This window comes from Pseudomonas stagnisoli (genome assembly GCF_048595745.1).
Lineage (GTDB): Bacteria > Pseudomonadota > Gammaproteobacteria > Pseudomonadales > Pseudomonadaceae > Aquipseudomonas > Aquipseudomonas alcaligenes_A.
Window position 1 is genome coordinate 4196830 of record NZ_CP184361.1, and the last position, 55646, is coordinate 4252475.

Consider the following 55646-nt stretch of genomic DNA (forward strand, 5'->3'; position numbering starts at 1 on the left):
CAGCTTGGGCCCGGCGCCAAAGTTGCCGACCAGGGCCGGCACCAGGCTGTAGTAGGCCACTTTGGGCTCGGCTTTTTCTTCCTCGCCACCGCCGCTGGCCAGGGCAACACAGGGCAGGAGCAGGGCAAACAGCAGGGCGATGCTTTTCTTCACGGGACGTTCCTCGGTGCGAATTGCGCCTAGCATAGCCATAGCCGGCCGCGCGCCCAAGCTTATGGTGCGCCATCAGGTGCGACCATGCTCGTTGACCCGCCGGGTGTGCCTCCTACACTGCCGGCAATCACGAACGCGAGGAAAGCGCGATGAAAGCCCTGCTCTGCAAAGCCTTCGGCCCGGCCTCCAGCCTGGTCCTGGAAGACCTGCCCAGCCCGGAACCGAAGAAGAACGAGGTGCTGATCGAGGTACACGCTGCCGGGGTCAACTTCCCCGATACCCTGATCATCGAGGGCAAGTACCAGTTCAAACCGCCCTTCCCCTTCGCTCCGGGTGGCGAGGCGGCCGGCGTGGTCAAGTCGGTCGGCGAGAAGATCAGCCACCTGCGGGCCGGCGACCGGGTCATGGCACTGACCGGCTGGGGCGGCTTCGCCGAGGAAGTGGCGGTGCCCGGCTACAACGTGCTGCCGGTGCCCAAGAGCATGGACCTCACCACCGCCGCCGCCTTCGGCATGACCTACGGCACCTCGATGCATGCGCTGAAGCAGCGCGCCAACCTGCAGCCGGGCGAGACCCTGCTGGTGCTCGGTGCCTCCGGCGGTGTCGGCCTGGCGGCGGTGGAGATCGGCAAGGCCATGGGCGCCAAGGTGATCGCCGCGGCGAGCACCGCCGAGAAGCTGGAAGTGGCGCGCAACGCCGGCGCCGATCACCTGATCAACTACAGCGAGCAGAGCCTCAAGGACGAGGTGAAGAAGCTCACCGGCGGCCAGGGCGTCGACGTGATCTACGACCCGGTGGGCGGCGAACTGTTCGAAGAGGCCTTCCGCTCCATCGCCTGGAACGGACGCTTCCTGGTGGTCGGCTTCGCCGCCGGCGGCGGCATTCCGGCCCTGCCGGCCAACCTGCCGCTGCTCAAGGGCGCGGCGCTGGTCGGGGTGTTCTGGGGTTCCTTCGCCCAGCGCCAGCCGCAGGACAACGCCGCCAACTTCCAGCAGCTGTTCGCCTGGCATGCCGAGGGCAAGCTCAAGCCGCTGGTGTCGCAGACCTTCCCGCTGGCACGTGGCGGCGAGGCCATCGACGCACTGGGCCAGCGCAAGGCCGTGGGCAAGGTGGTGGTCCAAGTAAAGGCGTGACGCAAATCCCTCTCCCCCTGGGAGAGGGTGCCCGACAGGGCGGGTGAGGGTGTTACAGGCGACTCGGAGTCGGCCCTGGTGCCCTCACCCCCGCCCCTTCTCCCGCTGACTCAGCCTAGCGGATGAACGAAAAAGCCGCCCTCGGGCGGCTTTCTTATTTCCGGGCGATCACTCGCGCGGTGCGTAGGCAAACACGTCGGCGCGCATCTGGTGCGGGTCCATGCCCGCTTCCACCAGCGCATCCAGGGTGCCGTAGACCATCGCCGGCGAGCCGCTGGCGTATACGTGCAGCGCCTTGAGGTCGGGGAAGTCCTCGCACACCGCCTCGTGCAGCAGGCCGCAGCGGCCGCCCCAGGCAGCGGCCTCACTGACCACGCGGTGCAGCTGCAATCCCGCCTGCCGCTCCCAGTCCTGCCAATGCGGCAGCTGGTAGAAGTCGTCGGGATGACGCACGCCCCAGTACAGGTGAACCGGGTGGCTGAAACCCGCGGCGCGGCAGTGCTCGATCAGGCTGTGCATCTGCGCCATGCCGGTACCGGCAGCGATCAGCACCAGCGGCCCGGCCGGCAGCTCGGCCAGGTGGGTGTCGCCGAACGGCATCTGCACCCGCGCCAGGCGCGTGCGGCGCAACTGCGCGATGATCTGCCGGCTGCTCTCCTCGCGGGTGAGGATATGCAGTTCCAGGTCACGTCCGGCATGCGGCGCGGAGGCCAGGGAGAAGGCCGACCACTCGCCGTCGTCGCGCTGCAACAGCAGATACTGCCCGGCGTGGTAGCGCGGCGTCTTGCCGGCCGGCGCGCGCAGCACCACGCGACAGACATCGCCACCAACCTCGCTCAGTTCCAGCACCTGACAGCCGAAGGTGCGCACCGGCAGCTCGCCGGGGGCGAGCACGCCGTCCCAGTGCAGCACGCAATCCTCCAGCGGCTCGGCCAGGCAGGTGAACAACTCGCCTTGATCCAGCTCGGCGCCGGCCTGGCGCACCCGGCCCTCGACCAGCAGCGCGGCGCAGATATGGCAATTGCCGTTGCGGCAGCTCTGCGGACAGTCGTAACCGAGGCGCCGGGCGCCGTCGAGAATGCGCTCGCCAGGCTGGAGCTCAAGTACCGCGCCGGAGGGTTGCAGGGTGACTTTCATCAGTCGATACCGAGGCTCGCCCACAGCTCATCCACGCGCTTGACCACCGCCTCGTCGCGCTCGATCACCCGGCCCCATTCGCGGCTGGTCTCGCCCGGCCACTTGTGGGTGGCGTCCAGGCCCATCTTGCTGCCCAGGCCGGATACCGGCGAGGCGAAGTCGAGGTAGTCGATCGGCGTGTTGTCGATCATCACCGTATCGCGCTTGGGGTCCATGCGCGTGGTGATGGCCCAGATCACGTCGTTCCAGTCACGGGCGTTGATGTCGTCGTCAGTGACGATGACGAACTTGGTGTACATGAACTGGCGCAGGAACGACCAGACGCCGAGCATCACCCGCTTGGCATGGCCGGGGTACTGCTTCTTCATGGTCACCACCGCCATGCGGTACGAACAGCCTTCCGGCGGCAGGTAGAAGTCGGTGATCTCCGGGAACTGCTTCTGCAGGATCGGTACGAACACCTCGTTCAGCGCCACGCCGAGGATCGCCGGCTCATCCGGCGGCCGCCCGGTGTAGGTGCTGTGGTAGATCGGATCGCGCCGACGGGTGATGCGCTCGACGGTGAACACCGGGAAGGTGTCGACCTCGTTGTAGTAGCCGGTGTGGTCGCCGTAGGGCCCTTCCGGTGCAGTCTCGCCCGGATGGATCACGCCTTCGAGGACGATCTCGGCACTGGCAGGCACCTGCAGGTCGGAGCCGATGGCCTTGACCAGTTCGGTACGGTGGCCACGCAGCAAGCCGGCGAAGGCGTACTCGGAGAGGGTGTCCGGCACCGGCGTCACCGCGCCGAGGATGGTCGCCGGATCGGCGCCCAGGGCCACGCACACCGGGTAGGGCTTGTCCGGGTGCTTCAGGCACCACTCGCGGAAATCCAGCGCACCTCCACGGTGACTAAGCCAGCGCATGATCACCTTGTTGCGGCCGATCACCTGCTGGCGGTAGATGCCAAGGTTCTGCCGTTCCTTGTTCGGCCCCTTGGTGATGGTCAGGCCCCAGGTGATCAGCGGCGCGGCGTCGCCCGGCCAGCAGTGCTGGATCGGCAGCCGGGTCAGATCGACCGCTTCGCCCTCCTCGATCACCTCGTGGCAGGGCGCGTCCTTGAGGACCTTGGGCGCCATGCTGATGACCTTCTTGAAGATCGGCAGCTTGCTCCAGGCATCCTTGAGGCCCTTGGGCGGCTCGGGCTCCTTGAGGAAGGCCAGCAGCTTGCCGATCTCGCGCAGCTCGCCGACATCCTCGGCGCCCATGCCCAGCGCCACGCGCTTCGGGGTGCCGAACAGGTTGCCGAGCACCGGCACGGCGAAGCCGGTCGGCTGCTCGAACAACAGCGCCGGGCCGCCCTTGCGCAGGGTGCGGTCGCAGATTTCGGTCATCTCCAGCACGGGAGAAACCGGGGTCTGGATGCGCTTGAGTTCGCCGCGCTTTTCCAGCTCGCGGATGAAGTCGCGCAGATCGCGGTACTGCATGCTTGGGCCTCACAGGTCGGGGCGCAAAGTTTAGCGCCGAACTCGGTTATTCAGAAGGCCGCAGAAACGCAAAGGCCGGGTTTCCCCGGCCTTTGTGGCAACGTCTGGATTACTTCCGCTTCATCGACAGGAAGAATTCATCGTTGGTCTTGGTCGCCTTCAGCTTGTCGATGAGGAACTCGATGGCGGCAATCTCGTCCATCGGGTGCAGCAGCTTGCGCAGGATCCACATGCGCTGCAGCTCTTCCTCGCCGGTCAGCAGCTCTTCGCGACGGGTGCCCGACTTGTTGATGTTGATGGCCGGGAACACACGCTTCTCGGCGATGCGGCGGTCCAGCGGCAGCTCCATGTTGCCGGTACCCTTGAACTCCTCGTAGATCACCTCGTCCATCTTCGAGCCGGTCTCGACCAGCGCGGTGGCGATGATGGTCAGCGAGCCGCCTTCCTCGATGTTACGGGCGGCGCCGAAGAAGCGCTTGGGCTTCTCCAGGGCGTGGGCGTCGACACCACCGGTGAGCACCTTGCCGGAGCTCGGGATCACGGTGTTGTAGGCACGCGCCAGACGGGTGATGGAGTCGAGCAGGATGACCACGTCCTTCTTGTGCTCGACCAGGCGCTTGGCCTTCTCGATCACCATCTCGGCGACCTGCACGTGGCGGGTCGGCGGCTCGTCGAAGGTGGAAGCCACCACTTCGCCGCGCACGGTGCGCTGCATCTCGGTCACTTCTTCCGGGCGCTCGTCGATCAGCAGGACGATCAGGTAGCACTCGGGGTTGTTGCGGGTGATGTTGGCCGCGATGTTCTGCAGCATGATGGTCTTGCCCGCTTTCGGCGGAGCGACGATCAGGCCGCGCTGGCCCTTGCCGATCGGCGCGCAGAGGTCGATCACGCGGCCGGTAATGTCCTCGGTGGAGCCGTTGCCGGCTTCCATGACCAGGCGCTTGGTCGGGAACAGCGGCGTCAGGTTCTCGAACAGGATCTTGTTCTTGGCGTTTTCCGGGCGGTCGAAGTTGATCGTGTCGACCTTGAGCAGGGCGAAGTAACGCTCGCCTTCTTTCGGCGGGCGGATCTTGCCGACGATGGTGTCACCGGTACGCAGGTTGAAGCGGCGGATCTGGCTGGGCGAGACGTAGATGTCGTCCGGGCCGGCCAAGTAGGAGGAGTCCGCGCTGCGCAGGAAGCCGAAGCCGTCCTGGAGAATCTCCAGCACGCCGTCGCCGGAGATCTCTTCGCCGCTTTTCGCGTGCTTTTTCAGCAGGGCGAAGATGATGTCCTGCTTGCGCGAACGGGCCATGTTTTCCAGACCAGCCTGGTCGGCCATGTCCAGCAGTTCGGCAATCGGCTTTTGCTTGAGTTCGGTCAGATTCATAGGAATGACATGATCATGAGGAAGGGAAGGAAAGCACTGGGCTTTACAGGCCGCGCCGCGGAGAAGGCGACTGGATCGCTCGATATTATCGGGGAGGGTGCGTCGGCGACGGCTTGAGGGGCAACGGGGAACCCGCTGCAGGCCCGAATGTAACACCGGGTTTGGCGCGACGTCCAGCCTGCGCCCAGAAAAAAGCCCCGCACTGTGCGGGGCTTTTTGCGTGACGCTTAGATGTTGGCGTCGAGGAAGGCCGCCAGCTGCGACTTGGACAGGGCGCCGACCTTGGTGGCCTCGACGTTGCCGTTCTTGAACAGCATCAGGGTCGGAATGCCACGCACGCCGTACTTCGGCGGGGTTTCCTGGTTCTCGTCGATGTTCAGCTTGCAGACCTTCAGCTTGCCGGCATAGGTCTGGGCAATCTCGTCCAGTACCGGGGCGATCATCTTGCACGGACCGCACCATTCGGCCCAGTAGTCGACCAGAACCGGGCCTTCGGCCTTGATCACGTCGGCTTCGAAGCTGGCATCGCTGACGTTGGTGATGAAGTCGCTCATGTACAGTCTCCGTGACTCGGAAGCAAAAAAGTGGCGCCATCATAGCCCGCATCCGTCCATGCTGAAAGCCGCTGTCCATTGAGCTTGACTATCAATGCTTTTGATAGTGCCGATGAAAGACTACGGCAAGCCGGCCATCGCCGGTTAACATGCAAACATTGAGGTGGCCGCTCGCGCAGAGAGAGGGCCGACGTTTTGCCAAGGGACCCTATTGCATGCCCACTACCGCCAAAGAGTTTCCCCTGATCGCCGCCATCGACCTGGGCTCCAACAGCTTCCACATGGTGCTGGCCAAGGCCGATCACGGCGAAATCCGCATCCTCGAGCGGCTCGGCGAGAAAGTTCAGCTGGCTGCGGGCCTGGATGAGGAGCGCCAGCTCAGCGAAGAGGCCATGCAGCGCGGCCTGGACTGCCTGCGTCGCTTTGGCCAGCTGATTCAGGGCTTGCCGCAGGGTGCCGTGCGCATCGTCGGCACCAACGCCCTGCGCGAGGCGCGCAACCGCGCCGAGTTCATCCGCCGCGCCAACGAGCTGCTCGGCCACCAGGTGGAAGTCATCTCCGGTCGTGAGGAAGCGCGCCTGATCTACCTGGGTGTGTCGCACAGCATCGCCGACACCCCCGGCAAGCGCCTGGTCGTCGACATCGGCGGCGGCAGTACCGAGTTCATTGTCGGCCAGCGCTTCGAGCCGCTGCTGCGCGAGAGCCTGCAGATGGGCTGCGTCAGCTTCACCCAGCGCTACTTCCGTGACGGCAAGGTCACCCCGGCGCGCTACGCCCAGGCCTACACCGCCGCGCGCCTGGAACTGATGAACATCGAGCAGGGCCTGCAGCGCCTGGGCTGGCAGGAGTCGGTCGGCGCCTCCGGGACCATTCGCGCCGTGGGCCTGGCGATCAAGGCCGGCGGCCTGGGCAACGGCGAGATCAACCCCGAGGGCCTGGCGTGGCTGAAGCGCAAGGTGTTCAAGCTGGGCGAGGTGGACAAGCTGGAGATCGAGGGCATCAAGCCCGACCGTCGGCAGATCTTCCCGGCCGGCCTGGCCATCGCCGAGGCCATCTTCGACGCCCTCGACCTGCAGCGCATGGATCATTCCGAAGGCGCGCTGCGCGAAGGTGTGCTCTACGACCTGCTCGGCCGCCACCATCACGAGGACGTGCGCGAACGCACCCTGGGCGCGCTGATGGAGCGCTACCACGTCGACCTGCAGCAGGCCGCGCGGGTCGAGGCCAAGGCGTTGCAGGCCCTGGAAAAAGTCGCCGAGGCCTGGCAACTGGACCAGGACTGGCACCGCGACCTGCTGCAGTGGGGCGCGCGGGTACACGAGATCGGCCTGGACATCGCCCACTACCAGTACCACAAACATGGCGCCTACCTGATCGAGCACTCGGACCTGTCCGGCTTCTCCCGCCGTGACCAGCTGATGCTGGCCCTGCTGGTGCGCGGCCACCGCCGCAACATCCCCAAGGACCGCTTCGCCGAGTTCGGCGACGACGGCGTGCAGCTGCTGCGCCTGTGCGTACTGCTGCGCTTCGCCATCCTGTTCCACCACATCCGCGGTACCCAGGAAATGCCCAAGGTGCAGCTCAAGGCCGGCCCGCAGAGCCTCGACCTGACCTTCCCGGAAGGCTGGCTGGCCGCCAACCCGCTGACCCAGGCCGACTTCGAGCAGGAAGCCGAGTGGCTGACCCGCATCAACTTCGTGCTCAGCGTGCGCTGAAGATTCTGCGGACACAAAAAAGGGAGGCCTAGGCCTCCCTTTTCGTTGCCGTGCAGCGCTCTTAGAACAGAACGCGGCTGCGGATGGTGCCGGTCACGTGCTGCAGCTTCTCCAGCGCCAGGTCGGAGTACTCGGCGTCGACGTCGATCACCACGTAGCCGACCTTGTCGTTGGTCTGCAGGAACTGGCCGGAGATGTTGATGCCGTTGTCGGCAAACACCTTGTTGATCTCGCTCATCACGCCCGGCACGTTCTGGTGGATATGCAGCAGGCGATGCTTGCCCGGGTGCGCCGGCAGGGCGACTTCCGGGAAGTTCACGGAAGATACCGAGGTGCCGTTGTCGCTGTACTTGACCAGCTTCTCGGCCACTTCCAGGCCAATGTTGGCCTGCGCCTCTGCAGTCGAACCACCGATGTGCGGGGTCAGGATCACGCGATCCAGGCCACGCAGCGGGCTTTCGAACTCTTCGTCGTTGGACTTCGGCTCGACCGGGAACACGTCGATGGCAGCGCCGATCAGGTGCTCGTCCTTGATCGCGGCTGCCAGGTGATCCAGCTCGACCACGGTGCCACGGGCGGCGTTGATCAGGATGCCGCCCTTCTTCATGGCGCGGATTTCCTTCTCACCGATCATCCACTGGGTGGACGGCAGCTCCGGCACGTGCAGCGACACGATGTCGCACAGGCCCAGCAGCTCGTGCAGGTTGCCGATCTGCGTGGCGTTGCCCAGCGGCAGCTTGGTCACGGTGTCGTAGAAGAACACCTGCATGCCCAGGGCTTCGGCCAGCACCGAGAGCTGAGTGCCGATCGAGCCGTAGCCGACGATACCGAGCTTCTTGCCACGGATCTCGAAGGAATTGGCCGCCGACTTGATCCAGCCGCCGCGGTGGCAGGAGGCGTTTTTCTCCGGGATGCCGCGCAGCAGCAGGATGGCCTCGGGCCAGCACCAGCTCGGCCACCGAGCGGGTGTTGGAGTAGGGGGCGTTGAACACGGCGATACCGCGCTCACGAGCGGCGTCCAGGTCGACCTGGTTGGTGCCGATGCAGAAGCAGCCGACGGCGACCAGCTTCTTGGCGCAGTCGAACACCTCGGCGGTCAGCTGGGTACGCGAACGAATGCCAACGAAGTGGGCATCGGCGATCTTGGCCTTCAGCTCGTCGTCGGACAGGGCGCCCTTGAGGTACTCGATGTTGGTGTAGCCAGCGGCCTTCAGGGTGTCGACGGCGTTCTGGTGCACGCCTTCCAGCAGAAGGAACTTGATCTTGCTCTTGTCGAGAGAGGTCTTGCTCATCGGAGTACCTGTGGTCCCACAAAAAGTGTCAGGAAATCGGCCGGGGCCGACCCCGTGGATCGGCGCGGGGGCACGATTGACGGGGTGCGTATGCTAGCATATGCACCCCGCGAAACGCCCACCCCTGACCGATGAAGCGTTCTCAGGGTGACCATGAATCGTTTGAGAGTTCCCAGATGACCAATCCTGCGCTGATCGACGAGCTGAAGACCCTGGTAGAGCCCGGCAAGGTGCTGACCGACGCCGATTCTCTCAACGCCTACGGCAAGGATTGGACCAAGCACTTCGCCCCGGCACCGACCGCCATCGTCTTCCCCAAGACCATCGAGCAGGTGCAGGCCATCGTGCGCTGGGCCAACCAGCACAAGATCGCTCTAGTGCCCTCCGGCGGCCGTACCGGCCTGTCCGCCGCCGCCGTGGCGGCCAACGGCGAGGTGGTGGTGGCGTTCGACTACATGAACCAGATCCTCGCCTTCAACGAGTACGACCGCACCGTGGTGTGCCAGCCGGGCGTGGTGACCAAGCAGCTGCAGCAATACGCCGAGGACAAGGGCCTGTACTACCCGGTGGACTTCGCCTCCTCGGGCTCCAGCCAGCTGGGCGGCAACATCGGCACCAATGCCGGCGGCATCAAGGTGATCCGCTACGGCATGACCCGCAACTGGGTGGCCGGCCTGAAAGTGGTCACCGGCACCGGCGAGCTGCTGGAGCTGAACCGTGACCTGATCAAGAACGCCACCGGCTATGACATGCGCCAGCTGTTCATCGGCGCCGAGGGTACGCTCGGCTTCGTCGTGGAAGCGACCATGCGCCTGGAGCGCGCGCCGAAGAACCTCACCGCGATGGTCCTCGGCACCCCGGACTTCGACTCGATCATGCCGGTACTGCACGCCTTCCAGGGCAAGCTGGACCTGACCGCCTTCGAGTTCTTCTCCGACAAGGCCCTGGCCAAGATCCTGGCCCGTGGCGACGTGCCGCCGGCCTTCGACACCGATTGCCCGTTCTACGCGCTGCTGGAGTTCGAGGCGAGCACCGAGGAAGTGGCCAACCAGGCCCTGGAGACCTTCGAGCACTGCGTCGAGCAGGGCTGGGTGCTGGACGGCGTGATGAGCCAGAGCCAGCAACAGCTGGAGAACCTGTGGAAGCTGCGCGAGTACATCTCCGAGACCATCAGCCACTGGACCCCGTACAAGAACGACATCTCGGTCACCGTTGGCCAGGTGCCGGCCTTCCTGCACGACATCGACCGTATCGTCGGCGACAACTACCCGGACTTCGAGGTGATCTGGTTCGGCCATATCGGCGACGGCAACCTGCACCTGAACATCCTCAAGCCGGAGAACCTGTCCAAGGACGAGTTCTTCGCCAAGTGCGCCATCGTCAACCAGTGGGTGTTCGAGACCGTGCAGAAGTACAACGGCTCGATCAGCGCCGAGCACGGCGTGGGCATGACCAAGCGCGACTACCTGCACTACAGCCGTTCCGAGGCCGAGATCGGCTACATGAAAGCGATCAAGGCCGTGTTCGACCCGAACGGGATCATGAACCCGGGCAAGATCTTCCCGCTCTGACTCTTAGCCCCCCTCTCCCCTTGGGAGAGGGGCCGGGGCGGCCCGCGCAGGGCGAGGGATTTCCAGGCCATTCCGAGCCGCCTGCGGCCCCCTCACCCCACCCCTCTCCCAGAGGGAGAGGGAGCCCGTATCCCACCCGAGGAGTGTGGCCCATGAGCTACCAGCACCAGTACATCGACGGCACGCCGATCCACTTCCCGCTGGGCAAGGTGGTCTGCGTCGGGCGCAACTATGCCGAGCACGCCGCCGAGCTGAACAACCCGATCCCGACCGAGCCGCTGCTGTTCATCAAGCCCGGCAGCTGCACCGTGCCGATGGAAGACGGCTTCGTCATTCCGCAGGGGCGTGGTGCCGTGCACTTCGAGGCGGAAATTGCCGTGCTGATTGGCAAGCCGCTGTCGAAGAAGCCGAGCGAAGAGGAAGTGCGCGACGCCATCTCCGGCTTCGCCCCGGCCCTGGACCTGACCCTGCGCGACGTGCAGGCCAGGCTCAAGGAGAAGGGCCTGCCCTGGGAACTGGCCAAGAGCTTTGACGGCGCCTATGTACTGGCCCCCTTCGTCGCGGCGGACGCGGTGGAAGACGTGCGCGACATCAGCATCCGCCTGAGCATCGACGGCCAGCTGCGCCAGGACGGCAACAGCCGCGACATGCTCAACCCGATCATCCCGCTGATCCAGCACATCGCCGGCCATTTCAGCCTGCAGCCAGGCGACGTGGTCTCCACCGGCACTCCGGCCGGGGTCGGCCCGCTGACCAGCGGCGAACAACTGGACATCGAACTGGTCGGCCTCAGCCGTTTCGGCACCCGCGTGCTCTGAGCGCGCGGGCGCTCTTCACAGAACTTTCACTCGTCGTGCGTAGTCTGAGAGGCTCGAATTCCCCGAGCGCCCTCAGATGTCCCTCGCCCTGTCCCGCCGCCGCAGCCTCACCCTCGCCCTGGTCATCACCGCCGCCTGCGTCACCGCCGTGGTGCGCTACATGCACTGGGACGACCGCACCCTGCTGTGGCTGAAGGAACAGAACCTGCCGTTGGCCGACCGCGCCGCCAGCATCTGGTTGCCGGGCTACCGCGCCAGCGTCGAGGGCAAACCGCTGGCCGGCCTGGAGGACGACGAAGCCTCGGACCTGGCCTACAACCCGCTCACTGGCACCCTGTTCACCGTTACCGGCAAGTTGCCGATGCTGGTCGAGCTGAGCCGCAGCGGCGAAGTGCTGCGGCGCATCGCCCTCAAGGGCTTCTCCAACCCCGAGGGCGTGGCCGTGCTGGAAAACGGCATGATCGCGCTGACCGACGAGCGCAAGCGCAACCTGTCGATCTTCGAGCTGGACCCGCAGACCCGCGAGCTCGACCTGGCCGACGCCAAGCCCTTCGACCTGGGCTTCCCGGACGCCGGCAACAAGGGTTTCGAGGGCATCGCCTGGGATCCGGCGCAGCAGCGTCTGCTGCTGGGCAAGGAGCGCGCGCCTACCGCCATGTTCAGCCTGGGCAGCGACGGCCAGCGCCTGCTCGACCAGGAGTTGCGCCCGCTACCGAGCTACGGCCTGGGCATGCGCAACCTGTCGGCGCTCAGCGTCGACCCGCGCACCGGTCATATCCTCGCCCTCTCCGCCCAGTCGCGGCTGCTGCTGGAGCTGGACGAAAAGGGCGAGCCGGTCAGCTTCATCAGCCTGCTCGGCGGCCAGAGCGGCCTGGAAAGCCGCATCCCGCGCGCCGAAGGCGTGGCCATGGACGAGGACGGCACCATCTATATGGTCAGTGAGCCGAACCTGTTCTATGTGTTCCGCAAGGATGATCCGTTCGCTACACCGCAAGGCTGATGCGGGGCGGGTGAAACCCGCCCCGCAACTGCTCAGCGCACGACGCTGTCGAAGCCCTGCAGTACGTTGATCGCGTTGATGCCGATCTCCTCCACCGCATAGCCACCCTCCATCACGAACAGGGTCTGCAGCCCCAGCGCGCCGATGACCTCGCCCATGCGCAGGTAGTCCGGGCTGTCCAGCTTGAACTGCGAGATCGGGTCTTCCTTGAAGGTGTCCACCCCCAGCGACACGATCAGCGCGTCCGGCGCATAGGCGGCGATCTGCCGGCAGGCGGCGGCCAGCGCCAGGCTCCAGGCCGACCAGTCGCTGCCGGCGGCCAGCGGGTAGTTGAAGTTGAAACCGCGACCGACGCCCTCACCCTTCTCGTCGGCATAGCCGAGGAAGAACGGGTACTCGAAGCGCGGGTCGCCGTGGATCGACGTGAACAGCACATCGGCGCGGTCGTAGAAGATGTCCTGGGTGCCGTTACCGTGGTGGTAGTCCACGTCGAGGATGGCCACGCGGCTGGCGCCCTGGTCGAGCATGGCCTGGGCGGCGATGGCGGCGTTGTTGAAGTAGCAGTAGCCGCCCATGTAGTCGGCGGCGGCATGGTGGCCCGGCGGCCGGCACAGCGAGAACACCCCGCGCGCGCCCTTGGCCAGCTCGGCCTGGCCGGTCAGCGCGACATTCACCGAGCTGCTCACCGCCTGCCAGGTGCCGGCGGTGATGGGCACGCCGGCATCGAAACTGTAGTAGCCGAACTTGCCGTCGATGCAGTCCGGAATGGTCTGGCGCAGGCGACGGTTGGGCCAGGTGAACGGCAGCATGTCGTAGTCGCGGCCCATGGCCTGCCACTCGGCCCAGGCGTCCTTGAGGAAATGCACGAAGCCCTCGTCGTGCACCCGCAGGATCGGCGCCAGGCCGAACTCGCGCGGCGCCACCACGTCGCCCAGCTTCACCTTCTGCGCCCGCGCCAGCACCATGTCGGCGCGGCTGGGCTTCTCGAAGCAGGGCGTGAGCTGACCGTCGATCAGCTCGTATTTACCGTGGTGCAGATGATGGTCGTCGCTGTAGATCGTCAGCATGAAGGGCTCCCCGGACTTGCTAGGGTCCGTGACAGATGCGGATGAAGTTCCCTCTCCCCGCCGGGGAGAGGGTCAGGGAGAGGGATGGCCACAGCCCCTCTCCCCCGGCCCCCTCCCGTAAACGGGAGAGGGGTGCCACGTAGTTATTTCTTCAGCTTGGTCCAGACCTTGGTGCGCAGCGCCAGGGCCTTGGGCGAGCAGAGTTTGAACGAACGCAGGCGTTCCAGCTTGTCCTGCGGGGTGTTGATTGCCGGATCCTCGAACAGCGCCTTGTCCATGAACTGCTCGGTACCGGCAATGGCGTTGTTGTACTTGGCGAAGTTGGAGGCGACGGCTATGTTCTCCGGCTGCATCATCCAGTTGATGAACACGTGGGCTTCCTCGACGTTGCTCGCCCCCTTGGGGATCACGAAGTTGTCGATGAAGGTCGACACGCCCTCCTTCGGATACACATAGACCAGCGAGGCGCGTTGCTCCTTGGCACGGTGGAAGGCGCCGTTCCACTGCTGGTGCATGGCCACTTCGCCGGCGGCCATGCGCTCAATGGTGCCGTCGCTGTTGTACATGGCCAGCATGTCCTTCTGCTGGCTCAGCAGGTCCATGATCTTCTTCACCTCCTGCGGGTCTTCGGTGCAGCGGTCGATACCGAGGTAGAAGGCGGCCGGCGGGAACAGGTCGTCCATCGAGTTGAGCGCCACCACCTTGCCCTTCAGCTCGGCCGGCGGGGCGAAGAACGGCCCCCAGCTCTCGTCGAGCTTGCCGCCCGGCACCTGGGCGCTGTCGTAGCTGTAGCCGGTGGTGCCCCACAGGTAGGGCACGCTGTAGTCGTGCGCCGGGTCGAAGTCGAGCTTCTGGAAGGTCGGCGCCAGGTTCTTCAGGTTCGGCAGCTTGCTCTTGTCGAACTTCTGCAGCAGGTCCTCCTGGACCATGATCTGGATGAAGCTGTCCGAGGGCACCACCACGTCGTAGTTGCCGCCACCGGCCTTGAGCTTGGCCAGCAGGGTCTCGTTGGAGTCGTAGGCATCGAGCGTGGCCTTGATGCCGGTGTCCTTCTCGAATTTCTGCAGCAGCTCCGGCGGGTAGTAATCCGACCAGTTGGCGAAGTTCAGCGTGCCGGCGGCCTGAGCGGCGCCGGACAGGCCGAGGGCGAGAACAACGGAGAGCGCGAGCGGGGTACGACGGGACATGGTCTGGCTCCTAGCGTTTGCGTTGGCCGAGGTAGTACGACAGGGTGACGAACAGGATCGAAAGCACAAGCATGATCGAGGAAATCGCGTTGATCTTCGGCGATATGCCCATACGAATGGAGCTGAAGATGTAGATCGGCAGGGTGGTCGAGCCGGCCCCGGCGACAAAGTAGGTGATGACGAAGTCGTCCATCGAAATGATGAAGGCCAGCATCGCCCCGGAGAGGATGCCCGGCAGCAGCAGCGGGAAGCTGATCCGCCAGAACACCCGCCAAGGCGAGGCATACAGGTCGGCAGCGGCCTCCAGCAGGCGCGGGTCCATGCCCTGCAGGCGCGCGCGGATCGGCAGGTAGGCGAACGGCGTGCAGAACACCACGTGCGCGATCAGGATGGTCAGCAGCGACAGCTTCAGGCCGATGAAGGCGAAGAACATCAGGATGGCCACGGCGCAGACGATGTCCGGCACCAGCAGCGGCAGGCCGAGCACGCCCTGCAATGCGCCCTGGCCACGGAAGCGCCGGCCGTGCATGCCCAGCGCCGCCAGGGTCGCCAGGGCGGTGGAAATCAGCGTCGCGCACACCGCGATGATCAGCGAGTTCTTCGCCGCGCGGAGGATCTCCGGGTCATTGGCCACCACCCCGTACCACTTGAAGCTGAAGCCCTGCCACAGCGTCGCCGACTGCCCGGCGTTGAAGCTCAGCGCCACCAGCACGATGATCGGGATGTAAAGGAAGGCGAAGAACGCCCAGGCCACCGGGCGCACGCCGGTGAAACGCCACAGCGGGCCCTGCAGGTTCATCCGCGCACCTCCTGGCCACGCTGGCGCAGGCCATTGAACAGCAGCGCCAGCAGCACCAGACTGAACAGCGAGAAGGCCAGCGCCGCGCCCAGCGGCCAGTTGTGCCCGGAGCCGAACTGCAGCTGGATCAGGTTGCCGATCATCAGCGCCTTACCGCCGCCCAGCAGCTCGGGGATGATGTAGTTGCCCAGCGCCGGGATGAACACCAGCGTGGCACCGGCCAGCATGCCCGGCAGCGCCAGCGGCAGGATCACTCTTTTCAGCGCCTGCCAGCGGTTGGCGCCGAGATCGAAGGCGGCCTCGACCAGGCGCCAGTCGAGCTTCTCCAGGCTGGTGTAGATCGGCAGCACCATGAACGGCAAAAAACTGTAGAGCAGGCCGATCATCACCGCCGTGTTGCTGTAGAGCAGGCCGAGGCTACCCTCGGGCACACCGAACACGCCCAGGCCGCTGTCCACCAGGCCGCCATTGCGCAGCAGCAGCATCCAGGCGTAGACCCGCACCAGCAGGTTGGTCCAGAACGGCACGGTGACCAGAAACAGCAGCAGGTTGCGCTTGCGCTCGCTCTGCAGCGCCAGGTACAGCGCAGTGGGAAAGCCGATCAACAGGCAGCCGACGGTGGTCGCCACGGCCAGCCAGAAGGAGCGCTGGAAGATGCCAAGGTAGTCGGTGTTGAACACCAGGCTGTCGTCGAAGTCGCGCTCGTAGAGGAAGTTGACGTATGCCTCCAGCGAGTAGTGCCCCCACTTCACCCCGCCGTACTCGCCGGGCTGCAGGAAGGACACCAGCAGCATGATCGCCAGCGGCGCGACCAGGAACACCGCCAGCACCGCCATGCCCGGCGCAATCAGGCCCAGGCGGCGCAGCAGCTGGCGACGCTCGGCCAGTTGCCGAGGCGTGCTCATTCGCCCAGCACCCGAATGGCGGCGGCCGGCACGTCCAGGCGCACCTGCGCACCGCGCGGCAACGGCTGGCCGCTGCCAGCGCGATTCTGCTGGCGCACGCGGAAGCCCGACTGGCCGGCGACCTTGAGCAGGTAGAGGGTGTCGGTGCCGATGTACACCACCTCTTCCACCTCGCCAGCGAGGTTGCCGGAGTCAGTCAGGCTAATGCGCTCGGGCCGTATGGCCAGGGTGATGCGCCCGCTCTCCGACGTGCCGGCCAGGCTCAGCACCTGGCCATCGGCCAATCGCGCGCCACCGGCGAAGGGGTCGGCCTCGAGGAAATTGGTCTCGCCGATGAAGTCGGCCACGGTGCGGTTCAGCGGGCGCTCGTAGATCTCGTTCGGCGTGCCGACCTGGAGGATGCGCCCCTTGCTCATCACCGCGATGCGGTCGCTCATGGTCAGCGCTTCTTCCTGATCGTGGGTGACGAAGATGAAGGTGATGCCGGTTTCGGCCTGCAGGCGCTTGAGCTCGATCTGCATGTCCTTGCGCAGCTTCATGTCCAGTGCCGACAGCGACTCGTCGAGCAGCAGCACCCGCGGCCGGCTGGCCAGCGCACGGGCCAGGGCGATGCGCTGCTGCTGGCCGCCGGACAGCTGGTCGGCGCGGCGGTTGCCGACATCCGGCAACTTCACCAGCGCCAGCATCTTCTCCACCGTGGCGGCGATCTCGGTTTTCGGCTTGCCCTGCATCTCCAGACCAAAGCCGATGTTCTGCGCCACTGTCATGTGCGGGAACAGCGCATAACTCTGGAACACGGTGTTGACCGGGCGGCGGAACGGCGGGAGGTCCTGCATCGGCTCGCCGTACAGGCGGATCACCCCGGCGCTGGGCTGCTCGAAACCGGCGATCAGCCGCAGCAGGGTGGTCTTGCCGCAGCCGGAGGGGCCCAGCAGGGTGAAGAATTCGTTGTCGCGGATCTCCAGGGAGACAGTGTCCAGCGCCAGGTGGCCGCTGCCGGCCGCCCCGTATTCCATGCTCAGGCTTTCGATCGAGATCGCGCTGCTCATCCGCAATTAGCTCCTAACCAATTGTTTTTATTGGTGATTAAGAGGCAGTAGAAGCCAAGGGCTCTGGCATCGATTCTAGGCAGCGCGGTACAGGCGGCAGAACGATAGATGCGGTCAAAAGGGGATAGATGTGGCCAAGTTGTGAGCGCCAAATCTAATGGATAGGCTGTGCCGACCACGAGAACAGGGAGGAACTCATGAAATTTCTATGCGCCATCATCGCCTTACTTGCATCCCCCCTTTACGCTGGCACCTTCTACACGGCCGAACGGGTGCGAGCGCCCGACCATCTGACCCCTCTCGATTTTCCACCTGACGACTACGACACCCTGATAGTCCAACGCCTGTGCCATAGCGGGGGCTTCATTACGTTTGTCGAGCGACCATCCTTTGATCCCGAAAGCTGTCTTGTCGTCTATGAGGACATCCCCAAGGAAGCAGAGCAGAAGCATGGGGGCCACTGGATGGTTCCCGATGAGGAGAAGAAGTACTTCATTGTCGCCAGACGAGCCAAGCAAAGCCTCTACTACTCGATGGCCCAGAACAATGATGAGAAAGCAGATAAAACAGTTGAAGTCTCGGAGTCACGCCGGGAAATCAGCTTGGAATTTGCTGCATCCATACATCGCGCGTGGACCCGCATGCTCCTGCAGACACGTTACCCAGCAGGAGCAGTACTTGGCCTAGACGGCACGACGCTGCAGTTCTCTGCCTGGGCGAAAGGGCTCGGCACACTTCATGGGGAAACCTGGAGCCCAAAGGCAGGCTTAACTGCCGAGCTGGCAGCCCTGGGCCAAGCCCTGGTTGATTTCACCGAGCATCCAGGCGTCGAAGCAGCCCCTCTTACGCAACGTCTGCATGACTTCGAAGCCAAAGTCGCCGGTTTGCAACGTCGATAGGGCATCACCTCAAGCTCGCGCGGTCAGGTGCCGCGCAATCCCCTTCTTCAACGGCAGCAACCCCTGCGCCACCCGCAGCCCGGCCCCGCGTAGCAGCTTCAGCGGCAGACGATCATCGGTGTAGACATCCACCAGCAGATTGGTGGCCTGGTACAGCGGCCAGGTCGCCAGGCGGTGCTGCCGCGCATAACGGGCCAGCACCGCCGGCGCGGCGATGTCCTCGCGCCGGGCCTTGGCCGCCAGCACGGCTGCACTGAGCCGCTGCACACTGCCCAGGCCGAAGTTGAAGCCGTGGGCGGTGACCGGATGCATACCGACGGCGGCATCGCCGATCAGCGCACAGCGCGGGCCGACCAGCTTCTCGGCGTAGGCGCCGACCAGCGGGTAGGCATGGCGCTCGCTGGCGAGGCGCATGGCGCCCAGGCGGCGGTCGAAGCGGCGCTCCATCTCGCGGGCGAAGGCGTCTTCGTCCAGCGCGCGCAGGCGTTCGATCTCGCGTGGCGGCAGGGTCAGCACCACCGACGACTGCTCACCGTTGAGCGGCAGCAGCGCCAGGGTCTGGCCATAGCCGAACCATTCCCAGGCGGTCTGCCGATGCGGCTTCTCGTGGTTCATACGGCACACCAGCATGGTCTTGCCGAAATCCTTGAGCCGCGCGCCGATCCCCAGCTGGCGACGGGTCTCGGAGAAACGGCTGTCGGCCGCCACCAGCAGACGCGTGCGCAATAGCTCGCCGCCGGCGAGCTCCAACTCAACCTCGCGCTCACGGTGGCGGATGGCCGTCACGGCGGCTGCGCAGCGCAGCTGCACATCGGCACAGGCCTGCACCGCCTCGTAGGCGGCACGGCGGATGGCGCGATTGGCCACCAGATGGCCCAGCCGCTCGGCGCCCGCCTGGCCAGCCTCGATCTTCAGGGCGAACAGCGACGGACCATTGAGCACCTGGGCATCGCGCAACACGGCGACTTCTTCGGCCGGCAGGCGCTGCCACAGGCCGAGGTGCTCCAGTAGCGCCTGCGAGGCATGGGTCAAGGCGATCTCGCGGCCATCGAAGGCGGGATCGGCCAGCGCGGTCTCGGCCTGGCGCTCCAGCAGGACGATCGACAGCCCCTGCCCGGACAGGGCGCGGGCCAGGCAAAGGCCGGCCGGGCCGGCACCGATGATGGCGACATCGTGGATCATGGCAGAGCGCTCCGCGCAAATAGGACTGCGCACGAGTCTAGGCGCGGCTCTGCCGCCGCCCCTTGTCCGAGGTCAACTAGCGGCGCAGTTCGCTCGGCGCCAGGCCACTCCAGCGCTGGAAGGCATGGCGAAAGCTGGCGGTCTCGCTGTAGCCGAGCTGCTCGGCGATCAGGTAGATCGGCAAGTCAGTGTTGAGCAGCAGCTGCCGCGCCTTGTCATAGCGCACCTCGTCGAGCAGGTGCTGGAAGCTGGTGTTGAGCTGCTGCAGGTGACGACGCAGGGTGCGCTCGGAACGGTGCAGACGGGTGGCGACACGCTCCAGGCTGGAGCACTCGGCCAGGTCCACCGACAGCTGCTGGCGGATCAGGTCGCGCAGGTCATGGCGATTGTGCAGCTGCGCCTCCAGCTGCATGCACTGCTGCAGGCCATGCTGGTAACTGACCGGATCGGCCAGCGGCAGCGGGCGCTCCAAGAGGGTCGGGTTGAAGCACAGGGCACTGCATTCGGCATTGAACTCCACCGGACAACCGAGCTTTTCGCTGTAGCTGGCGGCATGCGCCGGTGCCGGGTAGGCCAGCAGCAGGCGCCGCGGGCGCACGGACTCGCCGAGCAGGTCCTGCACCACGGTCAGCATCGACGCCAGGCACAGCTCGGTATTGAACAGGCTCAGCGCCGGGTCGTAGCGATAGCCGCTGGCGCTCAGCCGCACTTCGTCGCCAAACGGCTGCAGGTCAAGACGGAAGTAGGTACCCAGCAGCGCCGGATGGGCGATGGCCAGGCGCAGTGCCTCGCCCAGGTTGCGACTGGCCAACAGGGTATAGCCGAGCATGCCGTAGGCCGACACGTGCATGCGCTTGCCCAGCAGCAGACCCAGCGCAGGATCGGCGCTGGCCGCCAGGGCGTTGGCCAGCACGCGTAGCTCCTGGGCGTGGTTGATCAGGCGCGTCGGGCTCTCCAGTTCCGCCGTGGCAATGCCGCTGCCGGCCAGCACGGCATCGGCCGCCACGCCCATGCGCTGCAGACTCTGCACGGCCAGGGCAACCGTATGCAGGGTGGTCAATACTCGCTCTTCCGGTAACACTGACATGACTGCCGTTTCCGCTTGCGGTGTTGTTCGGTAACTCGGCCGGCGGCCTGGCTTAGCTTCCTTAAGCTTGAATTCAGCTGCAGCTGTTTTCATGCAGCCACCCTGATTCGGAACCTCGCCCATGCGTCGCCTGACCCAAGCTCGCGTCCTGTTGCCCACCCTGGCACTGCTCATCCTCGTGGCCCTGCTGCTGGTTGCCCAGCAGTGGCGCCTGTTCGAACGCGGCTGGTTCGTGGTGCAAGAATGGCGCCATGCTGCGGAATGGCGCGACAAATCGATCTGGCTACCGGACTATCGCGCCACCCTCCAGGGCCGACCGATCGAAGGCCTGAGTGCCGATGTATCGGCACTGACCTACGATCCGGATCGCCGCACCCTGTTTACCGTGACCAACAAGAACCCGGAAATCATCGAGCTGTCGCTGGACGGCAAGATCCTGCGCCGCGTGCCCTTGGTCGGCTTCGGCGACCCCGAGGCGATCGAGTACATCAGCCCCGGGCTCTACGTGATCACCGACGAGCGCCAGCAGCGCCTGTTCCGCGTGCACCTGGGCGATGAAACGCAGTTTGTCGATGCCGCCGAATCCGAGCAGCTGTCACTGGGTATCGGCCTGAACGGCAACAAGGGTTTCGAGGGCCTGGCCTACGATGCCAGCAACCATCGCCTGTTCGCCGCCAAGGAGCGCGACCCGGTGAGCATCTACGAAATCCACGGTTTCCCGCACACCAACCCGGACAAGCCCTTCGCCGTGCATGTGGTGGAGGACCCCAAGCGCGATGCCCGCCTGTTCGTGCGCGACCTTTCCAGCCTGCAGTACGACGAGAGCAGCGGCCACCTGCTGGCGCTGTCGGACGAGTCGCGCCTGGTGATCGAGCTCAACTCCGACGGCCGGCCGATCAGCACCCTGTCGCTGCTGCGCGGCCAGCATGGCCTGGAGAAGAGCGTGCCGCAGGCCGAGGGCGTGGCAATGGACAACCAGGGCCGCTTGTACCTGGTCAGCGAGCCGAACCTGTTCTACGTGTTCGAGAAATCGGTTACCCAGTAATCGTTGCGGCCTGCTGAGCGCGCAAACGAAAAGACCCGGCCAAGGCCGGGTCTTCTGCAGGCACCTGCCCTCAGGCCTTGAGCGTTTTCACGCCTTCGGCAGTGCCGAGCAGCAGCAGGTCGGCGGGCCGGGCGGCGAACAGGCCGTTGGTGACCACGCCGACGATGGCGTTGATGTCGGCCTCCAGCTTCACCGGGTCGACGATGCTCATGTTGTGCACGTCGAGAATGATGTTGCCGTTATCGGTCACCACGCCCTCGCGGTACACCGGATCGCCACCCAGCTTGACCAGCTGGCGGGCAACATGGCTGCGCGCCATGGGAATCACCTCCACCGGCAGCGGAAACGCGCCGAGCACCGGCACCAGCTTGCTGCCGTCGGCGATGCAGATAAAGGTCTTGGCCACAGCCGCAACGATCTTCTCGCGGGTCAGCGCGGCGCCGCCACCCTTGATCAGGTTGAGGTGCTCGTCGCTCTCGTCGGCGCCGTCGATATAGAACTCCAGGCCATCCACGGCGTTCAGGTCATAGACCGGGATGCCATGACCGCGCAGACGCGCAGCGGTGGCCTCGGAACTGGCCACGGCGCCGTCGAAGGCCATCTTGTGCTGGGCCAGGGCGTCGATGAAGCAGTTGGCGGTCGAGCCGGTGCCGACACCGATCACGCTCTTGCTGTCGAGGAAGGGGAGGATGTGGTCGACGGCGGCCTGGGCCACGGCCTGCTTGAGCTGATCCTGAGTCATCGCGGGTTCTGCGCCTGGGAGGGAACGGGAGGCGCGAATTATAGCCGCATGCCGGGCAAAAACCCCGCACTCTCTGTGGTCGCGCGGCGAAGCGCTGGGGTAGACTCCGGAATCCCCGCAATGCCCGCCAGTGAAGCCGTGATGCTCGAACAGTACGTCAAGAAGATCCTCACCTCGCGCGTCTACGACGTCGCGGTGGAAACCCCGCTGCAACCTGCCCGCCAGCTCACCGAGCGGCTGGGCAACCAGATTCTGCTCAAGCGCGAGGATCTGCAGCCGGTGTACTCGTTCAAGATTCGCGGCGCCTACAACAAACTGGCCCAGCTGAGCCCCGAAGAACTGGAACGCGGCGTGGTCACCGCCTCGGCCGGCAACCACGCACAGGGCCTGGCCCTGGCCGCCAAGCACCTGGGCGTGAAGGCGACCATCGTCATGCCGCGCACCACCCCGGAACTGAAGGTGCAGGGCGTGCGCTCGCGCGGCGGCAAGGTGGTGTTGCACGGCGACGCCTTCCCCGAGGCCCTGGCCCATTCGCTCAAGCTGGTGGAAGAAAAGGGCTACACCTACATCCACCCCTACGATGACCCGCTAGTGATTGCCGGGCAGGGCACCGCGGCCATGGAAATCCTGCGTCAGCAGCCGGGCCAGCTGGACGCCATCTTCGTGCCGGTCGGCGGCGGCGGCCTGATCGCCGGCATCGCCGCTTACGTCAAGTACCTGCGCCCGGAGATCAAGGTCATCGGCGTCGAGCCGGACGACTCCAACTGCCTGCAGACCGCCATGGCCGCCGGCGAGCGCGTGGTGCTGCCGCAGGTGGGGCTGTTCGCCGATGGCGTGGCGGTGGCGCAGATCGGCCAGCACACCTTCGACATCTGCAAGCACTATGTGGATGAAGTGATCACCGTCAGCACCGACGAGATCTGCGCGGCGATCAAGGACATCTACGACGACACCCGTTCGATCACCGAGCCGGCCGGCGCGCTGTCGGTCGCCGGGATCAAGAAGTACGTCGAGCGCGAAGGCCTGCAGGGCAAGGTACTGGTGGGCATCGACTCGGGCGCCAACATCAATTTCGACCGCCTGCGCCATGTCGCCGAGCGCGCCGAACTGGGCGAGAAGCGCGAGGCGATCATCGCCGTGACCATCCCCGAGCGGCCGGGCAGCTTCAAGGCCTTCTGCGAGGCGATCGGCAAGCGCCAGATCACCGAGTTCAACTACCGCTACCACTCCGACCGCGAGGCGCACATCTTCGTCGGCGTGCAGACCCACCCGGAAAACGACCCGCGCCAGGCGCTGGTGGATGGCCTGCGCGAGCAGGGCTTCCCGGTGCTCGACCTGACCGACAACGAACTGGCCAAGCTGCATATCCGCCACACGGTGGGCGGCCACTCGGCGGCGGTGGCCGACGAGGTGGTGTTCCGCTTCGAATTCCCCGAACGGCCCGGCGCGCTGTTCAACTTCCTCAACCGCCTGGGCGGACGCTGGAACATCACCATGTTCCACTACCGCAACCACGGCGCCGCCGATGGCCGCGTGCTGGCCGCCCTGCAGGTACCGGCGGACGAGCGCAACCAGATTCCGGCGGCTTTCGACGCCATCGGCTATCCCTACTGGGACGAGACCGACAACCCGGCCTACAAGCTTTTCCTGGGTTAGCAGGCTGTTGAAAGCGTTGCCGAGGCAGTTTGGCCTAGGCAAAAACAGCCGAAAAAGCGCAGTTTGCGCGCTGTAAATGAGCATTTTGAGACGCCGTGTCTCAGGCTGTTTTTAACAACGGCCAAACAACGCAGGTAGCTTTAAACAACCTGCTAAAGGAACGCTGATGGAACACTACCAACTGCTGAAATACGCCCACCTGATCCCCGCCGTGCTGCTGCTCGCCGGGGTGATCGCCCATACCTTCATGCTGTGGAAGGCGCATCGCGCAGGCGATGCCGCCGTGATCACGCGCAAACTGCGCGTCACCCGCCTTTACAGCCTGCCGGCGCTCGGCGTGCTGGCGCTGTCGCTGCCGGTCAGCGGCTGGTGGCTGGTGCACACCGTCGGCCTGCCGCTGGGCGCCAGCTGGCTGCTCTACAGCGCCAAGCTGTTCGGTGTGCTGATGCTGTTCGGCCTGCTACTGCACAACCGCCTGGGTGCGTGGCAAAGGGCCGTCGCCGCGGGCGACGTGCCGGTCAAGCTGCTGCGCTTCGTGGTCGCCTATGCGGCCCTGGTGCTGGTCTTGCTGCTGGCCATCTTCGCCCTGATGGGGGCCAAGCCGGCCTGATGCTCCGAGCCTCTCGCGAGCGGCAGCGATGAGTCTCTACCTGCTGCTCAAGACCCTGCACATCCTCTCCGCCACCCTGCTGTTCGGCACCGGGCTGGGTTCGGCCTACTACGCCCTGCGCGCCTGGCGCAGCGGGCAGCTGCAGGTGATCGCCACCACCTTCCGCCACCTGGTCACCGCCGACTGGCTGTTCATCGCCACCACCGCGGTGTTCCAGCCGTTCTCCGGCCTGGCCCTGGCCAAGCTGGCCGGCTGGCCCCTGGGCCAGGCGTGGCTGCTGTGGAGCGCCGGGCTGTTCGTCTTCGCCGGGCTGTGCTGGCTGCCGGTGCTGTGGCTACAGATCCGCGTGCGCGATATGGCCTGCGAGGCCCTGGCCACTGGCGGCGAACTGCCCGAGCGGGCCCACCGCTATATGCGCCTCTGGTTCGCCCTGGGCTGGCCGGCGTTCCTGGCCTTCATCGCCATCTTCTGGCTGATGGTGGCCAAGCCGCTCTGACCCCTCGGCTATGCTGCACTCTATGAGTGGAGGGGCCGATGAACAGACTCTGCTGCAGCGCACTCACCCTGAGCCTGAGCAGCGCCGCCCTGGCGGGCGAAGCGCCGGTGCAGATCTGCCTGGGCGAAGGCAACGAATGGCCGCCCTACACCTATTGGGAACGGCAGGACGGCAAGATCGACCAGAGCCGCCTGACCGGCGCCGCCACGGCCATGGTGCTGGATGCCCTGCACCAGCTCGGCCTGCAGCATCGCATTCAATACCTGCCCTGGGCACGGGTGCAGCAGGAACTGGCCGAGTTCGCCGACAACAGCCGCTGCGAGCTGACCTGGGATGCCAGTTACAAACCCGAACGGGCGGCCTACGCGCACTACAGCGTGCCGCTCTACCAGACACACCTGGGTCTGTTCTATTCCGCGCACCGCTTCAACCAGCCACCGAGCACGCCCGCCGCGCTATCGGCAGAGCGCTTCTGCGGAGTCATTGGCTACAACTACGCGCCTTACGGCGTGGTCCAGGAGCCGCAGCGTTTCCCCGGCATCCAGCAGGTGCTGGATATGCTGGAACGACAGCGCTGCGAATTCTTCCCCAGCGAGATCGAACCGCTGACCAGCGGCATCGCCCTGGGCATCTACCAAGGCCATGCGCAACTGCGCAGCCTGCGCCTGGACATCCGCAAGAATTTCTACCTGCTGGTCAGCAAGGGTTCGCCGCGGGGTGAGCAGCTGGTCAACCGGCTCAACCAGATTTTCATCGCCGGTCAGGAAAGCGGCCGGCACGCCGAGCTGCTGCAGCGCTTTACATCCGCGCCCTGACAGCGCCGCCGATCAGCCGCGCAGGCTGAGTACCGGCCAGCCGCGCTCGCCCGCGATGACGCGCAGGGTGTCATCCGGATCGACCGCCACCGGATTGGCCACGGCTTCCAGCAGCGGCAGGTCATTGCGCGAGTCGCTGTAGAAGTAGGCGCCGTCCAGACTCAGCCCCGTCTCGGCCAGCCACTCGTTCAGGCGCACCACCTTGCCCGCCTGGTAGCAGGGCACGCCCGCCACGTGGCCGGTGTAGCGGCCGTTATCCATGCCGCACTCGGTGGCCAGCAGAGTGTCGACGCCCAGGCGCGCGGCAATCGGCGCGGTGATGAAGCGGTTGGTGGCGGTGATGATCACCAACTTGTCGCCGGCCTCGCGATGCTCGCGCAGCAATGCCTCGCCCTTGGCCAGGATGATCGGCTCGATGACCTCGGCCATGAACTCGGCCTGCCAGCGCGCCAGCTCGGCGGCCTCGGTGCGCGCCAGGATGGCCTGGGTGAAGCTCTGGTAGGCCACCACGTCGAGCTTGCCGGCGCAGTAGTCGGCGTAAAAGGCATCGTTGCGTGCACGGTATTCGACGGCATCGACGCGGCCGGTCTCGCAGAGGAATTCGCCCCAGCTGTGGTCGCTGTCGCCGGCCAGCAGGGTGTTGTCGAGGTCGAAGAGGGCAAGGCGCACGTCTGGATACCTGGTTCATAGTGTCACGAAGGGGCGCCAGAATAGCCGCTTTCGACGCCTCTGCCCATTGCTGCGGGCCGCGCGTTTGCTGCGCCCGCGGCCTTTGTGGAACAATGCCGAGACATGCGTTTTCGAGGTGCTGCTCCGTGATCGATTCCGATGGTTTCCGCCCCAATGTCGGCATCATCCTGACCAATGATGTCGGCCAGGTCATGTGGGCACGACGGATCAACCAGGACGCCTGGCAGTTTCCCCAGGGCGGCATCAACCCCAATGAGTCGGCCGAGCAAGCGCTGTACCGCGAACTGAACGAGGAAGTGGGGCTGGAGGAGCAGGATGTGAAGATTCTCGCCTGCACCCGTGGCTGGTTGCGTTATCGTCTGCCGCAACGCCTGGTGCGCACCCACAGCCAGCCGCTGTGCATCGGGCAGAAGCAGAAATGGTTCCTCCTGCGCCTGACCGGCGACGAGAGCCGGGTGCGCATGGACCTGACCGGCAAGCCGGAATTCGACGGCTGGCGCTGGGTCAGTTACTGGTACCCGCTGAACCAGGTAGTGACATTCAAGCGCGAGGTCTACCGCCGCGCCCTGAAGGAATTAGCCCCGCGCCTGCTGGCGCGCGACTGACGGAGTTCGAGTGCGAGCCATGCTCAACACCCTGCGCAAGATCGTTCAGGAAGTAAACGCCGCCAAGGACCTCAAGGCGGCGCTGACGATCATCGTGCAACGGGTGAAGGAGGCCATGGGCAGCCACGTCTGTTCGGTCTACCTGCTCGACCCGGACAGCAACCGCTTCGTGCTGATGGCCACCGACGGCCTCAACAAGCGCTCGATCGGCAAGGTCAGCATGGCGCCCAACGAAGGCCTGGTCGGCCTGGTGGGCACCCGCGAGGAGCCGCTCAATCTCGAGCACGCCTCCGAACACCCGCGCTACCTGTACTTCCCGGAAACCGGCGAGGAGCGCTACGCCTCCTTCCTCGGCGCGCCGATCATCCACCATCGCCGGGTGATGGGCGTACTGGTGGTGCAACAGAAGGACCGCCGCCAGTTCGACGAGGGCGAGGAAGCCTTCCTGGTCACCATGAGCGCCCAGCTCGCCGGGGTGATCGCCCACGCCGAGGCCACCGGCTCGATCCGTGGCCTGGGCAAGCAGGGCAAGGGCATCCAGGAGGCCCGTTTCGTCGGCGTGCCCGGCTCTCCCGGCGCCGCCGTGGGTACCGCCGTGGTGGTGCTGCCGCCGGCCGACCTCAACGTGGTGCCAGACAAGGCCATCGACGATATCCAGGCCGAGCTGGCGCTGTTCGGCAAGGCCCTGGAATGGGTCCGCGAGGACATGCAGGAGCTGTCCGCCAAGCTCGCCAGCCAGTTGCGCAAGGAAGAACTCGCGCTGTTCGAGGTCTACCTGATGATGCTCGACGACAACGCCCTGGGTAACGAGGTGCGCAAGGTCATCAAGACCGGCCAATGGGCCCAGGGCGCCCTGCGCCAGGTGGTCACCGAGCACGTCTCGCGCTTCGAGCTGATGGACGACGCCTACCTGCGCGAGCGCGCCAGTGATGTGCGCGACCTCGGCCGGCGCCTGCTCGCCTACCTGCAGGAAGAACGCAAGCAGAGCCTGGTCTACCCGGACAACAGCATCCTGGTCAGCGAGGAGCTTTCACCGGCGATGCTCGGCCAGGTGCCGGAAGGCAAGCTGGTCGGCCTGGTCTCGGTGCAGGGCTCGGGCAACTCGCACGTGGCCATTCTCGCCCGCGCCATGGGCATTCCCACGGTCATGGGCGTGGTCGACCTGCCCTACTCCAAGGTCGACGGTATCCAGCTGATCGTCGACGGCTACCACGGCGAGGTCTTCACCAACCCCAGCGAACTGCTGCGCAAGCAGTATGCCGAGGTCGTCGAGGAGGAACGTCAGCTAGCCCAGGGCCTCGACGCCCTGCGCGAACTGCCCTGCGAGACGCTGGACGGCCAGCGCATGCCACTGTGGGTCAACACCGGCCTGCTGGCCGATGTGAAGCGTGCCCAGGAGCGCGGCGCCGAGGGCGTCGGCCTATACCGCACGGAAGTGCCGTTCATGAACGGCGAGCGCTTCCCCAGCGAAAAGGAGCAGCTGGCCACCTACCGCGAGCAACTGGCGGCCTTCCATCCGCTGCCGGTGACCATGCGCACCCTCGACATCGGTGGCGACAAGGCACTGCCCTACTTCCCGATCAAGGAGGAGAACCCCTTCCTCGGCTGGCGCGGCATCCGCATCACCCTCGACCACCCGGAAATCTTCCTGGTCCAGGTGCGCGCCATGCTCAAGGCCAGCGAAGGCCTGAACAACCTGCGCATCCTGCTGCCGATGATTTCCGGCATTCAGGAGATGGAAGAGGCGCTGCATCTGATCCACCGCGCCTGGGGCGAGGTACGTGACGAGGGTGTGGACATTCCCATGCCGCCAGTGGGCGTGATGATCGAGATTCCCGCCGCCGTCTACCAGATCCGCGAGCTGGCCCGCCAGGTCGATTTCATTTCGGTCGGCTCCAACGACCTGACCCAGTACCTGCTGGCGGTGGACCGCAACAACCCAAGGGTCGCCGACCTCTACGACTTCCTCCACCCGGCCGTGCTGCATGCCCTCAAGCTGGTGGTCGAAGGTGCGCATGCCGAAGGCAAGCCGGTGAGCATCTGCGGCGAAATGGCTGGCGACCCGGCCGCCGCCGTTCTGCTGCTGGCCATGGGCTTCGACAGCCTGTCGATGAACGCCACCAACCTGCCCAAGGTGAAATGGCTGCTGCGCCAGATCAGCGCCGGCCGCGCCAGGGAGCTGCTCGGCCAGCTGATGACCATCGACAACCCGCAGGTCATCCACAGCACCCTGCACCTGGCCCTGCGCAACCTCGGCCTGGGCCGTGTGATCAACCCGGCGGCGACCATCCAGAACTGATCCGCCGCGCCACGAACAAGGAACGTTCATGCGCGCCCTGCTGCTTCTCCTGATCCTCCTGGGCCTGCCGGCGCTGGCCGCCGAGACAGTCAACGACGTCACAGGCCTCAACCCGATCCAGGTCGAGCACGTTCTCGCCCCTACCAAACTGGAGCAGATAGTCGCCGCCGTGAAGAACCACCCCGGCCCGATCAGCATCGGTGGCGGGCGTTTCAGCATGGGCGGGCAGACCGCCACCGCAGGCGCCCTGCAGCTCGACATGCGCGACTTCGACCAGGTGCTGGAATTCTCCGCCGAGCGTCGCGAGATCCGCGTGCAGACCGGCATCACCTGGCGCGAGATTCTCGAGTACGTCGATCGCTACGACCTGTCGCCGCAGATCATGCAGTCCTATGCCAACTTCACGGTCGGCGGCTCGCTGTCGGTCAATGTGCATGGGCGCTACGTCGGCGAAGGCGCGCTGATCGGCTCGGTACGCAGCATCCGCCTGGTGCTGGCCGATGGCAGCCTGATGGACGCCAGTCCGCAGCACAACAGCGAGCTGTTCCATGGTGCCATCGGCGGCTACGGTGGGCTCGGCGTGATAGTCGAGGCCACCCTGGGCCTGGCGGAGAACAGCCGCATCGCCCGTGAGTCGCAGGTCATGCCGCTGAGCCAGTACCGCGCCTGGTTCGACCGCGAGGTGCGCGGGCACGGCGACCTGGTGCTGCACAACGGCATTCTCTACCCGGACCGCTTCGACAAGGTGCGCGCCCTGTCCTACCGGCGCACCGATGCACCGCTAACCGAGAAAGCCAGGCTGACGCCCGCCGACCGCAGCTACCACCTGCAAAAGGCCGGCATTCGCCTGACCAGCGCCTCGCGCACCGGGCGCATGCTGCGCGAGGCGGCGCTGGACCCGTTGCTGTTTCGCGGCACGCAGGTGCAATGGCGCAACCACGAGGCCAGCCTCGATGTGCGCGAACTGGAGCCCATCGCGGGGCCGGATTTCAGCTTCGTGCTGCAGGAATACTTCGTGCCGCCGGCGCAGTTGGAACGCTTCGTCGGCGAACTGGCGCGGCTGACCGGCCAGCACCAGGCCAACCTGATCAACGTCTCCATCCGCCATGCCAAGGCCGACCCCGGCAGCCTGCTGGCCTGGGCCCCGCAGGAAGTCTTCGCTCTGGTGCTCTATTACCGCCAGGGCAGCTCAATGGAGGAACGCGAGCGCGCTGCGGCCTGGACCCGCGACCTGATCGACGCCGCACTGGCCTGCGGCGGGCGCTACTACCTGCCCTACCAGATCCACGCCAGCCGCGAGCAGTTCCTCGCCGCCTACCCGCGCGCGCCGGAGTTCTTCGCCCTCAAGCAGCGCGTGGACCCGGCTTACAAGTTCCGCAACCGGCTGTGGGATACCTACTTGCCACCTGGGTCGGACCGGCCACTGGCCATGCCACATCGATCTTTGTAGACTCGCGCCAGCAACGACGGCGAAACGCCCTCCCCAAGCCCCAGCAGTATTCGCCCGCCACGATGGCGCGGCGATTTGGAGATTCACCGGTCATGGAAGTACCACCGGCCCTCGCGCCTCTTTCCCCACTCTCTCGCCCCATGCGCGGCCGGTGCCCAATCCGACCGTCTTCATCGAGGAACATCATGAAAAACGCCCTAGCCGCGAGCGGCCTGCTCGTACTCGGCCTGCTGTCCGGCTGCGCCACCGAACAATCCCGTACCCTCGAAGTCGCCAAGGTACAGAGCTACCAGAGCAGCTACAGCGGAGCGCGCCAGCCGATCTCGGTGGGCAAGTTCGACAATCGCTCCAGCTACATGCGCGGACTGTTCTCCGACGGCGTCGACCGTCTGGGCGGGCAGGCCAAGACCATCCTGATCACCCATTTGCAGCAGTCCAACCGTTTCAACGTACTGGACCGCGACAACATGGAAGAGATCCGCCAGGAAAGCGCCATCGCCCAGAAGACCCAGCAGCTGCGCGGCGCGGACTTCGTGGTCACCGGCGACGTCACCGAGTTCGGCCGCAAGGAAGTTGGCGACCACCAGCTGTTCGGCATCCTCGGCCGCGGCAAGACCCAGGTCGCCTACGCCAAGGTCAACCTCAACATCGTCAACGTGCGCACCTCCGAAGTGGTTTTCTCCTCGCAGGGCGCCGGCGAGTACAGCCTGTCCAACCGCGAGGTGATCGGCTTCGGTGGCACCGCCAGCTACGACTCAACCCTCAACGGCAAGGTACTCGACCTGGCCATTCGCGAGGCGGTCAACAACCTGGTCAACGGCATCGACAGCGGCGCATGGCGCCCGCAGCAGTAAGGAAGTCTCCATGCACAAGCTCGCACTCGCCGGCCTGCTGGCGGCCAGCGGTCTGCTGACCGGCTGCGTCAACCAGCCCCAGTCGCTGTACTACTGGAACGGCTATCAGGAACAGGTCTACGCCCGCTTCAAGGGCGAAGGCAGCAGCCCGCAGGAACAGGTCGCCGCCCTGGAGGCCAGCCTGCAGGAAGCCCGCGCTCAGGACCGGGCACTGCCACCGGGCTTCCATGCCCACCTGGGCATGCTCTACGCGGAGCTGGGCAAACCGGATCAGGTGCGCCAGCAGTTCGAAACCGAGAAAACCCTGTTCCCGGAGTCGGCTCCCTACATGGACCTGCTGCTGCGCAACGCTGAGAAGTAACAGATGAAGATGCCAACCCTGCTCAAAAGCCTGGCCCTCGGCCTCACCCTCGCCCTGCTTGGCGGCTGCGCCACCCAGACACCCTACGATTACACCGCCTTCAAACAGAGCAAGCCACGCTCGATTCTGGTGATGCCGCCGGTCAACAGCTCACCGGATGTCCAGGCCGGCTACAGCATGCTGTCCCACGTCACGCTGCCCCTTTCGGAGGCCGGCTACTACGTGTTGCCGGTGGCCGTGGTGGACGAAACCTTCAAGCAGAACGGGGTCATGAGCGCCGACGAGGCGCAGGCCATTCCCACCGCCAAGCTGCATGAGATCTTCGGTGCCGACGCGGCGCTCTATCTGGAAATCACCGAGTACGGCGTGAGCTACCAGCTGATCGCCAGCGAGGTAGCCGTTACCGCCAAGGCCAAGCTGGTGGACCTGCGCGATGGTCGCCTGCTGTGGGACGGCTCGGTCCGCGCCAGCTCCGCGGAGAACCAGAACAACAACGGTGGTGGGCTGATCGGTCTGCTGGTCGCGGCGGCGGTCGAACAGATCATGAACTCGCTGACCGACCGCAGTCACCAGATCGCCGGCATTACCAGCGCGCGCCTACTGACCGCCGGCATGCCCAACGGCATTCTGCGCGGCCCACGCTCACCGCAGTACGCGGAAAACGACAAGCCGGCCCAGCAGTAGCCGCACGACCCGCAGGGCCCCATGGGGCCCTGCGTCGTTTCAGGACTCCAGCAACAGCCTGGCCCGATAGGCATCCGGGGCAATGCCATGCCAGCGCCTGAATGCACGGTAGAACGGCGACAGCTCGGCGAAGCCGCAGGCACGCGCCACCTCGCGGATCGCCAGGCCACCCTGCAGCAGCTCATGGGCACGGGCCTGCTGGATTGCCTCGCGCACCTGAGTGAAATGGCTGCCCTGGGTCGCCAGGCCGCGCTGCAGCGCCGTCGCCGTCATGCCCAGCTCGTCGGCACAGGCCCGCAGCGAACAGTCCGCCTGCCCCAGACGCACACCGAGCAGGTAGCTCAGACGATTGAGCAGATCGTTCTCCACCAGCTCGGCCAGCTGCGCCTGCGCATGCTGCCAGAGCAGCCGATGCAGTCCGGGATTAGCGTTGCGCGACGGCCGCCTGAGCAACGCAGCGGGAAACCACAAGGCATCGTGGGCGGCGGAGAAGTTCGGCAGCAGGCCGAACAAGCGGCGGTGCTCGCCGACCCGTGCCGGCCGGGCATGGCGAAAGTCGAGGCCCGTGATACGAAACTCGTCGTCGGTGACCAGGCGCAGCAGCTTGATGAACAGCAGCGCCAGGCACTCCATCTGCTGGCGCAGCGGGGCAAAGCCACGATAGTTGAGGTCCAGCACCAGGCAGGCGCGCTCGCCATCGAGACGCAGCTGGGCGACGAAGCCGCCGGCGAGGATGTGCTGGAAGCGCAGGAAGCTGTCCAGCGCCTGCTGCAGGTCGCGGCTGGCCAGCAGCAGGTAGCCGACCACGTCGAGCAGGCGCGGCTTCATCACCTCACCCAGGTGCAGGCCGATGTCGGGGTCGCCACACAGGGCGTCGGCGGCCTGCCAGAACAGGGGCGCCTCGTCATGGCTGAGACGGCCCTCGGTCGGTGGCGGCACCAGGCGGCGGTGCTGGTTGGCGCGCCGATAGATGCTCGCCGGATCATGGCCAAGCTCCCCCAGGGCCTCGTACAGCAGACGCCGCAGGGTAGCGGAGTGGGTCAGCGGCGCGGTTCCGGCCAATGAGGACATGGGGCGCTCCTTGTTTGACCGGAGAATTCCAGCGAACGCATCAATGGTCAATGCCGCCGAACAAAACGCTGCGCAGAATGGCCGCACAACAACAAGGAGGCGTCATGAAACGCAGTCTGACCATCCTCGCCGTGGTGGTTGCCACGGCCGCCGCCGGCAGTGCCTGGTATATCGACGACAAACTGCCGGTGCGCGACGGCGCGCTGCCGCTGACCGGCCTGCAGGCGCCAGTGCAGGTGCGCTATGACGAGCGCGGTGTGCCGCATATCCAGGCCCAGAACGAGGCCGACCTGTACCGCGCGCTGGGCTTCGTCCATGCCCAGGACCGCCTGTTCCAGATGGAACTGCTGCGCCGCCTAGCGCGCGGCGAACTGGCCGAGGTGCTGGGGCCCAAGCTGGTCGATACCGACCGCCTGTTCCGCAGCCTGGGCATCCGCCAGCATGCCGACCGCTACGTGCAGACCCTCGACCGCAACAGCCCCTCGGTCAAGGCGCTGCAGGCCTACCTGGATGGCATCAACCAGTTCCAGGCCAGCCGCCCGGCACCAGTGGAATTCGACCTGCTGGGCATCGAGAAACGCCCCTTCACCCTTGAGGACACGGTGTCCGTGGCCGGCTACATGGCCTACAGCTTCGCCGCCGCCTTCCGCACCGAGCCGGTACTGACCCAGGTACGCGATCAGCTCGGCGCGGACTACCTGAAGGTCTTCGACCTCGACTGGCACCCTGGCGGCGCCGTCGCTCAGCGCCTTGGCCGCGACGACTGGCGAGCCCTCGACAGCCTGGCCCGCCTCAGTCTGCAGGCACTGGAGGACGCCGGCCTGCCGCAGTTCGAGGGCAGCAATGCCTGGGCGGTGGCCGGCAGCCGTACCGCCAGCGGCAAGCCACTGCTGGCCGGTGATCCGCATATTCGTTTCGCCGCGCCGGCCGTGTGGTACGAGGCGCACCTGAGCTACCCCGGCTTCGAGCTGTACGGTCACCACCAGGCGCTCAACCCCTACGCCTCGCTCGGCCACAACCGCCAGTTCGCCTGGAGCCTGACCATGTTCCAGAACGACGATCTCGATCTGATCGCCGAGCAGGTCAATCCGGACAATCCCAACCAGGTGTCGGTCAACGGCCAATGGGTCGAGCTGCAGAGCCGCGAGGAGATCATCAGGGTCAAGGGCGGCGAGGACGTCACCATCACCCTGCGCCGCTCGCCGCACGGCCCGATCGTCAACGATGCCCTGGCCAATCCCGGCCAGACCCCCATCGCCATGTGGTGGGCCTTCCTCGAGACCGAGAACCCGATCCTCGACGCTTTCTACCAGCTCAACCGTGCCGACAGCCTGGCCAAGGCCCGCACCGCTGTCGCGCAAATCCACGCCCCAGGCCTCAACGTGATCTACGCCAACGCCAGCGGCGACATCGGCTGGTGGGCCGCCGGCAAGCTGCCGCAGCGCCCGGCCGGGGTGAACCCGAGCTTCATCCTCGATGGCAGCAACGGCGAGGCGGACAAGCCCGGCTTCCTGCCGTTCGCCGCCAACCCGCAGGAGGAGAACCCGCCGCGCGGCTACATCGTCTCCGCCAACTACCAGCCCGACTCGCCCACCGGCGCGGCCATTCCCGGTTACTACAACCTGGCCGACCGGGGCGTGCGCCTGAACCAGCGTTTGGCCGAGGCGGACGTGAAGTGGGATACCCACAACAGCCAGGCGCTGCAGCTGGACGACGGTACCGGCTACGGCCCGCGCTTGCTGGCACCGATCCTCGCCGACCTGCGCGCGGCGGCAGCCAGTGATGAGGAACGCGGCCTGGTCGAGCAGCTGGCGGCCTGGGACGGCGGCCACCCGCTGGAGTCCACCGCCGCCACCCTGTTCAACCAGCTCACCTACGAGCTGGCCAGGCAGGCCATGCATGACGAACTGGGCGATGCCTTCTTCGACAGCCTGCTGCAGACCCGCGTGCTCGACACCGCCCTGCCCCGCCTGACCGCCGATGCTGCCTCGCCCTGGTGGGACAGGCGCGAAAGCGAAGCCGTGGAGAGCCGCGCCGATACGGTCAAGGCCGCCTGGCAGGCCAGCCTCGCCCATTTGCGCCAGCGCTTCGGTACGGACAGCCGCCAGTGGGCCTGGGGCAAAGGCCATAGGCTGACCCACGAACACCCGCTGGGCACACAGAAGCCGCTGCACTTGCTGTTCAACGTCGGGCCTTTCGCCGTGCCCGGCGGCCATGAAGTGCCGAACAACCTGTCGCATCGGGTCGGCCCGGCGCCGTGGTCAGTGGTCTACGGCCCCTCGACCCGCCGCCTGGTCGATCTGGCCGCCGCCGACCAGGCGCTGGGCATCAATCCGACAGGGCAGAGCGGCGTGCCGTTCGACGGGCATTACGCGGACCAGGCCGAGGCCTATGTGGCCGGGCAGTACCTGCCGATGCGTTTCGCCGAACAGGATGTCCAGGCTCACACCCAGGGCACTCTGGAATTAAGGCCAACGCACTGAATGCAGCCCGCATGGGTTGCCATTGTCATGCTGCCGTACGGAGAATCCGCTTCGGCATCTGGGTGACTGCATCCAGTGCCGAGGAAGGACTGGCATGCAGTCGCCAGGCTCATTCAACGGACGGAAGGGGAACACCATGACAAGGATCGCGGCCCGGCTCGGCTCGCTCTTGCTGCTCACACTGATGGTCGGGGGGCCTGTGCAAGCGGGAGAGCCCTATGCGCTGATCTATAACGGCCCGACAGCGGATGAAGCCAGTACCAGGGCAATCAGCGACGTGGCTCGGCAACTGGAACTGCCGATCCGCTACATCGCCGACCTGGAGGATCTGCCCAGCCAGCTGAGCGAGGCCAGGGTACTGATCATTGGCGGTACCAATGATGACGTGGAACCCCTTCTACAGCAGTTCACGCCAGCGCTGCGCGGCACGCTGAGCACCTATCTGCGTCAGGGCGGGCGCTACCTGGGTATCTGCGGCGGCGCTTACATCGCCTCCCTGGGGTGGCACGAAGAGGACCGCTTCGTCGACGGGTTGGCCCTTGTTCCGGCCGAGTCCGACAGCTACGAGGAGGACTTCGAAGCGAAGATACACCCAGTCACCTGGCTCGGTGAGGTGCGTCAGATGTACTACCAGGCAGGCCCGACCTTCACCCTGAAGGCCAGTCCGGAGCGCGTCGTCGGGCTGGCCTACTTTGCCGATCAGCAACCGGCGGCACTGATGAGCAGCTACGGCAAGGGCAAGGTGGCAGTTTCCGGCCCCCATCCGGAAGCGCCTGACGCCTGGCGAACCGAGGCGCTGCGGGGGGAACAGATGGACGACAACATCGACCTGGCGCTGCAGCTGCTGAGGGATCTGCTGGCGGATCAGCCACTGCCGCCTCCGACAGGCTCATAACCAGGCCAGCGATCACGCTGATCGCCGGTTTCAGGCTCCAGTCGGCTAGCGGTTACTGACGCATTGATTCAGCTGGGCACGCGCGGCCAGGCCATCGGTCCAATCGATATCTGCCACCGCACGTCCGCCCATCTCGACGATGAAATGCTCGACATCCAGCATGGTGTTGAGCGCCGCGTCGATGTTGGGCACGGTCAGGCCGATCGCACCGGCCGGAATATTCGGCACCGAGAAATTCAACGCGTTGACCGACTGCGGCTGATACTTCGACTGCTTGAGCGTCACCGCGACGGTTTGCGTCTCTGCCGGCCTGGGAATATCCGCGCTCCAGAAGATCAGCATCCCGCCCTGATAGGCCTTGCCGGGGCCGACAATACTGACTGCGCCGCCTGCCTTGCTCCACATGGCCACGCAATTGTCTCCGGGGGCCGAATCCTTCCTGCCCTGAAAGATTTTCCATTCCCCCTGCAGGTAGCGCTGGTACTCCGGGTCCGCCTCCAGCTTCTGCAGTTTGGCTTCGGCTTCCTGCATCTGCTTCTGGAGTTCGGCGTTTCTGGCCGCCTGCTCGTTGATGGCGATGCTCATGGCGTCGTAACTGGGCGGGGCGGGATCAGCAAAGATATTGCAGCCGTCGCAGCGGTAGCCGGCATAGCCACCGCCGGTGCTGGCAGCCCCGCCGCCAGTGGCCACACACAGCGGAACAGCGGCGACGCCATGGGTGCCACCGCCAACGCCGATCTGCTGTTCACCCGGCCCAGGGCCGCCCGGGCACGGATAGTTCGCCAATGCCGGTTGCGCGGTCAAAACCACAGCGGCAAACACGCAAAATAGAAGGAATTTCATCGTATCTCTAAGCTTCCAGTCATTTTGAAGGGCGGTTGCAGATGCCGAGCGCCTGAGCCTCCTGCGTCACTCAAAGCATAATCAAAGGGCGCAGTTTTATGTGTCGGACAGCCATCAACTTGAATCGCTCCGGCACATCGTCCCTATGTTGCAGCCATGAAAAAGGCCGCCCGAAGGCGGCCTTTTCAGGGTGCAGCAACCGACTCAGGCGGCCTGGGCCGGCTTCCAGTTGGAGCTGGAAGATTCCTGCGCCATGGCTTCCATGGCCTGCTGGATCGCGCGCTTGCGACGCTCCTCGGCACGGCGAGTGAAATACCAGGCGAGGAAGGTGAACAGCGATACGGTCAGCAGAATCAGGCTGGCGATCGCGTTGATCTCCGGCTTCACGCCCAGGCGCACGGCGGAGAACACTTCCATCGGCAACGTGGTCGAGCCCGGACCGGAGACGAAGCTGGCCAGCACCAGGTCGTCGAGCGACAGGGCGAAGGACATCATGCCGCCGGCGGCCAGCGATGGCGCGATCATCGGGATGGTGATCAGGAAGAACACCTTCCACGGCTTGGCGCCCAGATCCATGGCCGCTTCCTCGATGGACAGGTCGAGCTCGCGCAGACGTGCCGACACCACCACCGCCACATAGGCCGAGCAGAAGGTGGTGTGGGCGATCCAGATGGTCACCAGGCCACGCTCCTGCGGCCAGCCGATCAGCTGGGCCATGGCCACGAACAGCAGCAGCAGGGACAGACCGGTGATGACTTCCGGCATCACCAGCGGTGCGGTGACCAGGCCGCCGAACAGGGTACGCCCCTTGAAGCGGGTGACCCGGGTGAGCACGAAGGCAGCCAGGGTACCCAGCGCCACGGCAGCCACGGCGGTGTACAGGGCGATTTCCAGGGAGCGCCCCACCGAGCCCATCAGCTGGCTGTTGTCGAGCAGGCCGGCGTACCACTTGATCGACCAGCCACCCCACACAGTCACCAGCTTGGAGGCGTTGAAGGAGTAGATCACCATGATCAGCATGGGCAGGTAGATAAAGGCCAGGCCCACCCAGAGCATGACATTGGAGAAGCTCAGCTTTTTCATGCGCGACCCTCCATTTCCTTAGCCTGGTTGCGGTTGAACCAGATGATCGGGCCCATCAGGATGATCAGCATGATCACCGCCAGCGCGGACGCCACCGGCCAGTCGCGGTTGTTGAAGAACTCCTGCCACAGCACCTTGCCGATCATCAGGGTCTCCGGGCCGCCGAGCAGTTCGGGAATTACGAACTCGCCCACCGCCGGGATGAATACCAGCATGGAGCCGGCGATGATGCCGTTCTTCGACAGCGGCACGGTGATCTTCCAGAAGTTGTTGAAGTTGCTCGAACCCAGATCGGAGGCAGCCTCCAGCAGGCTCATGTCGTGCTTCACCAGGTTGGCGTAGAGCGGCAGGATCATGAACGGCAGGTACGAGTAGACGATGCCGATATAGACCGCCAGGTTGGTGTTGAGGATCTGCAGCGGCTGGTCGATCAGTCCGATGCTCTGCAGGAAGCCGTTGAGCAAGCCGTTGTTGCTGAGGATACCCATCCAGGCGTAGACGCGGATCAGGATCGCGGTCCAGGTCGGCATCATGATCAGCAGCAGCAGCACGGTCTGCGCTTCCTTGCTGGCGCGAGCGATGGAGTAGGCCATCGGATAGCCGATCAGCAGGCACAGCAGGGTGCTGATGAAGGCCATCTTCAGCGAGCCGAGATAGGCCGAGAGGTACAGATCGTCCTCGAGAAGCATGACGTAGTTGCCCAGATTGAGCAGGATCGACAGCTGGTTGTCGGCCCAGCTGTAGATTTCCGTGTAGGGCGGAATGGCCACGTCGGCCTCGGCAAAGCTGATCTTCAGAACAATGAAGAACGGCAGCAGGAAGAACAGGAACAGCCAGAAGAAAGGCACACCGATCACGGCATGCCGCCCGGTGGGCAGGTAGCGCTTCAGTTTGCCGATCTTCATGATTGCAGTACCACGCCGCTGTCGTCTTCCCAGTACACCACCACCGCATCGTCCCAGGTCGGACGCTTGCCGCGGCGCTCGGCGTTGGCGATGAAGCACTGCACGATCTGCCCGGAGCTGAGCTTCACGTAGTACACCGAGTGGCCGCCGAGGTAAGCGATGTCATGCACGGTGCCATTGCACCAGTTGTAGTTCGGGTGCTCGTGATCGGCCGGCAGCTGTGTGGCCATCAGCAGCTTCTCCGGACGCAGGGCGTAGCTGACCGACTTGTTCTCCGCACGGGTACTGACGCCGTGGCCGATGTAGATCGGTTTGTCCAGCTGCGGGCAGCTGATGATGGCGTGGTCGGCCTCGTCGGTGGTGATCTGCCCGTCGAACAGGTTGACACTGCCGATGAACTCGCACACCAGGCGGCTGGCCGGGGTCTCGTAGATATCGATCGGGCTGCCGGTCTGGGCGATCCAGCCGAGGTGCATGATGGCGATACGCTGGGCCATGGTCATGGCCTCTTCCTGGTCGTGGGTCACCATCACGCAGGTCACACCGACGCGTTCGATGATCTCGACAAGCTCAAGCTGCATCTGCGAACGCAGCTTCTTGTCCAGAGCACCCATGGGCTCGTCGAGCAGCAGCAGTTTCGGACGCTTGGCCAGGGAACGGGCCAGGGCCACGCGCTGGCGCTGGCCACCGGAGAGCTGGTGCGGCTTGCGCTTGGCGTACTGGGTCATGTGCACCAGCTTGAGCATTTCGGCCACGCGCTCATCGATCTCGGCCTGCGGCAGCTTGTCCTGCTTGAGGCCGAAGGCGATGTTCTGCGCCACGGTCATGTGCGGGAACAGCGCGTAGGACTGGAACATCATGTTGATCGGCCGCTCGTAGGGCGGCATGTCGGTGATGTCCACGCCGTCGAGCAGGATGCGCCCGGAGGTGGGGCGCTCGAAGCCGGCGAGCATGCGCAGCAGGGTCGACTTGCCCGAGCCGGAGCCACCGAGCAGGGCGAAGATCTCGCCCTTGTTGATGGTCAGCGAGACGTCATCGACCGCTACGGTCTCGTCGAACTTCTTGGTCACGCGGTCGATCTTGACCAGCACCTCTTTGGGTTGCTGGTTGCCCTCAAGGGCTTTCTTGTAGGCGCTGGAGGCAACGGCCATTTCCAAAACTCCCGGAAAGATAAATCGTGCCCGGCCGGCAAGGCCGGGCAGTGAACTCATTTACCCGACTTGACCTTGGTCCAGCTGCGGGTCATCAGGCGCTGAATCTTCGGCGGCAACTCGGTCGAAACGTACAGTTTGTCCAATACGGCCTGGGATGGATAGACCGAAGGATCATTGCGCACTTCCTGGTCCATCAGCTCGCCCGCCTTGAGGTTGGGGTTGGCATAGCCGACGTAGTCGCTGACCTTGGCGATGACTGCCGGGTCGAGCAGGTAATTGATGAAGGCGTGAGCCTCCTTGATGTTCTTCGAGTCAGCCGGGATGGCCAGCATGTCGAACCACAGGTTGGCGCCTTCCTTGGGAATGCTGTAGGCGATCTGGATGCCTTTGCCAGCCTCCTCGGCACGTGCGGCGGCCTGGAACACGTCACCGGAGTAGCCGAAGGCCACGCAGATGTCGCCGTTGGCCAGGTCCGAGACGTACTTCGAGCTGTGGAAGTAGGTCACGTGGGGACGCACCGCCAGCAGCTTCTCCTCGGCCTTCTTATAGTCGTCCGGGTTGGTGCTGCGCGGGTCGAGGCCCAGGTAGTTGAGCACGGCGGGGAACATCTCGTCCGGCGAGTCCATGAAGGCAACACCGCAGCTGGCGAGCTTCTGCAGGTTCTCCGGCTCGAACAGCACGGCCCAGGAGTCGATGCTGTCGACGCCCAGCGCGGCCTTGACCTTCTCGACGTTGTAGCCGATGCCGTTGGTGCCCCACAGGTAGGGGACGGAATACTCGTTGCCCGGGTCGTTCACGTCGAGCTGCTTGAGCAGCGCCGGGTCGATGTTCTGCCAGTTGGGCAGCAGGGACTTGTCCAGCTTCTGGAAGGCGCCGGCCTTGATCTGCTTGCCGAGGAAATGGTTGGAGGGGACCACTACGTCATAGCCGGTATGACCGGCGAGCAGCTTGCCTTCCAGGGTTTCGTTGGAATCGAACACATCGTAGACCGGCTTGATGCCGGTGGCCTTCTGGAAATCGTCCAGGGTGGTCTCGCCGATGTAGTCGGTCCAGTTGTAGATATGCACACTGGGCGCAGCCTGAGCGACACTGGTCAGCCCCAGAGCCACAGCAGCCGCAGTCAGGGTTTTGCGGAAGGAAATTCGCACACGTCGGTCCTCTTTCTTGTTGATCTTGCAGGCCGCGCGGCGACCCGGACTGTTGGAAACTCGTTCTGTCCTATCCCTGACGTCCATGCCCGTCGCCCAGCCGCCCGCGCACGGAGCTGTGTGGGGCTCGTGTGTAACGGTAGTCGAAGTGGGTCATGGAACCTCCTGCGGGGCTCCGGCGGGAGCACCCGCCGGAGGGTGTCGCTTGCTGTTACTTGCCGGACTTGATGGTGGTCCAGCTGCGAGTCATGTTGCGCTGCACTTTCGCCGGCAGATCCGGGAAGGCATAGAGCTTGGCCATGGTCTCCTGGCTCGGGTAGATGCCCGGGTCGTTGCGGATGGCCTCGTCGATCAGCGGCGTGGCAGCCGAGTTACCACTCGGGAACTGCACGTAGTTGACGATTTCCGCCATGACTTCCGGCTTCATCAGGAAGTTCATGAAGGCGTAGGCGGCTTCCGGGTTGGCGGCGTCCTTCGGCATGGCGATCATGTCGAAGAAGGTGCCGGCGCCTTCCTTGGGAATGTTGTAGGCAACGGTCACGCCGCCCTTGGCTTCTTCGGCGCGGGACTTGGCCTGATAGATGTCACCCGAGTAGCCGACAGCGACGCAGAGGTTGCCGTTGGCCAGGTCGGAGATGTACTTGGAGCTGTGGAAGTAGGTCACCGACGGACGAATCTTGAGGAACAGCTCCTCGGCGGCCTTGAGTTCCTTGGCGTCCTGGCTGACCGGGCTGTGGCCCAGGTACTGCAGGGCGATCGGCAGAATCTCGGTCGGCGAGTCGAGGAAGGATACGCCGCAGGACTTCAGCTTCTCGATGTTTTCCGGCTTGAACAGCAGGTCCCAGGAATCCACCGGGGCGTTCTCGCCCAGCACGGCCTTGACCTTCTCCGGGTTGTAGCCGATGCCGATGGAGCCCCACAGGTAGGGGAACGAGTACTGGTTACCCGGGTCGGAGACCTCGACGGTCTTCATCAGGTTGGCATCGAGGTTCTTCCAGTTCGGCAGCTTGGACTTGTCCAGCGGCTGGTAGACACCGGCCTTGATCTGCTTGGCCAGGAAGTTGTTGGACGGTACGACGATGTCGTAGCCGGACTTGCCAGCCAGGAGCTTGGCTTCCAGGGTCTCGTTGGAGTCGAAGACGTCGTAGACGACCTTGATGCCGGTTTCCTTGGTGAACTTCTCGACGGTATCCGGGGCGATGTAGTCCGACCAGTTGTAGACGTGCAATACCTTGTCTTCAGCCTGCGCCATGCCGGCCACGGTGCCCGCCAGGGTCATGGCGAGCAGTGTTTTACCGAAGGTCTTGATCATGCGGGTTAGCTCCATTGTCATTTGAAGTATCCGGGGCTGCGTCGCCTCAGCGACGCACCCTCCGGTGAGCCTGGCCAACGCTCGTGCAGTCTGGCAAGGTCGAGCCCGGGGCTCAAGCCTTAAACCAGCACTGCGCGAGCGGTCAGATCGAGGCACTTGCGCGCCTTTTCCACCAGTTCGTCGATTTCGTCTTTGCTGATCACCAGGGGCGGGGCAATGATCATGGTGTCGCCCACGGCGCGCATGATCAGGCCGTTCTCGAAGCAGTGGCCGCGGCAGATCATGCCCACGCCCATCTCGCTCGGGAAACGCTCGCGGGTCTGCTTGTTCTTCGCCAGTTCGATGGCGCCGAGCATGCCCACACCGCGGACCTCACCCACCAGCGGATGATCCGCCAGCTCACGCAAACGCTTCTGCAAGTATGGTGCCGTTTCTTCACGAACCTTCTCGAGGATCTTTTCTTCCTTGAGAATGCGCAGGTTGGCCAGGCCGACGGCAGCCGCCACCGGGTGCCCGGAGTAGGTGAAGCCGTGGTTGAAATCACCACCGGCGTTGATCACCTGAAACACCTTGTCACTGACGATCAGGCCGCCCATCGGCACATAGCCCGAGGTCAGCCCCTTGGCGATGGTCATCAGGTCCGGCTTGTTACCGTAGAAATCGCTACCGAACCACTCGCCGGTGCGGCCGAACCCGCAGATCACTTCGTCGGCTACGAACAGGATGTCGTATTTGCCGAGGATCTCGCGGATGCGCGGCCAGTAGGTTTCCGGCGGGATGATCACGCCGCCGGCACCCTGGATCGGCTCGGCGATGAAGGCGGCGACGTTGTCCTCGCCCACTTCGAGGATCTTCTTCTCCAGCTGGTCGGCAGCCCACGCGCCGAATTCCTCGGGGCTCATGTCACCGCCCTCGCCGAACCAGTACGGCTGCGGGATGTGCACAATGCCTGGGATCGGCAGGTCGCCCTGCTCGTGCATGTACTTCATGCCGCCCAGGCTGGCGCCGGCCACGGTGGAACCGTGATAGCCGTTGTGCCGGCTGATGATCACCTTCTTGTTCGGCTGGCCCTTGCACGCCCAGTAGTGGCGGACCATGCGCAGCATGGTGTCATTGCCTTCCGAGCCGGAGCCGGTGAAGAACACATGGTTCATGCCTTGCGGCGCCACTTCGGCGATCGCCTTAGCCAGTTCCAGCGCCGGCGGGTGGGCGGTCTGGAAGAAGGTGTTGTAGAACGGCAGTTCGCGCATCTGCGCCGCGGCAGCCTCGACCAGCTCTTCACGGCCGTAACCGACGGCCACGCACCAGAGGCCGGCCATGCCGTCGAGGATCTTGTTGCCTTCGCTGTCCCACAGGTGGACGCCGTCGGCCTTGGTGATGATGCGCGGGCCCTTTTCGTGCAGCTGCTGGTAGTCGCTGAACGGCGCGAGGTGGTGCTCACGGCTCATGGCCTGCCACTCGCGGGTTTTCGGGTTGGTCACTGCATTGGTCATAACAACACCTTTCTATACGCGAGCCGCCGGCGGCGACCCGATGAAATCCGTGGCAACGGGCGCGGCATGCCGCGCCCGCCCCAATCACACCGACAGCAGCAGGAACTCACGCTCCCAGGAGCTGATCACGCGCTTGAAGTTCTCGTGCTCGGCGCGCTTGACCGCGACGTAGCCACGCACGAACTTCTCGCCCAGGTACTTCTCGGCGTCCTTGCAGGCTTCCATACGCTCCAGGGCGCTCTCGATGGTCACCGGCAGGCGCAGGTTGCGACGCTCGTAGCCGCGCCCCTTGACCGGCGCGCTGGGCTTGAGGCCCTCGACCATGCCGATGTAGCCGCACAGCAGCGAGGCCGCCAGCACCAGGTAGGGGTTGGCGTCGGCACCAGCCAGGCGGTTTTCCACGCGGCGGTTCTGCGGCGAGGCTTCCGGCACGCGCAGGCCCACGGTGCGGTTCTCCTCGCCCCACTCGACGTTCACCGGTGCCGAGGTATCCGGCAGGAAGCGGCGGAACGAGTTGACGTTCGGCGCGAACAGCGGCAGTACCTCGGGGATGTACTTCTGCAGGCCGCCGATGTGGTGCATGAACAGTTCGCTCATGGTGCCATCGGCGTTGGAGAACAGGTTCTTGCCGGTCTTGATATCCACCACACTCTGGTGAATGTGCATGGCGCTGCCCGGCTGATCGGTAATCGGCTTGGCCATGAAGGTAGCCGCCACGTCATGCTTGAGCGCGGCCTCGCGCATGGTGCGCTTGAACACGGTGATCTGGTCGGCCAGGTGCAGCGCGTCGCCGTGACGGAAGTTGATTTCCATCTGCGCCGGACCGTCTTCGTGGATCAGCGTATCGAGGTCCAGGTCCTGCAGTTCGCACCAGTCGTAGACGTCCTCGAACAGCGGGTCGAATTCGTTGGCCGCGTCGATGGAAAAGGACTGGCGACCGACTTCCGGGCGACCGGAGCGGCCCATGGGCGCTACCAGCGGGAAGTCCGGGTCGCTGTTGCGCTTGGTCAGATAGAACTCCATCTCCGGCGCGACGATCGGCTTCCAGCCCTTGTCGGCATAGAGCTTGAGGATCTTCTTGAGGACGTTGCGCGGCGACAGCTCGATCGGGTTGCCCTGCTTGTCGAAGGTGTCGTGGATCACCATCGCAGTGGGCTCGATGGCCCAGGGCACGAGGAACACGGCGTTCTCGTCGGGACGGCAGAACATGTCGATGTCCGCCTCGTCGAGCAGCTCGTAATAGATGTCGTCCTCGACGTAGTCGCCGGTCACGGTCTGCAGCAGCACACTCTCGGGGAGGCGCATGCCCTTCTCGTCGAGGAACTTGTTGGTCGGCGAAATCTTGCCACGGGCTATGCCGGTAAGATCGCTGATCAAGCATTCAACTTCGGTGATTTTGCGTTCTTTCAGCCAGCTGGTGAGCTGGTCTAGCTTGGTACTCATAGAGACCTCAGGGTTGTAGAGCGGCTACTGCGGACCGGTTAAAGCCTAGCGAAACCTCCCAGTTTCGCCGACCGGTTGCTCACCTACTCAGCGTTGCCCCGCCTTCTTCCTGCATGCCTCACCAAAGGCCTGGAAGATGGCGAGATAATTCGGGTTCGATCGCACCTGCCACTCCGGGTGCCACTGCACCCCGAGCGCGAAACTTGGCGCACCTTCGACGGAGAAGGCTTCGATCAACCCGTCAGGCGCCAGTGCTTCTACGCGAAGGCCCGGCGCCAGACGCTGAACGCCCTGGCCATGAATGGAATTGACTTGAATCTCGTCCGGCAAGCCGATGCCGGCGAGCACACCGCCCTGTTGCACGCGAACGACGTGGCGGGGGGCGTATTGGATCTCGACCGGCTGGTCAGCCGGCTCGCGGTGGTCCATCATGCCAGTCACCTCCTGCACGCGCTGGTGCAGGGTGCCGCCGAAGGCCACGTTCATTTCCTGGAAGCCGCGACAGATACCCAGCACCGGGATTCCGGCGTCGATGGCCTTGCGAATCAGAGGCAGCGTGGTGGCGTCGCGGCAGGTATCGTGATGTGTGCCGGGCGCGCTGGCCGGGCCACTATAATGATGAGGTTCGACGTTCGACGGCGAACCGGTGAACAGCAGGCCGTCGACGCTGGCCAGCAGGGTGTCGTGATCGATCAGCTCGCCCAGCGCCGGAATCACCAGGGGCAGCGCATCGGCCCCCACCGCCACGGCGCGCACGTATTTGTCGCCGACTATGTGGTTGGGATGCAGACCGACCTGCTTGGTGCAGGCCGTGACGCCGATGATCGGCAGGCGCAACATGGGACACCCGTTCTTATGCTGTTGTCAGGTGAGGCCGAGATTAGCCTTGTTCAATTTATTACACAATAGGGCTGTAAAAAATCGAACACACACGACTGAGCAGCAGGTCCGACAGGGCTGACCAGCCGGTCCGAAAACCTCGCAACGCCCCAAAACTGGCCATCGAGCACCGTTTCAGGGCAGAATGGGACGCTATTGACAGCCTAGGGTGTTTGATATTGACTCAGGGCTGCTTAAGCGAATGATTGAAATTTTTAACAATAAAGGTGTTGCATCATGTCGGTACCCCCGCGTGCCGTTCAGCTCAACGAGGCGAACGCGTTCCTTAAGGAACATCCGGAAGTCCAGTTCGTTGACCTTCTGATTGCTGATATGAATGGGGTGGTGCGCGGTAAGCGCATCGAACGTAACAGCCTGCACAAGGTGTACGAAAAGGGCATCAACCTGCCCGCCTCGCTGTTTGCCCTCGACATCAACGGCTCTACTGTAGAAAGCACCGGCCTCGGCCTGGATATCGGCGACGCCGACCGCATCTGCTTCCCCATTCCCAATACCCTGTGCAATGAGCCCTGGCAGAAGCGCCCCACCGCGCAGCTGCTGATGACCATGCATGAAATGGACGGCAAGCCGTTCTTCGCCGACCCACGCGAAGTGCTGCGCCAGGTCGTGGCCAAGTTCGACGAGATGAACTTGAAGATCTGCGCCGCCTTTGAGCTGGAGTTCTACCTGATCGATCAGGAGAACGTGAACGGCCGCCCCCAGCCGCCGCGCTCGCCGATGTCGGGCAAACGCCCGCAATCGACCCAGGTGTACCTGATCGACGACCTCGACGAGTACGTCGACTGCCTGCAGGACATGCTGGAAGCCGCCAAGGAGCAGGGCATCCCGGCCGACGCCATCGTCAAGGAAAGCGCCCCGGCGCAGTTCGAGGTGAACCTGCACCACACCGAGGACGCGATCAAGGCCTGCGACTACGCGCTGCTGCTCAAGCGCCTGATCAAGAACATCGCCTACGACCATGAAATGGACACCACCTTCATGGCCAAGCCCTACCCGGGCCAGGCGGGCAACGGCCTGCACGTGCACATCTCGCTGCTCGACAAGACCACCGGCAAGAACATCTTCACCAGCGATGATCCCCAGGAGAACGCCGCACTGCGCCACGCGATCGGCGGTGTCCTGGAGACCATGCCGGCGTCCATGGCCTTCCTCTGCCCCAACGTCAACTCGTACCGCCGCTTCGGCGCCCAGTTCTACGTGCCCAACGCGCCGAGCTGGGGCCTGGACAACCGCACCGTGGCCGTGCGCGTACCGACCGGCAGCGCCGACGCCGTGCGCATCGAACACCGCGTGGCCGGTGCCGATGCCAACCCCTACCTGATGATGGCAGCGATTCTCGCCGGCATTCACCACGGTCTGACCAACCAGATCGATCCGGGTGATCCGATCGAGGGCAACTCCTACGAACAGCTGGAACAAAGCCTGCCGAACAACCTGCGCGATGCCCTGCGCGAGCTGGACGACAGCGAAGTGCTGAACAAGTACATCAGCCCGGACTACATCGACATCTTCGTCGCGTGCAAGGAAGCCGAACTGCAGGAGTTCGAGACCACCATCTCCGATCTCGAATACAACTGGTACCTGCATACCGTTTGATGCAACACCCCAACGCCGGCCGCAGTGCCGGCGTTGTTTTATCTGCCGCCTGCGCTTTGCCGACCGTCACTCCAAGTGCGCGGTGTGGCAAAGCCTTGCCCGACAATCACCTAGGAGGTCGTCATGTTTCGCATTCTTGCTCCGCTGCTGCTGACCCTCGCCCCGGGGCTCGCGGCGGCTGCCGACAGCATCCGGGTCTACAACTGGAACGACTACATTGCCCCGCAGGTGCTGGCGGACTTCACCAAGGCCACCGGCATCGCCGTGGAGTACCACACCTACGCCTCGGCCGAGGAACTCGACAAGATCCTCGCCAGCGGCGAGAGCATCGACATCGCCGTGCCCTCTCAGAACGACCTGCCGCCGCTGATCAAGGCCGGGCTGGTGCAGCCGCTGGACATGAGCCGCCTGCCCAACCGCAAGCATCTGGACAAGCAGCTGCTGAGCAAGCTGGCCGCCGTGGACCCGCAGAACCGCTATGCCGTGCCCTACCTGTGGGGCGCCGTGGGCCTGGCGATCAACACGCCACAGGCCGAAGCGGCCTACGGCGGGCCGCTGCCCTCCAGTTGGAGCCTGCTGTTCGACCCGGCGCAGAGCAGCAAGCTGGCCTCCTGCGGCGTCAGCGTGCTGGATGCCCCGGACGAGATGTTCTACAACCTGCTCAGCTACCAGGGCCGCAGCCTCACCAACAGCTCGCCAGGGCGCCTGCGCAAGGCCGGCGAGGCACTGATGGGCCTGCGTCCGAACCTGCGCTACGTGGACAGCGAGCGCTACATCGACGACCTCAACCAAGGCAAGCTGTGCGTGGCCGTGGCCTGGGTCGGCGACGCCCTGGGCGCCAGCGATGCCGGGCAGCCGGTGCAGTTTGTGGTACCGGAAGAAGGCTCCACGCTGTTCATCGACAACCTGGTGATCCCGTCCAGCGCGCGGCGTGCCGACCTGGCCCACCAGTTCATCGACTACCTGATGCAGCCGCAGGTCGCCGCGCAGATCAGCAGCGAGACGCTCTACCCGAGCGCCAACCTCGGGGCGCAGCAGTTCCTCGAACCCAAGCTGCGCGAGCAGTTGGGGCGCAACCTGGACAGCGCCAAGAATCGCCTGTTCGCCCTGATGCCGCTGTCGGACAAGCTGAAGAGCGCACGCGACGAAACCTGGACCCGCTTCCGCGACGGCAGCTGAACCTCGGGGCGGTGCACAGCGACCGGCAGGTGCCCCGCCACCAGCCGTGACCCGTCCGGTAGCCCCACCCCCTCCCGACGAACGGCTTGCCACCCCTGCCCGTCTGGCGTCCAATAGCGCCTCGCACGGACAGGAGATGAGCATGCCCCGCCCCGCCACCGCCCGCAAACCCCGCGCCAGCAGCCAGGCACGCATCGAGCTGATCCTGGCGGCGGCGCGCGAACTGCTCAGCAGCCAGGGCTTCGCCGGCCTGACCATCTATGCGGTGGCCGAGCGCGCCGAGATTCCACCGTCCTCGGTCTACCACTTCTTCGCCAGCGTGCCGGCGCTGCTCGAGGCGCTCACCGCCGATATCCACGCCGCCTTCCGCGACTGCCTGCTGCAACCGGTGGAGCATGCCGAACTGCGTAGCTGGCGCGATCTGTCGCGCGTCATCGAACAACGCATGCTGGCGATCTACGCCGCCGACAGCGCCGCGCGCCAGCTGATCCTGGCTCAGCACGGGCTGTCCGAAGTGATCCAGGCCGACCGCCAGCACGATCTGGAGCTGGGCCGCCTGATGCAGGCCCTGTTCGAGCGGCACTTCCCGCTGCCACAGCTGCCGGCCGATATCGACGTGTTCGCCCTGGCCATGGAGCTGGGTGATCGGGTCTATGCCCGCTCGGTACAGCTGCACGGCGAAATCACCCCGCGCCTGGCCGAGGAAGGCATGCGCGTGTTCGATGCCTATCTGGGCCTGTACCTGCCCGCCGCCCTGCCCAAGCGCGAGCAGCCACTGAGCTAACCGATTTCTATCGGCATCCAACGTCTCGGCAAGACCGCCTCGCCGAGGCCCAGCCACGCCAGGACACTTCAGATCCGGGCACCAAACGGCAGATAATTATCAGCAAAAACACACAGCAGAAGCCTGGTCCGATAAAAATCAGCTTTCAAAGCCGATATTTATCGGATATAAATCGGACATTCGCCGCACCTGCGGCACCGCCAAGGGTCCGATGACCTGCCCTGCTCCTGTGAGGTGTTCCATGTCGCGTATCGTTACCGTCGCCGCCACCCAGATGGCCTGCTCCTGGGATAGCGCCGCCAATATCGCCAAGGCCGAGCGGTTGGTGCGCGAAGCGGCCACCCAGGGCGCGCAGATCATCCTGATCCAGGAACTGTTCGAAACACCCTACTTCTGCCAGAAACCCAACCCGGACTACCTGCAGCTGGCCACCCCAACCGCCGAGAACCCGGCCATCGCGCACTTCCAGAACCTCGCCCGCGAACTGCAGGTGGTACTACCGATCAGCTTCTACGAGCGCGCCGGCCGTGCCCGCTTCAACAGCATCGCCATCATCGACGCCGACGGCAGCAACCTCGGCGTGTACCGCAAGAGCCATATCCCGGACGGCCCCGGCTACCACGAGAAGTACTACTTCAACCCGGGCGACACCGGCTTCAAAGTCTGGAACACCCGCTACGCCAAGATTGGCGTGGGCATCTGCTGGGACCAGTGGTTCCCCGAGGCCGCACGCAGCATGGCGCTGCTCGGTGCCGAGCTGCTGTTCTACCCCACCGCCATCGGCAGCGAGCCGCACGACCCGAGCATCAGCTCGCGCGACCACTGGCAGCGCGTGCAGCAGGGCCACGCCGGCGCCAACCTGATGCCGCTGATCGCCGCCAACCGCATCGGCCGCGAGGAACAGGACGGCTACGCTATTACCTTCTACGGCTCCTCCTTCATCGCCGACCCATTCGGCCAGAAGGTCGCGGAGCTGAACGAGACTGAAGAAGGCGTGTTGGTACACAGCTTCGATCTAGACAACCTAGAGCGGGTGCGCAGCGCCTGGGGCGTGTTCCGCGACCGCCGGCCGAACCTGTACGATCCGCTCAAGACCTTGGACGGCTCGCTGGAATCCTGATGTCTCCCCTCTCCCACGTGTGGGAGAGGGGACGCCATACCGAACACCGAATGGCCAACCGAGCCTGCGTAGCACCTGACAACCCTTGTAAAGGACAGGAACACGACATGACCACCCTCAACAGCACCCCGCGCGCCGACGGCTTCCGCATGCCCGCCGAGTGGGAACCGCACAGCCAAACCTGGATGGTCTGGCCCGAGCGCCCGGACAACTGGCGCCTGGGCGGCAAACCGGCGCAGGCGGCGTTCACCGCCGTGGCCAAGGCAATCGCCGAATTCGAGCCAGTGACGATCTGCGTCTCCGCCGGGCAATACGAGAACGCCCGCGCACGCCTCGACGGCAGCAATATCCGCCTGGTGGAAATCAGCACCGACGACGCCTGGGTACGCGACACCGGCCCGACCTTCGTCACCAACGCCAGCGGCGAGGTGCGCGGCGTGGACTGGACCTTCAACGCCTGGGGCGGCTTCGATGGCGGCCTGTACTGGCCGTGGCACCGCGATGACCAGGTGGCCAGCAAGATTCTCGAGATCGAGCGCTGCGACCGCTACCGCACCGAGGGCTTCGTGCTGGAAGGTGGCTCCATCCATGTCGATGGCGAAGGCACCCTGATCACCACCGAGGAATGCCTGCTCAACCGCAACCGCAACCCGCACCTGTCGCGCGAGCAGATAGAGCAGATCCTCAGCGACCACCTGGCCATCGACAGCGTGATCTGGCTGCCGGACGGCCTGTTCAACGACGAGACCGATGGCCACGTCGACAACTTCTGCTGCTACGTGCGCCCCGGCGAGGTGCTGCTGGCCTGGACCGATGACGTGAACGACCCCAACTACCCGCGCTGCCAGGCAGCCATGCGCGTGCTGGAAAGCGCCCGTGACGCCAAGGGCCGCCAGTTGGTGGTGCACAAGATGCCGATCCCCGGCCCGATCCATGCCAGCGAGGAAGAATGCGCCGGCGTCGATGCCGCCGAAGGCACCCAGGAGCGCGACCCGTCGATCCGTCTGGCCGGCTCCTACGTCAACTTCCTGATCGTCAACGGCGGCATCGTTGCGCCGAGCTTCGACGACGCCAAGGACGAAGAGGCGCGTGCCATCCTCCAGCGCGTATTCCCCGAGCACCGCGTGGTGATGGTGCCCGGCCGCGAGATCCTCCTCGGCGGCGGCAATATCCACTGCATCACCCAGCAGCAGCCGGCACCGCAAGGACACTGATTGCTGCGCCGACAAAGCCCGCTTCGGCGGGCTTTTTCATGGGCACAAAAAAACACCGGGTGGCGGGCCGTGGTCGAACACCGCCCTGTAGCCCGGATGCAATCCGGGACCGGAGCGGCCTGTGTCCCGGATTGCATCCGGGCACCACTGCACGGCAAGGCCGCCGCTTTCTCCCTCCGGAAGAGGTCCGGGGTGAGAGAGAGCTCAGCCTCCCGGATTGCATCCGGGCTACGACCCGCGCCAGCGGGCTGTTTCACGCACAAGAAAAAGCCCGCCTATCGGCGGGCTTTCTATTTGCACCTCACTGAGCCTGGAGTTGCAGCTGCGGCTTGGGCGGCTGAGGCTCGGCGGCCTTGATCTGCAGGCTCGGCCTGGGCGGCTCGGGCTGCGGCTGCGGAGCACGCAGTTGCAGTTCCGGCTTCGGTGGTTGCGGTTGCGGCGCCTGCAGCTTCAGCTCGGGCTTAGGCGGTTGAGGTTGCGGTGCGCGCAGGTTGCCCGGGGTCGGCTGCGGATGCGGGTCCGGCATGTTCGGCTGCACCTGCAGCTTGTTGCCCTGACCACCGACATCCACATTGAGGGTGCTGGTGCACAGCACTTCCACATTCACCACACTGGACTGCTGCTTGTTCGGCGCCAGCACGTTGAAGCGGTAGCTGCGCTTGACCAGGGTGCCCTGGCCCTGGGTGTTGGCCTGGAAGCCACCGATGCCCTGCTGCACGGGACCGGCCTCGGGCTTGAGCACCACCTTCTGGTTGATCACCCGCAGGCTGGGCTCACCGACCTTGCCCGGCAGGTTGCTGCTCATCTGCATGGCCGCACCCTTGCCGCCGATTTCTTCCAGCCAGTACTTGATCGGCCCGCCACCGACGCCCTTGACCGTGGCCTTGAGGGTGATCTCGGCCGGGCACACGCCCTTCAGCTTGGCCGGCTGCGCCTCCAGTTGCACCTCGGTGACCTGGAAGCCGGCAGCCAGGCCCTGCGGCCCCTTGGGCGGATCGACCTGGTCGGCAATGGCCGGGTTGCCCAGGCACTGGATGGTCACCGGGGCATCGGTCTTCACCACGTACTGGTGGCTGCTCGGTGGACGCGAGCCTCCGCCACCCATTTCGTAGAAGCCGACCAGCGACAGAGGCGTCTTGAGCGAAACGTTAAAGCCATAGCGCAAGATGTGGTTCAGCGTCTTGCCCTGCTTGAGGCGATTTTCCTTCTCGAAGGAACAATAGGTGGCCACGTCGGGGCCGGGGATGCCATCACCGACCAACAGCGAAAACGGCAGATTGACGTTGAGAGAACCATTAGGCGCCATGACCTGGGCGCTGTTGAGGTCGAACATCTGCGACTTCTCGTAATAGTTCTCGCCGCCCTTGTGAAGGTTCGCCTCACCGACATAGATCCGCGCCCAGAGCGCCTTGTTCTGGTCCGGCTGAAACTTCCAACTGTGGCTGTAAGCGAAGCGCATCCTGACCGTCGTGCTGGGCACGGTGGACCAGCTGCCTTTGGCGTCCAGCTTGACCTGCAGGCTGTGATTCTGCCCGGCCGAGGGAGCGGCGCTGATAGTGGCCTGGGCAGCCGGGTTGGTGTAGGCCTGTGCCAGCCCGCTGCAGAGCAGGCCCAGAACAGCAGTGGTAGTGGCGAAGCGATTCATGATGAGGTTCCTTGTTCCGTTGGAAGAAGCACTACGCCCCTCTGTCGTCGACTCCCTCGCCATCGGTTCAAAAAATCTTCCAGGTGCCTTGAGTAAAGCCTGCAGCCCGCATACCGCGTGGCTCAGCGACAGCCGGGCAGGCGCGCCAGGCCGGTACCGTACTGTTCGTCGCGGCCAGCCGCGCCAAGGTCACGGGCCTGGGCCAGCAGCGCCTCGGGCGAGGCGGCCAGGGCCAGGGCAGCGCTGACGAAGGGCGCGGCGAAGGAGGTGCCGCTGGCAAAGAAGCCCTGCCCCGTGCCATCCAGGGTCCAGATGTCCTCGCCGGGGGCCACCAGCGCCAGGTGACGGCCGAAGTTGGACTGGCGCAGGCGGCGCAGGCGCGCATCCACCGCGCCCACCGCCAATACCTCGGGGTAGGCAGCCGGATAGCGCACCCCGGCCTGGCCATCGTTGCCGGCAGCGGCGACGAAGTGCAGGCGCGCGCCCAGGCGCTCGAACAGCCCCGCCAGCAACTGGCTGCGCGCGCCACCGAAGCTCAGGTTGACCGCCCGTGGCGGCGGCTCCAGGGCGGCGACCCGCTCCAGGGCGAGGATCAGCCAGTCACTGCGGGTGTGCAGGCCGGCCTCGCGATCCTCGCCAAATACGCCCAGGGCCTGAAGACGGGCGCCAGGCAACAGCCCGGCGACCT

At 65.0% G+C, this 55646-nt stretch carries 50 protein-coding genes and 1 pseudogene (2 of these 51 only partly in view); 24 read left to right on the forward strand and 27 right to left on the reverse strand.

Translation table 11 applies throughout. The features are described 5' to 3' along the window. Positions 1–153: the start of a flagellar basal body-associated protein FliL gene (locus ACOAPY_RS20100; RefSeq protein WP_021699058.1), read on the reverse strand. The gene continues 255 nt to the left of window position 1, outside the view; only the first 153 of its 408 coding nucleotides appear in the window; the start codon lies at positions 151–153; the stop codon falls past the left edge of the window. A gap of 149 nt (positions 154–302) precedes the next feature. Here ACOAPY_RS20100 and ACOAPY_RS20105 point away from each other — a divergent pair, with 149 nt between their 5' ends. Next, positions 303–1286 (forward strand): NADPH:quinone oxidoreductase family protein, encoded by a 984-nt coding sequence (locus ACOAPY_RS20105; protein WP_465154487.1) that lies wholly within the window; start codon positions 303–305, stop codon positions 1284–1286. A gap of 168 nt (positions 1287–1454) precedes the next feature. Here the strand turns inward: ACOAPY_RS20105 and ACOAPY_RS20110 are convergent, their stop codons facing one another. The 4 genes from ACOAPY_RS20110 to trxA all read right to left on the reverse strand — a co-directional run bounded on the left by ACOAPY_RS20110 (position 1455) and on the right by trxA (position 5812). Beyond that, entirely contained in the window at positions 1455–2423 is a 969-nt protein-coding gene (locus ACOAPY_RS20110; RefSeq protein WP_465154488.1) for a CDP-6-deoxy-delta-3,4-glucoseen reductase, read from the reverse strand. Next, on the reverse strand, positions 2423–3889 hold the full coding sequence (gene ubiD / locus ACOAPY_RS20115; RefSeq protein WP_076581255.1) for a 4-hydroxy-3-polyprenylbenzoate decarboxylase: 1467 nt from the start codon (positions 3887–3889) through the stop codon (positions 2423–2425). Before ubiD ends, ACOAPY_RS20110 begins: the two co-directional genes overlap by 1 nt. Before the next feature lie 109 nt (positions 3890–3998). Next, on the reverse strand, positions 3999–5258 hold the full coding sequence (gene rho, locus ACOAPY_RS20120; protein ID WP_021699062.1) for a transcription termination factor Rho: 1260 nt from the start codon (positions 5256–5258) through the stop codon (positions 3999–4001). A 227-nt stretch (positions 5259–5485) separates the two neighbouring features. Further along, positions 5486–5812 (reverse strand): thioredoxin TrxA, encoded by a 327-nt coding sequence (gene trxA, locus ACOAPY_RS20125; RefSeq protein WP_076427295.1) that lies wholly within the window; start codon positions 5810–5812, stop codon positions 5486–5488. A gap of 215 nt (positions 5813–6027) precedes the next feature. On the opposite strand from trxA, the gene ppx reads away from it, so the two are divergent. Beyond that, positions 6028–7527, forward strand: coding sequence for an exopolyphosphatase (gene ppx, locus ACOAPY_RS20130; RefSeq protein WP_465154489.1), 1500 nt, complete (start codon positions 6028–6030; stop codon positions 7525–7527). 61 nt (positions 7528–7588) lie between these two features. Here ppx and serA read toward each other — a convergent pair. Further along, positions 7589–8819, reverse strand: a pseudogene (serA, locus tag ACOAPY_RS20135) (phosphoglycerate dehydrogenase). 176 nt (positions 8820–8995) lie between these two features. Here serA and ACOAPY_RS20140 point away from each other — a divergent pair. The 3 genes from ACOAPY_RS20140 (at position 8996) to ACOAPY_RS20150 (ending at position 12208) form a co-directional block, all read left to right on the forward strand. Next, entirely contained in the window at positions 8996–10390 is a 1395-nt protein-coding gene (locus ACOAPY_RS20140; RefSeq protein WP_061903018.1) for an FAD-binding oxidoreductase, read from the forward strand. Between the two features lie 152 nt (positions 10391–10542). After that, on the forward strand, positions 10543–11208 hold the full coding sequence (locus tag ACOAPY_RS20145) for a fumarylacetoacetate hydrolase family protein (RefSeq protein WP_465154490.1): 666 nt from the start codon (positions 10543–10545) through the stop codon (positions 11206–11208). Between the two features lie 76 nt (positions 11209–11284). Continuing rightward, complete coding sequence (locus ACOAPY_RS20150; protein WP_465154491.1) at positions 11285–12208, forward strand: SdiA-regulated domain-containing protein; 924 nt, start codon at positions 11285–11287, stop codon at positions 12206–12208. Positions 12209–12240: 32 nt separating this feature from the next. Here the strand turns inward: ACOAPY_RS20150 and ACOAPY_RS20155 are convergent, their stop codons facing one another. The 5 genes from ACOAPY_RS20155 to ACOAPY_RS20175 form a co-directional block, all read right to left on the reverse strand. Further along, complete coding sequence (locus ACOAPY_RS20155) at positions 12241–13275, reverse strand: histone deacetylase family protein (protein ID WP_076581263.1); 1035 nt, start codon at positions 13273–13275, stop codon at positions 12241–12243. Positions 13276–13418: 143 nt separating this feature from the next. Next, positions 13419–14462 (reverse strand): ABC transporter substrate-binding protein, encoded by a 1044-nt coding sequence (locus ACOAPY_RS20160; RefSeq protein WP_465154492.1) that lies wholly within the window; start codon positions 14460–14462, stop codon positions 13419–13421. 10 nt (positions 14463–14472) lie between these two features. Continuing rightward, a complete protein-coding gene (locus tag ACOAPY_RS20165; protein ID WP_021699071.1) occupies positions 14473–15261 on the reverse strand; it encodes an ABC transporter permease in 789 nt (262 codons plus the stop codon). Then, positions 15258–16166, reverse strand: coding sequence for an ABC transporter permease (locus ACOAPY_RS20170; protein WP_465154493.1), 909 nt, complete (start codon positions 16164–16166; stop codon positions 15258–15260). The genes ACOAPY_RS20165 and ACOAPY_RS20170 overlap by 4 nt, the downstream gene beginning before the upstream one ends. Continuing rightward, entirely contained in the window at positions 16163–17215 is a 1053-nt protein-coding gene (locus ACOAPY_RS20175; protein WP_465154494.1) for an ABC transporter ATP-binding protein, read from the reverse strand. The genes ACOAPY_RS20170 and ACOAPY_RS20175 overlap by 4 nt, the downstream gene beginning before the upstream one ends. Positions 17216–17412: 197 nt before the next feature. Here ACOAPY_RS20175 and ACOAPY_RS20180 point away from each other — a divergent pair, with 197 nt between their 5' ends. After that, a complete protein-coding gene (locus ACOAPY_RS20180) occupies positions 17413–18114 on the forward strand; it encodes a hypothetical protein (RefSeq protein WP_465154495.1) in 702 nt (233 codons plus the stop codon). A 9-nt stretch (positions 18115–18123) separates the two neighbouring features. Here ACOAPY_RS20180 and ubiM read toward each other — a convergent pair whose 3' ends face one another. Beyond that, a complete protein-coding gene (gene ubiM / locus ACOAPY_RS20185) occupies positions 18124–19296 on the reverse strand; it encodes a 5-demethoxyubiquinol-8 5-hydroxylase UbiM (protein WP_465154496.1) in 1173 nt (390 codons plus the stop codon). 76 nt (positions 19297–19372) lie between these two features. After that, positions 19373–20383, reverse strand: a complete 1011-nt coding sequence (locus ACOAPY_RS20190; protein ID WP_465154497.1) for an AraC family transcriptional regulator — start codon at positions 20381–20383, stop codon at positions 19373–19375. Positions 20384–20504: 121 nt separating this feature from the next. Between ACOAPY_RS20190 and ACOAPY_RS20195 the strand changes: the two genes are divergently transcribed. Further along, positions 20505–21428 (forward strand): SdiA-regulated domain-containing protein, encoded by a 924-nt coding sequence (locus ACOAPY_RS20195; protein ID WP_465154498.1) that lies wholly within the window; start codon positions 20505–20507, stop codon positions 21426–21428. A 70-nt stretch (positions 21429–21498) separates the two neighbouring features. Here the strand turns inward: ACOAPY_RS20195 and rpiA are convergent, their stop codons facing one another. Next, positions 21499–22170, reverse strand: coding sequence for a ribose-5-phosphate isomerase RpiA (gene rpiA, locus ACOAPY_RS20200; RefSeq protein WP_061903007.1), 672 nt, complete (start codon positions 22168–22170; stop codon positions 21499–21501). 141 nt (positions 22171–22311) lie between these two features. Between rpiA and ilvA the strand changes: the two genes are divergently transcribed. From ilvA to ACOAPY_RS20220, 4 genes are all read left to right on the forward strand, one after another. After that, the gene (gene ilvA / locus ACOAPY_RS20205) at positions 22312–23826 is read left to right on the forward strand and encodes a threonine ammonia-lyase, biosynthetic (RefSeq protein WP_465156884.1); all 1515 of its coding nucleotides are present in this window, start codon (positions 22312–22314) and stop codon (positions 23824–23826) included. Positions 23827–23992: 166 nt separating this feature from the next. After that, positions 23993–24436 carry a DUF2269 family protein gene (locus ACOAPY_RS20210; RefSeq protein ID WP_465154499.1) on the forward strand — a complete coding sequence of 148 codons (444 nt, stop codon included), beginning with the start codon at positions 23993–23995 and terminating at the stop codon, positions 24434–24436. A gap of 28 nt (positions 24437–24464) precedes the next feature. Next, on the forward strand, positions 24465–24932 hold the full coding sequence (locus ACOAPY_RS20215) for a DUF2269 family protein (RefSeq protein WP_076581281.1): 468 nt from the start codon (positions 24465–24467) through the stop codon (positions 24930–24932). Between the two features lie 38 nt (positions 24933–24970). Beyond that, positions 24971–25747 (forward strand): substrate-binding periplasmic protein, encoded by a 777-nt coding sequence (locus ACOAPY_RS20220; protein WP_465154500.1) that lies wholly within the window; start codon positions 24971–24973, stop codon positions 25745–25747. A 12-nt stretch (positions 25748–25759) separates the two neighbouring features. Here the strand turns inward: ACOAPY_RS20220 and ACOAPY_RS20225 are convergent, their stop codons facing one another. Then, a complete protein-coding gene (locus ACOAPY_RS20225; protein ID WP_465154501.1) occupies positions 25760–26416 on the reverse strand; it encodes a histidinol-phosphatase in 657 nt (218 codons plus the stop codon). Between the two features lie 146 nt (positions 26417–26562). Between ACOAPY_RS20225 and ACOAPY_RS20230 the strand changes: the two genes are divergently transcribed. From ACOAPY_RS20230 to ACOAPY_RS20255, 6 genes are all read left to right on the forward strand, one after another. Further along, complete coding sequence (locus tag ACOAPY_RS20230) at positions 26563–27042, forward strand: RNA pyrophosphohydrolase (protein WP_021699084.1); 480 nt, start codon at positions 26563–26565, stop codon at positions 27040–27042. A gap of 19 nt (positions 27043–27061) precedes the next feature. Further along, positions 27062–29341: a phosphoenolpyruvate--protein phosphotransferase gene (gene ptsP, locus ACOAPY_RS20235; protein WP_465154502.1), complete on the forward strand. Its 2280-nt coding sequence runs from the start codon at positions 27062–27064 to the stop codon at positions 29339–29341. A 28-nt stretch (positions 29342–29369) separates the two neighbouring features. Beyond that, positions 29370–30791, forward strand: coding sequence for an FAD-binding oxidoreductase (locus tag ACOAPY_RS20240; protein WP_465154503.1), 1422 nt, complete (start codon positions 29370–29372; stop codon positions 30789–30791). Positions 30792–30976: 185 nt separating this feature from the next. Continuing rightward, positions 30977–31645: a CsgG/HfaB family protein gene (locus tag ACOAPY_RS20245; protein WP_465154504.1), complete on the forward strand. Its 669-nt coding sequence runs from the start codon at positions 30977–30979 to the stop codon at positions 31643–31645. Positions 31646–31655: 10 nt separating this feature from the next. Next, positions 31656–32006: a DUF4810 domain-containing protein gene (locus ACOAPY_RS20250; RefSeq protein ID WP_061902998.1), complete on the forward strand. Its 351-nt coding sequence runs from the start codon at positions 31656–31658 to the stop codon at positions 32004–32006. Positions 32007–32009: 3 nt separating this feature from the next. Continuing rightward, the gene (locus ACOAPY_RS20255) at positions 32010–32690 is read left to right on the forward strand and encodes a DUF799 domain-containing protein (protein WP_465154505.1); all 681 of its coding nucleotides are present in this window, start codon (positions 32010–32012) and stop codon (positions 32688–32690) included. A 39-nt stretch (positions 32691–32729) separates the two neighbouring features. Here the strand turns inward: ACOAPY_RS20255 and ACOAPY_RS20260 are convergent, their stop codons facing one another. Next, positions 32730–33761 (reverse strand): AraC family transcriptional regulator, encoded by a 1032-nt coding sequence (locus ACOAPY_RS20260; protein WP_465154506.1) that lies wholly within the window; start codon positions 33759–33761, stop codon positions 32730–32732. Positions 33762–33865: 104 nt separating this feature from the next. On the opposite strand from ACOAPY_RS20260, the gene ACOAPY_RS20265 reads away from it, so the two are divergent. Further along, a complete protein-coding gene (locus ACOAPY_RS20265; RefSeq protein ID WP_465154507.1) occupies positions 33866–36244 on the forward strand; it encodes a penicillin acylase family protein in 2379 nt (792 codons plus the stop codon). Positions 36245–36380: 136 nt separating this feature from the next. Beyond that, positions 36381–37139 (forward strand): BPL-N domain-containing protein, encoded by a 759-nt coding sequence (locus tag ACOAPY_RS20270; protein WP_465154508.1) that lies wholly within the window; start codon positions 36381–36383, stop codon positions 37137–37139. Positions 37140–37184: 45 nt separating this feature from the next. On the opposite strand, the gene ACOAPY_RS20275 is transcribed toward ACOAPY_RS20270, so the two are convergent. The 9 genes from ACOAPY_RS20275 to ACOAPY_RS20315 form a co-directional block, all read right to left on the reverse strand. After that, a complete protein-coding gene (locus ACOAPY_RS20275) occupies positions 37185–37982 on the reverse strand; it encodes a hypothetical protein (RefSeq protein WP_465154509.1) in 798 nt (265 codons plus the stop codon). 204 nt (positions 37983–38186) lie between these two features. Then, positions 38187–39065, reverse strand: a complete 879-nt coding sequence (locus tag ACOAPY_RS20280; protein ID WP_465154510.1) for an ABC transporter permease subunit — start codon at positions 39063–39065, stop codon at positions 38187–38189. Further along, entirely contained in the window at positions 39062–39943 is an 882-nt protein-coding gene (locus ACOAPY_RS20285; RefSeq protein WP_179085214.1) for an ABC transporter permease subunit, read from the reverse strand. Before ACOAPY_RS20285 ends, ACOAPY_RS20280 begins: the two co-directional genes overlap by 4 nt. A gap of 23 nt (positions 39944–39966) precedes the next feature. Beyond that, the gene (gene potA, locus ACOAPY_RS20290; RefSeq protein WP_076427243.1) at positions 39967–41121 is read right to left on the reverse strand and encodes a polyamine ABC transporter ATP-binding protein; all 1155 of its coding nucleotides are present in this window, start codon (positions 41119–41121) and stop codon (positions 39967–39969) included. A gap of 56 nt (positions 41122–41177) precedes the next feature. Further along, entirely contained in the window at positions 41178–42272 is a 1095-nt protein-coding gene (locus ACOAPY_RS20295; protein WP_465154511.1) for a polyamine ABC transporter substrate-binding protein, read from the reverse strand. Positions 42273–42483: 211 nt separating this feature from the next. Beyond that, positions 42484–43584 carry a polyamine ABC transporter substrate-binding protein gene (locus ACOAPY_RS20300; protein WP_203789942.1) on the reverse strand — a complete coding sequence of 367 codons (1101 nt, stop codon included), beginning with the start codon at positions 43582–43584 and terminating at the stop codon, positions 42484–42486. Between the two features lie 119 nt (positions 43585–43703). Further along, positions 43704–45077 carry an aspartate aminotransferase family protein gene (locus tag ACOAPY_RS20305; protein WP_465154512.1) on the reverse strand — a complete coding sequence of 458 codons (1374 nt, stop codon included), beginning with the start codon at positions 45075–45077 and terminating at the stop codon, positions 43704–43706. 84 nt (positions 45078–45161) lie between these two features. Continuing rightward, positions 45162–46520, reverse strand: a complete 1359-nt coding sequence (locus ACOAPY_RS20310) for a glutamine synthetase family protein (RefSeq protein WP_021699096.1) — start codon at positions 46518–46520, stop codon at positions 45162–45164. An 87-nt stretch (positions 46521–46607) separates the two neighbouring features. Next, positions 46608–47360 carry a gamma-glutamyl-gamma-aminobutyrate hydrolase family protein gene (locus tag ACOAPY_RS20315; RefSeq protein WP_076427236.1) on the reverse strand — a complete coding sequence of 251 codons (753 nt, stop codon included), beginning with the start codon at positions 47358–47360 and terminating at the stop codon, positions 46608–46610. A 276-nt stretch (positions 47361–47636) separates the two neighbouring features. Here ACOAPY_RS20315 and ACOAPY_RS20320 point away from each other — a divergent pair, with 276 nt between their 5' ends. From ACOAPY_RS20320 to aguA, 5 genes are all read left to right on the forward strand, one after another. Beyond that, complete coding sequence (locus ACOAPY_RS20320) at positions 47637–49016, forward strand: glutamine synthetase family protein (protein ID WP_465154513.1); 1380 nt, start codon at positions 47637–47639, stop codon at positions 49014–49016. A gap of 123 nt (positions 49017–49139) precedes the next feature. After that, on the forward strand, positions 49140–50195 hold the full coding sequence (locus ACOAPY_RS20325) for an extracellular solute-binding protein (RefSeq protein WP_465154514.1): 1056 nt from the start codon (positions 49140–49142) through the stop codon (positions 50193–50195). Between the two features lie 142 nt (positions 50196–50337). After that, a complete protein-coding gene (locus tag ACOAPY_RS20330) occupies positions 50338–50979 on the forward strand; it encodes a TetR/AcrR family transcriptional regulator (protein ID WP_465154515.1) in 642 nt (213 codons plus the stop codon). Positions 50980–51220: 241 nt separating this feature from the next. Next, complete coding sequence (aguB, locus tag ACOAPY_RS20335) at positions 51221–52099, forward strand: N-carbamoylputrescine amidase (protein WP_465154516.1); 879 nt, start codon at positions 51221–51223, stop codon at positions 52097–52099. Between the two features lie 107 nt (positions 52100–52206). Next, positions 52207–53313 (forward strand): agmatine deiminase, encoded by a 1107-nt coding sequence (aguA, locus tag ACOAPY_RS20340; RefSeq protein ID WP_465154517.1) that lies wholly within the window; start codon positions 52207–52209, stop codon positions 53311–53313. Between the two features lie 301 nt (positions 53314–53614). Here the strand turns inward: aguA and ACOAPY_RS20345 are convergent, their stop codons facing one another. Continuing rightward, positions 53615–54958, reverse strand: coding sequence for a hypothetical protein (locus ACOAPY_RS20345; protein WP_465154518.1), 1344 nt, complete (start codon positions 54956–54958; stop codon positions 53615–53617). Between the two features lie 122 nt (positions 54959–55080). Next, on the reverse strand, positions 55081–55646 hold the 3' end of the coding sequence (locus ACOAPY_RS20350) for a S8 family serine peptidase (RefSeq protein WP_465154519.1). The gene runs 811 nt beyond the window's last position; only the last 566 of its 1377 coding nucleotides appear in the window; its start codon lies beyond the right edge, outside the window; it ends in the stop codon at positions 55081–55083.

Excerpts from the sequence above, each read along its gene's own strand:
- ACOAPY_RS20275 (WP_465154509.1), bottom strand. The coding sequence starts at position 37,982 with ATGAAATTCCTTCTATTTTGCGTGTTTGCCGCTGTGGTTTTGACCGCG.
- potA (WP_076427243.1), bottom strand. The coding sequence starts at position 41,121 with ATGGCCGTTGCCTCCAGCGCCTACAAGAAAGCCCTTGAGGGCAACCAG.
- rpiA (WP_061903007.1), bottom strand. The coding sequence starts at position 22,170 with ATGACTCAGGATCAGCTCAAGCAGGCCGTGGCCCAGGCCGCCGTCGAC.
- ACOAPY_RS20210 (WP_465154499.1), top strand. The coding sequence starts at position 23,993 with ATGGAACACTACCAACTGCTGAAATACGCCCACCTGATCCCCGCCGTG.
- ACOAPY_RS20180 (WP_465154495.1), top strand. The coding sequence starts at position 17,413 with ATGAAATTTCTATGCGCCATCATCGCCTTACTTGCATCCCCCCTTTAC.
- aguB (WP_465154516.1), top strand. The coding sequence starts at position 51,221 with ATGTCGCGTATCGTTACCGTCGCCGCCACCCAGATGGCCTGCTCCTGG.
- ACOAPY_RS20150 (WP_465154491.1), top strand. The coding sequence starts at position 11,285 with ATGTCCCTCGCCCTGTCCCGCCGCCGCAGCCTCACCCTCGCCCTGGTC.
- ACOAPY_RS20105 (WP_465154487.1), top strand. The coding sequence starts at position 303 with ATGAAAGCCCTGCTCTGCAAAGCCTTCGGCCCGGCCTCCAGCCTGGTC.
- ptsP (WP_465154502.1), top strand. The coding sequence starts at position 27,062 with ATGCTCAACACCCTGCGCAAGATCGTTCAGGAAGTAAACGCCGCCAAG.
- ACOAPY_RS20215 (WP_076581281.1), top strand. The coding sequence starts at position 24,465 with ATGAGTCTCTACCTGCTGCTCAAGACCCTGCACATCCTCTCCGCCACC.
- ACOAPY_RS20315 (WP_076427236.1), bottom strand. The coding sequence starts at position 47,360 with ATGTTGCGCCTGCCGATCATCGGCGTCACGGCCTGCACCAAGCAGGTC.
- ACOAPY_RS20345 (WP_465154518.1), bottom strand. The coding sequence starts at position 54,958 with ATGAATCGCTTCGCCACTACCACTGCTGTTCTGGGCCTGCTCTGCAGC.
- ACOAPY_RS20270 (WP_465154508.1), top strand. The coding sequence starts at position 36,381 with ATGACAAGGATCGCGGCCCGGCTCGGCTCGCTCTTGCTGCTCACACTG.
- ACOAPY_RS20160 (WP_465154492.1), bottom strand. The coding sequence starts at position 14,462 with ATGTCCCGTCGTACCCCGCTCGCGCTCTCCGTTGTTCTCGCCCTCGGC.
- ubiD (WP_076581255.1), bottom strand. The coding sequence starts at position 3,889 with ATGCAGTACCGCGATCTGCGCGACTTCATCCGCGAGCTGGAAAAGCGC.
- ACOAPY_RS20250 (WP_061902998.1), top strand. The coding sequence starts at position 31,656 with ATGCACAAGCTCGCACTCGCCGGCCTGCTGGCGGCCAGCGGTCTGCTG.
- ACOAPY_RS20110 (WP_465154488.1), bottom strand. The coding sequence starts at position 2,423 with ATGAAAGTCACCCTGCAACCCTCCGGCGCGGTACTTGAGCTCCAGCCT.
- ilvA (WP_465156884.1), top strand. The coding sequence starts at position 22,312 with ATGCTCGAACAGTACGTCAAGAAGATCCTCACCTCGCGCGTCTACGAC.
- ACOAPY_RS20190 (WP_465154497.1), bottom strand. The coding sequence starts at position 20,383 with ATGTCAGTGTTACCGGAAGAGCGAGTATTGACCACCCTGCATACGGTT.
- ACOAPY_RS20195 (WP_465154498.1), top strand. The coding sequence starts at position 20,505 with ATGCGTCGCCTGACCCAAGCTCGCGTCCTGTTGCCCACCCTGGCACTG.
- ACOAPY_RS20170 (WP_465154493.1), bottom strand. The coding sequence starts at position 16,166 with ATGAGCACGCCTCGGCAACTGGCCGAGCGTCGCCAGCTGCTGCGCCGC.
- ubiM (WP_465154496.1), bottom strand. The coding sequence starts at position 19,296 with ATGATCCACGATGTCGCCATCATCGGTGCCGGCCCGGCCGGCCTTTGC.
- ACOAPY_RS20145 (WP_465154490.1), top strand. The coding sequence starts at position 10,543 with ATGAGCTACCAGCACCAGTACATCGACGGCACGCCGATCCACTTCCCG.
- ACOAPY_RS20265 (WP_465154507.1), top strand. The coding sequence starts at position 33,866 with ATGAAACGCAGTCTGACCATCCTCGCCGTGGTGGTTGCCACGGCCGCC.
- ACOAPY_RS20320 (WP_465154513.1), top strand. The coding sequence starts at position 47,637 with ATGTCGGTACCCCCGCGTGCCGTTCAGCTCAACGAGGCGAACGCGTTC.
- ACOAPY_RS20305 (WP_465154512.1), bottom strand. The coding sequence starts at position 45,077 with ATGACCAATGCAGTGACCAACCCGAAAACCCGCGAGTGGCAGGCCATG.
- ACOAPY_RS20175 (WP_465154494.1), bottom strand. The coding sequence starts at position 17,215 with ATGAGCAGCGCGATCTCGATCGAAAGCCTGAGCATGGAATACGGGGCG.
- ACOAPY_RS20155 (WP_076581263.1), bottom strand. The coding sequence starts at position 13,275 with ATGCTGACGATCTACAGCGACGACCATCATCTGCACCACGGTAAATAC.
- rho (WP_021699062.1), bottom strand. The coding sequence starts at position 5,258 with ATGAATCTGACCGAACTCAAGCAAAAGCCGATTGCCGAACTGCTGGAC.
- trxA (WP_076427295.1), bottom strand. The coding sequence starts at position 5,812 with ATGAGCGACTTCATCACCAACGTCAGCGATGCCAGCTTCGAAGCCGAC.
- ACOAPY_RS20310 (WP_021699096.1), bottom strand. The coding sequence starts at position 46,520 with ATGAGTACCAAGCTAGACCAGCTCACCAGCTGGCTGAAAGAACGCAAA.
- ACOAPY_RS20240 (WP_465154503.1), top strand. The coding sequence starts at position 29,370 with ATGCGCGCCCTGCTGCTTCTCCTGATCCTCCTGGGCCTGCCGGCGCTG.
- ACOAPY_RS20280 (WP_465154510.1), bottom strand. The coding sequence starts at position 39,065 with ATGAAAAAGCTGAGCTTCTCCAATGTCATGCTCTGGGTGGGCCTGGCC.
- aguA (WP_465154517.1), top strand. The coding sequence starts at position 52,207 with ATGACCACCCTCAACAGCACCCCGCGCGCCGACGGCTTCCGCATGCCC.
- ACOAPY_RS20255 (WP_465154505.1), top strand. The coding sequence starts at position 32,010 with ATGAAGATGCCAACCCTGCTCAAAAGCCTGGCCCTCGGCCTCACCCTC.
- ACOAPY_RS20245 (WP_465154504.1), top strand. The coding sequence starts at position 30,977 with ATGAAAAACGCCCTAGCCGCGAGCGGCCTGCTCGTACTCGGCCTGCTG.
- ACOAPY_RS20330 (WP_465154515.1), top strand. The coding sequence starts at position 50,338 with ATGCCCCGCCCCGCCACCGCCCGCAAACCCCGCGCCAGCAGCCAGGCA.
- ACOAPY_RS20260 (WP_465154506.1), bottom strand. The coding sequence starts at position 33,761 with ATGTCCTCATTGGCCGGAACCGCGCCGCTGACCCACTCCGCTACCCTG.
- ppx (WP_465154489.1), top strand. The coding sequence starts at position 6,028 with ATGCCCACTACCGCCAAAGAGTTTCCCCTGATCGCCGCCATCGACCTG.
- ACOAPY_RS20165 (WP_021699071.1), bottom strand. The coding sequence starts at position 15,261 with ATGAACCTGCAGGGCCCGCTGTGGCGTTTCACCGGCGTGCGCCCGGTG.
- ACOAPY_RS20325 (WP_465154514.1), top strand. The coding sequence starts at position 49,140 with ATGTTTCGCATTCTTGCTCCGCTGCTGCTGACCCTCGCCCCGGGGCTC.
- ACOAPY_RS20220 (WP_465154500.1), top strand. The coding sequence starts at position 24,971 with ATGAACAGACTCTGCTGCAGCGCACTCACCCTGAGCCTGAGCAGCGCC.
- ACOAPY_RS20140 (WP_061903018.1), top strand. The coding sequence starts at position 8,996 with ATGACCAATCCTGCGCTGATCGACGAGCTGAAGACCCTGGTAGAGCCC.
- ACOAPY_RS20300 (WP_203789942.1), bottom strand. The coding sequence starts at position 43,584 with ATGATCAAGACCTTCGGTAAAACACTGCTCGCCATGACCCTGGCGGGC.